The 52,827-nt window shown below is 70.0% G+C and carries 28 protein-coding genes and 1 tRNA gene; 15 read left to right on the plus strand and 14 right to left on the minus strand.

The features are described 5' to 3' along the window. Nucleotides 1-284 precede the first annotated feature (284 nt). Complete coding sequence (metH, locus tag ACWDUA_RS22660; RefSeq protein ID WP_449753271.1) at nt 285-3,896, minus strand: methionine synthase; 3,612 nt, start codon at nt 3,894-3,896, stop codon at nt 285-287. Between the two features lie 50 nt (nt 3,897-3,946). On the opposite strand from metH, the gene ACWDUA_RS22665 reads away from it, so the two are divergent. Further along, entirely contained in the window at nt 3,947-4,825 is an 879-nt protein-coding gene (locus ACWDUA_RS22665; protein ID WP_449753272.1) for a PAC2 family protein, read from the plus strand. Between the two features lie 51 nt (nt 4,826-4,876). Here the strand turns inward: ACWDUA_RS22665 and ACWDUA_RS22670 are convergent, their stop codons facing one another. The 6 genes from ACWDUA_RS22670 to ACWDUA_RS22695 all read right to left on the minus strand — a co-directional run bounded on the left by ACWDUA_RS22670 (nt 4,877) and on the right by ACWDUA_RS22695 (nt 9,824). After that, nucleotides 4,877-5,185, minus strand: a complete 309-nt coding sequence (locus ACWDUA_RS22670; protein ID WP_053776762.1) for a hypothetical protein — start codon at nt 5,183-5,185, stop codon at nt 4,877-4,879. A 57-nt stretch (nt 5,186-5,242) separates the two neighbouring features. After that, nucleotides 5,243-6,502 carry a cysteine--1-D-myo-inosityl 2-amino-2-deoxy-alpha-D-glucopyranoside ligase gene (gene mshC, locus ACWDUA_RS22675; protein ID WP_449753273.1) on the minus strand — a complete coding sequence of 420 codons (1,260 nt, stop codon included), beginning with the start codon at nt 6,500-6,502 and terminating at the stop codon, nt 5,243-5,245. A gap of 72 nt (nt 6,503-6,574) precedes the next feature. Next, nucleotides 6,575-7,435 (minus strand): SCO1664 family protein, encoded by an 861-nt coding sequence (locus ACWDUA_RS22680; protein WP_449753274.1) that lies wholly within the window; start codon nt 7,433-7,435, stop codon nt 6,575-6,577. Between the two features lies 1 nt (nt 7,436). After that, nucleotides 7,437-8,114: a DUF3090 domain-containing protein gene (locus ACWDUA_RS22685; RefSeq protein ID WP_449753275.1), complete on the minus strand. Its 678-nt coding sequence runs from the start codon at nt 8,112-8,114 to the stop codon at nt 7,437-7,439. A 28-nt stretch (nt 8,115-8,142) separates the two neighbouring features. Beyond that, the gene (locus ACWDUA_RS22690; RefSeq protein ID WP_449753276.1) at nt 8,143-8,904 is read right to left on the minus strand and encodes an MSMEG_4193 family putative phosphomutase; all 762 of its coding nucleotides are present in this window, start codon (nt 8,902-8,904) and stop codon (nt 8,143-8,145) included. A 77-nt stretch (nt 8,905-8,981) separates the two neighbouring features. Continuing rightward, complete coding sequence (locus ACWDUA_RS22695; protein ID WP_449753277.1) at nt 8,982-9,824, minus strand: undecaprenyl-diphosphate phosphatase; 843 nt, start codon at nt 9,822-9,824, stop codon at nt 8,982-8,984. 103 nt (nt 9,825-9,927) lie between these two features. Between ACWDUA_RS22695 and ACWDUA_RS22700 the strand changes: the two genes are divergently transcribed. From ACWDUA_RS22700 to ACWDUA_RS22710, 3 genes are read left to right on the plus strand one after another with little or no spacing between them, the layout of a single operon-like run. Continuing rightward, on the plus strand, nt 9,928-11,067 hold the full coding sequence (locus ACWDUA_RS22700; protein ID WP_449753278.1) for a YncE family protein: 1,140 nt from the start codon (nt 9,928-9,930) through the stop codon (nt 11,065-11,067). Continuing rightward, nucleotides 11,067-11,378: a DUF5703 family protein gene (locus ACWDUA_RS22705; RefSeq protein ID WP_449753279.1), complete on the plus strand. Its 312-nt coding sequence runs from the start codon at nt 11,067-11,069 to the stop codon at nt 11,376-11,378. The genes ACWDUA_RS22700 and ACWDUA_RS22705 overlap by 1 nt, the downstream gene beginning before the upstream one ends. Continuing rightward, the gene (locus tag ACWDUA_RS22710) at nt 11,372-12,475 is read left to right on the plus strand and encodes a quinone-dependent dihydroorotate dehydrogenase (protein ID WP_449753280.1); all 1,104 of its coding nucleotides are present in this window, start codon (nt 11,372-11,374) and stop codon (nt 12,473-12,475) included. Before ACWDUA_RS22705 ends, ACWDUA_RS22710 begins: the two co-directional genes overlap by 7 nt. 86 nt (nt 12,476-12,561) lie before the next feature. Here the strand turns inward: ACWDUA_RS22710 and ACWDUA_RS22715 are convergent, their stop codons facing one another. Continuing rightward, nucleotides 12,562-13,107, minus strand: a complete 546-nt coding sequence (locus ACWDUA_RS22715; protein WP_449753281.1) for a YbhB/YbcL family Raf kinase inhibitor-like protein — start codon at nt 13,105-13,107, stop codon at nt 12,562-12,564. Between the two features lie 149 nt (nt 13,108-13,256). Further along, nucleotides 13,257-14,603: a M20/M25/M40 family metallo-hydrolase gene (locus ACWDUA_RS22720; RefSeq protein WP_449753282.1), complete on the minus strand. Its 1,347-nt coding sequence runs from the start codon at nt 14,601-14,603 to the stop codon at nt 13,257-13,259. Between the two features lie 104 nt (nt 14,604-14,707). Between ACWDUA_RS22720 and ACWDUA_RS22725 the strand changes: the two genes are divergently transcribed. From ACWDUA_RS22725 to ACWDUA_RS22735, 3 genes are all read left to right on the plus strand, one after another. Beyond that, nucleotides 14,708-14,793: transfer RNA gene (locus ACWDUA_RS22725), tRNA-Leu, on the plus strand. Nucleotides 14,794-14,939: 146 nt separating this feature from the next. Further along, nucleotides 14,940-15,971 (plus strand): nucleoside hydrolase, encoded by a 1,032-nt coding sequence (locus ACWDUA_RS22730; RefSeq protein ID WP_449753283.1) that lies wholly within the window; start codon nt 14,940-14,942, stop codon nt 15,969-15,971. Nucleotides 15,972-15,981: 10 nt separating this feature from the next. After that, on the plus strand, nt 15,982-16,935 hold the full coding sequence (locus tag ACWDUA_RS22735; protein ID WP_449753284.1) for an LLM class F420-dependent oxidoreductase: 954 nt from the start codon (nt 15,982-15,984) through the stop codon (nt 16,933-16,935). 31 nt (nt 16,936-16,966) lie between these two features. Here ACWDUA_RS22735 and ACWDUA_RS22740 read toward each other — a convergent pair whose 3' ends face one another. Then, nucleotides 16,967-18,277 carry a lysine N(6)-hydroxylase/L-ornithine N(5)-oxygenase family protein gene (locus ACWDUA_RS22740; RefSeq protein WP_449753285.1) on the minus strand — a complete coding sequence of 437 codons (1,311 nt, stop codon included), beginning with the start codon at nt 18,275-18,277 and terminating at the stop codon, nt 16,967-16,969. 267 nt (nt 18,278-18,544) lie between these two features. Here ACWDUA_RS22740 and ACWDUA_RS22745 point away from each other — a divergent pair, with 267 nt between their 5' ends. Next, nucleotides 18,545-19,720 carry an isochorismate synthase gene (locus ACWDUA_RS22745; protein WP_449753286.1) on the plus strand — a complete coding sequence of 392 codons (1,176 nt, stop codon included), beginning with the start codon at nt 18,545-18,547 and terminating at the stop codon, nt 19,718-19,720. Here the strand turns inward: ACWDUA_RS22745 and ACWDUA_RS22750 are convergent. Genes ACWDUA_RS22750 through ACWDUA_RS22760 form a run of 3 tightly spaced genes read right to left on the minus strand, consistent with a single transcriptional unit; the run spans nt 19,707 to nt 22,826 of the window. Next, nucleotides 19,707-20,966, minus strand: coding sequence for a cation:proton antiporter (locus ACWDUA_RS22750; RefSeq protein ID WP_449753287.1), 1,260 nt, complete (start codon nt 20,964-20,966; stop codon nt 19,707-19,709). The two genes, ACWDUA_RS22745 and ACWDUA_RS22750, sit on opposite strands and share 14 nt — an antisense overlap. Before the next feature lie 46 nt (nt 20,967-21,012). Further along, a complete protein-coding gene (locus ACWDUA_RS22755; RefSeq protein ID WP_449753288.1) occupies nt 21,013-22,560 on the minus strand; it encodes a tryptophan 7-halogenase in 1,548 nt (515 codons plus the stop codon). Beyond that, entirely contained in the window at nt 22,557-22,826 is a 270-nt protein-coding gene (locus ACWDUA_RS22760) for a phosphopantetheine-binding protein (RefSeq protein ID WP_449753289.1), read from the minus strand. Before ACWDUA_RS22760 ends, ACWDUA_RS22755 begins: the two co-directional genes overlap by 4 nt. Nucleotides 22,827-23,060: 234 nt before the next feature. On the opposite strand from ACWDUA_RS22760, the gene ACWDUA_RS22765 reads away from it, so the two are divergent. From ACWDUA_RS22765 to ACWDUA_RS22780, 4 genes are read left to right on the plus strand one after another with little or no spacing between them, the layout of a single operon-like run. After that, nucleotides 23,061-26,123 (plus strand): amino acid adenylation domain-containing protein, encoded by a 3,063-nt coding sequence (locus ACWDUA_RS22765; protein ID WP_449753290.1) that lies wholly within the window; start codon nt 23,061-23,063, stop codon nt 26,121-26,123. Beyond that, the gene (locus ACWDUA_RS22770; RefSeq protein WP_449753291.1) at nt 26,120-33,775 is read left to right on the plus strand and encodes an amino acid adenylation domain-containing protein; all 7,656 of its coding nucleotides are present in this window, start codon (nt 26,120-26,122) and stop codon (nt 33,773-33,775) included. The genes ACWDUA_RS22765 and ACWDUA_RS22770 overlap by 4 nt, the downstream gene beginning before the upstream one ends. A gap of 37 nt (nt 33,776-33,812) precedes the next feature. After that, nucleotides 33,813-47,168, plus strand: coding sequence for an amino acid adenylation domain-containing protein (locus tag ACWDUA_RS22775; protein ID WP_449753292.1), 13,356 nt, complete (start codon nt 33,813-33,815; stop codon nt 47,166-47,168). Between the two features lies 1 nt (nt 47,169). Further along, complete coding sequence (locus ACWDUA_RS22780) at nt 47,170-48,519, plus strand: MFS transporter (RefSeq protein WP_449753293.1); 1,350 nt, start codon at nt 47,170-47,172, stop codon at nt 48,517-48,519. Nucleotides 48,520-48,602: 83 nt separating this feature from the next. Here the strand turns inward: ACWDUA_RS22780 and ACWDUA_RS22785 are convergent, their stop codons facing one another. Further along, nucleotides 48,603-50,171: a (2,3-dihydroxybenzoyl)adenylate synthase gene (locus ACWDUA_RS22785; protein WP_449753297.1), complete on the minus strand. Its 1,569-nt coding sequence runs from the start codon at nt 50,169-50,171 to the stop codon at nt 48,603-48,605. A gap of 31 nt (nt 50,172-50,202) precedes the next feature. Between ACWDUA_RS22785 and ACWDUA_RS22790 the strand changes: the two genes are divergently transcribed. From ACWDUA_RS22790 to ACWDUA_RS22800, 3 genes are all read left to right on the plus strand, one after another. After that, nucleotides 50,203-50,880 (plus strand): isochorismatase family protein, encoded by a 678-nt coding sequence (locus tag ACWDUA_RS22790; RefSeq protein ID WP_449753294.1) that lies wholly within the window; start codon nt 50,203-50,205, stop codon nt 50,878-50,880. Continuing rightward, nucleotides 50,877-51,602 carry an SDR family NAD(P)-dependent oxidoreductase gene (locus tag ACWDUA_RS22795; protein ID WP_449753295.1) on the plus strand — a complete coding sequence of 242 codons (726 nt, stop codon included), beginning with the start codon at nt 50,877-50,879 and terminating at the stop codon, nt 51,600-51,602. Before ACWDUA_RS22790 ends, ACWDUA_RS22795 begins: the two co-directional genes overlap by 4 nt. 68 nt (nt 51,603-51,670) lie before the next feature. Beyond that, nucleotides 51,671-52,642: an ABC transporter substrate-binding protein gene (locus tag ACWDUA_RS22800; protein ID WP_449753296.1), complete on the plus strand. Its 972-nt coding sequence runs from the start codon at nt 51,671-51,673 to the stop codon at nt 52,640-52,642. The last annotated feature ends 185 nt before the right edge of the window (nt 52,643-52,827 follow it).

Genomic DNA, 52,827 nt, shown 5'->3' on the forward strand with positions numbered 1-52,827 from the left:
GGATGGTCGAGCCGGGACCGAGCATCGCGAGGACCCGAGTCGAGACCCCGCGACCCGCCAATATCCCCACCCACCTCCGACGTACCCACCCCCCGACCCCGGCCGACAGAGGTTTCGACACGCCTCGTCGCTGCGCTCCTCGACGGCTCAACCACCGAAAACGCCACGCACCCACCATGGATGGTCGAGCCGGGACCGAGCATCGCGAGGACCCGAGTCGAGACCCCGCGACCCGCCAATATCCCCACCCACCTCCGACGTACCCACCCCCCGGCGGGTACCACTCACACGTTGAAGTACTTGGCCTCCGGGTGATGCAGCACAAAGGCGTCCGTGGACTGTTCGGGATGCAACTGCAGCTCCTCCGACAGCACCACGCCGATACGCTCGGGCTCGAGCAGTTCGATCATCTTGGCGCGATCCTCGAGGTTCGGGCACGCGCCGTAGCCGAACGAGTAACGCGCACCACGGTATTCGAGATCGAAGAAGCCCTGCGCGGTCTCCGGGTCATCGGCGGCCATGGTGCGGTCGGCGAACCTCAGTTCCGAACGGACACGCTGATGCCAGTACTCGGCGAGGGCCTCGGTGAGCTGCACACCGATGCCGTGCACCTCGAGGTAGTCGCGGTAGGCGTCCGCGGCGAACAACTCGTTGGCGAAGTCGGCGATCGGGTTGCCCATGGTGACCAGCTGGAACGGGAGCACGTCGACCCGGCCGTGTTCGATCGCCGCGTCACGGGACCGGACGAAGTCGGCGATGCACAGGAACCGGGTGCGCTGCTGGCGCGGGAACTCGAACGAGAACCGTACCGGCGCATCGGGTCTCGGTTCGGTGAGCACGTGCACCAGGTCACCGTCGCTGACCGCCGGGAAGTAGCCGTAGACCACCGCGGCGTGCTGCAGGATGCCCTCGGTGGACAGCCGGTCGATCCACGACCGCAGCCGCGGGCGTCCCTCGGTTTCCACGAGGTCCTCGTAGCTCGGGCCCTCGCCGCCACGGGCACCTCGAAGTCCCCACTGGCCCAGGAACAATGCCCGCTCGTCGAGGAACTGCAGATAGTCGGCGACGGGAACACCCTTGATGATCCGGGTACCCCAGAACGGCGGCGACGGCACCTCGTTGTCGGCGGCGACGTCGGAACGCTCGGGCACCTCCACCGGCGCCTCGGCGGCCTTGCGCTTGGCCGCGATCCGCTGCGACCGCTCATGGCGCGCCTTGCGTTCGGCGACCTTCTTCGCGGCCGCGATCGCCTCGGGGCTGTCGGCGGCGGGGGTCTCCCCACGCTTGAGCGCCATGATGTCGTCCATCAGGCGCAGCCCCTCGAAGGCGTCGCGGGCGTAGTGCACGTCACCGCTGTAGACCTCGGTGAGGTCGTTCTCCACATACGAGCGGGTCAATGCGGCACCACCGAGGAGGACCGGGTAGGTCTCGCCGAGGCCGCGCGCGGTGAGCTCCTCGAGGTTCTCCTTCATCACCACCGTGGACTTCACCAGCAGTCCGGACATCCCGATCACATCAGCACGCTTGTCCTCGGCGACGTCGATGATCGTCGAGATCGGTTGCTTGATCCCGATGTTGACGACCTCGTAGCCGTTGTTGCTCAGGATGATGTCGACCAGGTTCTTGCCGATGTCGTGGACGTCGCCCTTGACCGTGGCCAGCACGATGCGCCCCTTGCCGTCCTCACCGGTCGATTCCATGTGCGGTTCGAGGTGCGCCACGGCGTTCTTCATCACCTCGGCGGACTGCAGCACGAAGGGCAACTGCATCTGCCCCGAGCCGAACAGCTCGCCGACGGTCTTCATCCCCGACAGCAGGGTCTCGTTGATGATCTGCAGCGGCGGCACCTGCTGCATCGCCTCGTCGAGGTCGGCCTCGAGTCCGTTGCGCTCACCGTCGACGATCCGGCGTTCGAGCCGATCGAACAGCGGCAGCTTGGCCAGCTCCTGTGCACGCGATTCGCGTGCCGAGGCCGCCGAGACGCCCTCGAACAGCTCCATCAGCCGCTGCAGCGGGTCGTACCCCGGATCGTCGGGGCCGTCGGTCCCGCTCGCACGGCGACGGTTGTAGACCAGGTCGAGGGCCACCTCGCGCTGCTGGTCGGGGATCCGGTTCATCGGCAGGATCTTCGACGCGTGCACGATCGCGGTGTCGAGTCCGACGTCGGTGCACTCGTGCAGGAACACCGAGTTGAGGACCTGTCGCGCGGCCGGGTTCAGGCCGAACGAGATGTTGGAGATACCCAGGGTGAAGTGCACCTGCGGGTGCGCCTGCTTGATCCGGCGGATCGCCTCGATGGTCTCGATGCCGTCGCGGCGCACCTCTTCCTGGCCGGTCGAGATCGGAAAGGTGAGGGCATCGATGATGATGTCCTCCTCGGCCAGCCCCCAGTTGCCGATGATGTCGGTGATCAGCCGCTCGGCGATCCGCACCTTGTCGTCGGCGGTGCGGGCCTGGCCCTCTTCGTCGATGGTCAGCGCCACCACCGCGGCACCGTGTTCGACGACGAGCCGCATGATCCGGGCGAATCGCGAGTCCGGACCGTCGCCGTCCTCGTAGTTGACCGAGTTCACCGCGCAGCGGCCGCCGAGTGCCTCCAGCCCGGCGCGGATGACCTCCGGTTCGGTGGAGTCGAGCATGATCGGCAGCGTCGACGACGTCGCGAACCGGGTCGCGAGGGCGGTCATGTCCGCGGCACCGTCACGGCCGACGTAGTCGACGTTCAGGTCGAGCATGTGCGCGCCGTCGCGGGTCTGGTCCTTCGCGGTGTCCAGGCACTTCTGGTAGTCGGCGGCGATCATCGCCTCCCGGAACGCCTTGGATCCGTTCGAGTTGGTGCGCTCACCGATCACCAGGAAACTGGCGTCCTGGTCGAACGGCACCGCCGTGTAGAGCGAGGACGTCTCCGCCTGGTGTTCGGGTGTGCGGACGGCCTGCGTGGTCTCGGCGACCGCATCGGCGACCTGTCGGATGTGCTCGGGCGTGGTGCCGCAGCATCCGCCGACAAAGGACAGGCCGAACTCGCCGACGAACTGCGACAGCGCCTGCGCCAGTTCGTCCGGGCGCAGCGGGTACTCGGCACCGTTCGGTCCGAGCACCGGCAGACCGGCATTCGGCATCACCGACACCGGGATGCGTGCGTGCCGCGACAGGTAGCGCAGGTGCTCGCTCATCTCGGCCGGTCCGGTGGCGCAGTTCAGGCCGATCATGTCGATGCCGAGCGGTTCGATCGCGGTGAGGGCGGCACCGATCTCCGAACCGAGCAGCATCGTGCCGGTGGTCTCGACGGTGACGTGCGAGATGATCGGGATCTGCCGGCCGAGATCACCCATCGCTCGGCGGGCCGCAACCACTGCGGCCTTCACCTGCAGCAGGTCTTGGGAGGTCTCCACCAGGATGGCGTCGGCACCGCCGTCGAGCATGCCGGCGACACACTCGTAGTAGGCGTCGCGGATGGTGGCGTAGGTGGTGTGACCCAGGCTCGGCAGCTTGGTCCCGGGGCCGATCGAGCCGAGCACATAACGGTCGGTGCCGTCCGCGGAGCGACCCATCTCGTCGGCCACGCCCCGGGCGATCGCGGTGCCCTTGTAGGACAGTTCACGGATCCGGTCGGCGATGTCGTAATCGCCGAGGTTCGACAGGTTGCACCCGAAGGTGTTGGTCTCGACGGCGTCGGCCCCGGCCTCGAAATAGGCGCGGTGGATCCCCTCGAGGACATCCGGACGGGTGTCGTTGAGGATCTCGTTGCATCCCTCGAGGCCGGCGAAATCATCCAGGGTGAGATTGGCGGCCTGAAGCATCGTGCCCATCGCCCCGTCGCCGATCAGTACCCGACGCGACATCGCGGTGACGAATGTCGTGTCGTAGTCCCGGGTGGTCGATGCGGTGGTGGGCATGATGTTCAGAGTAGTTCGCTCTCGGTTCGGTTCGGTCGTAGGCTGGTTCGGTGAACGCTGAGCAGATGTCGAACCTTCCCCGCCTGCGCAAGCCGATCCTCCTGGCGGCCTTCGAGGGCTGGAACGACGCCGGCGATGCCGCGAGCAGTGCCGTGGAACACCTTGCACTCACCTGGGACGCCCGTCCGCTCGCCGAGATCGAATCCGATGACTACTACGACTTCCAGGTCAATCGTCCGACGATCAAACAGATCGACGGTGTCACGCGGCGGATCGACTGGCCGACGACGTCCATTTCCTACTGCAGCCCCGTCGGGGCCGACCGGGACATCGTACTCGTGCGGGGTATCGAACCCAACATGCGCTGGCGTGCGTTCTGCACGGAGATCGTCGACCTGGCACGCCGCCTGGAGGTGGAGACCACCGTGATGCTGGGCGCGCTGCTCGCCGACACCCCGCACACCCGTCCGGTGCCGGTCACCGGCAGCGCTTACAGCAGCGCCGCGGCCGAACGCTACAACCTGGCCGAGAGCCGCTATGAGGGGCCCACCGGGATCACCGGGGTGCTGCAGGACCTGTTCGTCCAGGTGGGTGTGCCGGCGGTGTCGTTCTGGGCCGCAGTCCCCCACTACGTGTCCACCCCGCCCAACCCCAAGGCGACGGTGGCCCTGCTCAACCGGGTCGAGGAGGTCCTCGACATCGAGGTGCCGCTGGGCACCCTGCCCGAGCAGGCCGAGGAATGGGAGCAGGCGGTCACCGAGATGACCGAGGACGACGAGGAGATCGCCGAGTACGTCCGCGGACTCGAGGAACGCGGCGATGCCGAGGTGAACACCGACGAGGTGATGGCCAAGATCGACGGAGACGCCCTGGCGGCCGAATTCGAGCGCTACCTCAAGCGACGCGGGCCCGGCTCCTTCGGGAGCTGAGCGGACCGGCCGAGACGGTCCGGGACGCCGGGTCGGGTCATGCCGGGGCGGTCAGCCGATCCGCTCGATCGACACGACCGGGGTGGTGATCCGCCAGGTTCGTACGTCCGGGTCGTCGGCGGCGCGCACCCAGAACTGCGCCGACTCACCGATCCGGCACGACTTGACCCCGAGCAGCGGGATGTCCTCGGAGTCGCGGCGCAGCGCACTGACCGCCCACTCCTCGCTGTCGGTGCTGCCGACGCCCGGGGCCCGCAACAACGTCATCTCCTCGAAGTCGAGCAGATAGGTCGATGTCCGGGTCTGAACGGTCCACACCCCGGAATCGGTGTCCGGGCGGATCTCCTGCACGCGCGCCACGGCCGAAACTCTACTAAGCCCGCGTACCGAACACCCAGTCGACCGGTACCGGCCGGGTCAGCGGGTCGGCCCGGCCGCGCGGAGGTCCACCCCGAGCAGGGCGTCGACGGCCTGCTCGATCGACGATGGTGCGTCGGCGTCACCGCCGATGCCGCGCTCGACGTCCCGGCACCACCCGTCGACGGCGTCGAGCGCCTTGGGGGTGTCGAGGTCGTCGGCCAGGTGCTGGCGGACGCGCTCGACGATCGGTGCGGCGTCGGGTCCGGCGGGTGCGGCGATCGCGGAGCGCCACCGCTGCAGCCGGGCGAGGCCGGCGTCGAGCACCGCGTCGGTCCACATGCGGTCACCGCGGTAGTGGTCGGCGAGCAGCGCCAGCCGGATGGCCCCGGGATCGACGCCCTGTGCGCGCAGCCGTGAGACGAAGACCAGGTTGCCGCGGCTCTTGGACATCTTCTCGCCGTCGAGTCCAACCATGCCGGTGTGCACGTAGTGCCGGGCGAATCGCCGCGCACCGGTGAGGGCCTCGCCGTGCGCGGCGGAGAACTCGTGGTGCGGGAAGATCAGGTCGTTGCCACCGCCCTGGATGTCGAACTCGATGCCGAGCCGATTGAGGGCGATCGCGGAGCACTCGATGTGCCAGCCGGGACGGCCCGGGCCGAACGGTGCCTCCCAGGACGGTTCCCCGGGACGCTCGGCCCGCCACAGCAACGCGTCGAGCCGGTCACGCTTGCCTGCTCGGTCGGGGTCGCCACCACGCTCGGCGAAGAAGCGTTCCATCGTCGCGCGGTCGTAGCCGGACTCGTAACCGAACTGCTCGGTGGCGTCGATCCGGTAGTAGACGTCGGGGAACTCCTCGTCGTCGACCACATACGCCGAGCCGGAGGAGAGCAGCTTCTCCACCATCTCGACGACCTCGCCGACCGACTCCATCGCGCCGATGTAGTCCCGCGGCGGCAACACCCGGAGCGCGGTCATGTCGTCGCGGAACAGCTGGATCTGCGAGGAACCCAACTCACGCCAGTCCACCCCGTCGCGCTCGGCGCGCTCGAACAGCGGGTCGTCGACATCGGTGATGTTCTGCACGTAGTGCACGCCGTGGCCGGCGTCACGCAGCACCCGGTTGACCATGTCGAAGGTCAGGTAGGTGGCCGCATGCCCGAGATGGGTTGCGTCATAAGGGGTGATCCCGCAGACGTACATGGTGGCCGTGGCCCCGGGTGCGACCGGACGGACCTGCCGTGCCGAGGTGTCGTAGAGGCGGAGGGCTGGCCCCGCGCCGGGGACGACGGGCAGGGCGGGATCGGGCCACGAATGCATGTCACCACTGTATGGCGCACACCCGATCAGCTGCGCACCCGACCCCGGACGCAGACGGCGCCGAGACGTGGATCAGAAGGGTGGCCAGGGAATCGGGCGCTGCGGGGGCGGGGACGGCATCGTCGCCGACTCCGCGACGACGAGCGTTCGCATCGTCAGCAGGTCGATCTCCTCGGCGGTGATGTGCGGAGCCAACAACGACCGCAGGCTCGACGACGCCGACTCGAGGTCGTCGGCGAGCCGTTCGACGTCGGCGATCAGGTGCGCCGGGATGGGTTCCCCCGCCCAGCCCCACAGCACGGTGCGGAGTTTGTCGTCGCCGTGCAGGCAGATGCCGTGGTCGACGCCGTAGACACCGCCGTCGAGCCCTTCCAGCACATGGCCACCCTTGCGGTCGGCATTGTTGAGGACGAGGTCGAGGACCGCCATCCGTTGGAGCCGTGGATCGTCGGCGTGGACGAGTTCCACCGGGTCACCACGCCCGTCGAGGGCCCGCACGATGGACCGGTAGCCCTCGGGGACGGCATCCGGTGGGCACAGGTCGACGAGGTCGATCCGCGGTGGTTCGGCCTCCGGGTCGGGGGTGTCGACCCACCGTTGCACCATGCCGACGCCGAGCGGGCCGTCGCGCAGCACCGTGGTGGGTACCGTGTCCCAGCCGAGCGCGTCGGAGATGAGGAACGAGGCCACCTCGCGGCCGGCGAGGGTGCCGTCGGGGAAGTCCCACAGCGGGACCTCCCCCCGCACCGGTTTGTAGACACACCGCACCACGGAGTCGCCGAGGGTGGCCTCGCACACCAGGGTGGCGTTGCTCGCCGTGGGAATTCGACCGAGGATGCCCAGTTCCCCGTCGCACAGGGTCGCGACGACGTCGACGGCGGGATCCCGCCGGGTCTCGTCCGGGTCGTGCGGCACATGGTCTCCGATCGTCATGTCAGCCGCGCGGACCGGGGTCGTCCGGGTCGTCCGGGTTCTCGGGGTCGTCGTAGATCTCCGGGCCGCCGGCGAGTCCGTTGAAGACATCCGGGTCGATGAAGTCCAGCGACTTGCTCAATTCGGCACCACGCTTGTAGCCGTTGGTCCGTACGCACAGGTGACCATCGGCGTCGAGGGGGTCACCGCACAGCGGGCAGGGCGGACGTCCTGCCGAGATCACCCGGGTGGAGCGGGTCGCGAACTCGCGGGCGGCGATCGTGGTGAGGAACACCCGGACGGCGTCGGGTCCCTCGTCGGTGTCGTCCAGGACGACGCTCTCGTCGAACTCGCCCTCGGTGATCGCGAGCAACTCGACCACCACGGCCTCGGACTCGGCATCCCAGCCCAGCCCCATCGTCCCCACCCGGAACTCCGCGTCCACGGGCATGACGAGTGGGCTGAGGTCACCGATCTGTTCGGTCTCGGGCGGGATCGGGGTACCGAAGCGCCGGTTTATCTCCTCGAGCAGTGCCCCGATCCGCTCGGCGAGGATCTGGACCTGCTGCTTCTCCAACATCACGCTGATGATGCGTGCCTCGTGCACGGCCTGGAGGTAGAACGTCCGGTCGCCGGGCTGGCCCACCGTACCGGCGACGAATCGGTCCGGACTGCGGAACACATGGATCGCTCGTGACATCACACACCTCCTTGTCTGTCGTCTCCCATTATCCGGCCTCGACCGGAGTACGCCTCTGTACCGCGGCATCCTCTCCCGGTCGGCCGGCCCCGGGATCGTCGCGGGTGCCCGGGTCACCCCCGACCACCGCGTCGTCGGTCTTCGGCGGACGGATCGGCACCGACAGGGTGGCCGTGGAGTTGACGGTGTGTACGTGCGGCCGGGTCGCGCCGTAGCGGATGATGCTGACCGATGCCGGCTCGACGACGATCCGCTGGAACGCGTCGAGATGCATCCCCATGGCATCCGCGATGACCGACTTGATCACGTCGCCGTGGGAACAGGCCACCCACACCCCGGCCCCGTCGGGACCGCCGTGCACGGCGTCGAGCTCGCGGATGGCCGCCACCGCCCGCGCCTGCACCGCGGCCAGGCCCTCACCACCCGGGAACACCGCCGCCGACGGATGCTGCTGGACGGTCTTCCAGAGGGGTTCGGCGAGCAGTTCCCGGATGGAGCGATTGGTCCAGGTCCCGTAGTCGACCTCGGCGAGATCGTCGACGACCACCTCGGGCACCTCGTGGCCGTCGGCACCCAGGGCCGCGAGCAACGGCGCCATGGTCTCGGCACATCGTTGCAGCGGGGAACGGGCGACCGCGGTGATGTCGGGCAGACACCCGGTGAGTCGCTCGACCAGTTGTGCGGCCTGTCCACGTCCCTTGTCGTCGAGGGCGACACCCGGGCTGCGCCCGGCGAGCACCCCCGAGGTGTTGGCCGTGGAGCGGCCATGGCGCACCAGGATCACGGTCATGGGTCAACTCTAGGCAACGTCGCCGCCGTCCGGCACCCGGCACACGGGGGCGACCGACGCGGGGTGGCCCGATCCGGTCATGTGGCGCTGATCACGCCCCCGGCCAGCAGCCCCATCACGGTCAGGCCGAGGATCACGCGGTAGGCGCCGAACCAGTTCATCGAGTGGTTGCCGACGAACTTCAGCAACCAGGCGATGGACGCGTATCCGAGGACGAAGGCCACGATCGTCGCCACGATCAGCTGCGCCCCGGTGGACTCCATGCCGTCGCCGGTCGGGTTGATCGCGTCGGGGATGCTGAACAGCCCCGACGCCGTGACCGCGGGGATGGCGAGCAGGAAGGAGAACCGGAACGCGGCCTCACGCTCCAGACCGAGGAACAGACCGGCGCTGGCGGTCGCGCCCGAGCGCGAGACCCCGGGCACCAGGGCCAAACACTGGGCCAGGCCCATCACCAGTCCGTCACGTAGGGTCAGCTGGTCCATCGAGCGGCGACGTGTGCCGTACTTCTCGGCCAGCCAGAACACGCCGGAGAACAGGATCAACACCGTCGCGACGAGCCACAGATTGCGGGCGGCGGTCCGGATCTCGTCCTTGAACAGGTACCCGAGCAGTCCGATCGGGATGGTCGCGAGGATGACGTACCAGCCGATCCGGTAGTCGAGCCCGCGGTCGGCCTTGTCGAAGAGTCCCCGGAACCAGGCGACCACGATCCGCACGATGTCGCGGGCGAAGAAGACCAGCACGGCCGCCTCGGTACCCAGCTGGGTCACCGCGGTGAACGAGGCCCCGGCGTCCTGCCCGAACATCAGCTCCGAGGCGATCCGCAGGTGCCCCGACGACGAGATCGGGAGGAACTCGGTGATGCCCTGGATCGCACCGAGAACGATCGATTGGGTCCACGTCATGGTGTCGGTCACGGCGCCCGATGCTACGCGGGGTCACCGGCTGATCCCGCGCGAGCCGACGCGGGGCCGTCGACCCCGGCGATGGTCCACAGCATGGGTGAAGCAAGATGGTGCTATGCATTCCGGCCGCTCCCGATCTCCCCGAAATCCGCGTGCCCGCCGCGCCTGTGTTGCGCTCGCGCTGCTGCTCACGGCCGCGTTGTCGGCCGCCTGCGGATCCGGCTCGGATACCGGGTCGACACCGAATGTGGCGACCGTCTCCCCCGCGTCGGCCGTCCCCGCACCGGCCGGCCCCGCCGCGGGTCCCGCCGGTGTGATCATCCCCACAGCCGCGGGCAGCTCGACGATGGCCCGTTCGGGCGATTCGCTGGCCGTGCTCGGTGCCGCGGGCACCGAGGTCTCCCGCTTCGACATCGCGGCCATCACCACCCCGCCGACCACGATCGCCACCCCGGCGCTGACCACCCTGATCGGTACCGGCGACGGTGAGTTCCTGGGCGCGGGCCCGGGCACCCTCGTCCACCTCGCGGCCGACGGCACGGTGCACTCCACCCCCACCGAGATCTCCGATCCCACCGCGCTCGCGCGGACCGCCGACGGGCGGGTCCTCGTCGGGACCGGCAACGGTCACGTGATCGTCTTCGACGCCGATCTCCGCGAGCAGCGCGACGTCGGCGGCTTCGTCCGGGTCGATGTCATCACCGTCTCCCCGGCCGGCGCCGACCTCGACGGCGAACAGGTCGTCGTCCTCGACCGCGCGCAGTCGTCGGTGACCCCGGTCGACATCGACACCGGCGAGTTCGGTGCCGCGTTGCGTGCAGGCAACGGCGCCACCACGGCCACGGTCGACCACTACGGCCGGATCGTGGTGGCCAACACCCGCGACGACGAGATCATCGGATTCTTCGGTTCACCTCTGGTGATGCGGTTCCGCCACCCGGTCGCCGACGGCCCGTACGCCGTAGACTACGACGACACCCACAATCTCCTGTGGGTGTCGACGACCGGCGACAACGAGGTGGTGGCCTATGACCTGGCCGGTGGTGAACCCGTCGAGAAGCACCGCTTCGCGACCGTGGCGCAGCCCGACGCGATCGTCGTCGACGACGCGACCGGAACGGTCTACGTCCTCTCCCACCGCGACGGTGGACTGCAGGTGGTCGCCCCGCCGTACGGCAGTGGTGCGGTGAGCACCAGCCCGGGCTCGTCCGTGACACCCGCCGCACCGACGACCTCGGCGGAGCCCACCTCGTGATGCTGCGTCGGCCGACCGGTCTGCCCGTCGCGTCCGGACGGACCGGCGCCCGGATCGGTGCCCATCATCCGCGTGGCTGGGAGGTCACCTCCGAGGACATGGAGTGCTTGCTGATCCGGCTGCCACCGGATGTCACCCGGGTGACCGCATCGATGCGACTGGCCCTCGAGGCCGAGTTCGGCGGCTGGGAACTGTCGCGGGTGCGGCTGTACTCCGACGGCACCCGCAAGGTGTTGTTGAAACGTCGCAAACCGCCCCGCGGGCAGGCGGCCCGCCCCGACGACCCCGACGAGGATGCCCGCGCGTGCTGACCACACTCAACCGTCTGCTCTATCCACTGGTGCTGCGGCTCATGTTCCTGGTCCCGCCCGAGCGCATTCACACGATCGTGATGACGACCATCCGCACCGCGATGCGGGTGCCGCCGCTGCGTCGCCTCGCGGCGCGGTGGTTCGCCCGACACGATCCGATCCTGCGCCAGCAGGTCTTCGGCGTCGTGTTCCCCGCACCCCTCGGCCTCGCCGCCGGCTTCGACAAGTCGGCGTCGGCCGTGAACGCCTGGGGCCAACTGGGTTTCGGATTCGCCGAGATCGGCACGATCACCGGCCGGGCCCAGCCGGGCAACCCGCAGCCGCGCCTGTTCCGGTTGCCCGCCGACCGCGCACTGATCAACCGAATGGGGTTCAACAACCCTGGCGCCGATGTGGCCGCCGAGCACCTGCGTCAGGAACGTCCGGGTCCCGTGCGCGTGCCGATCGGCGCCAATATCGGCAAGACCAAGGTGGTGCCGCTCGACGAGGCGGTCGACGACTACCGGTACTCGGCCCGGCAGCTGGGTCCGCTCGCCGACTTCGTGGTCGTCAACGTGAGCTCGCCCAACACCCCCGGTCTGCGGGATCTGCAGGCCGTCGACTCGCTGCGTCCGGTGCTGACCGCGGTGCTCGCGGAGGTGTCGGTTCCGGTGCTGGTGAAGATCGCGCCGGATCTGGCCGACGAGGACATCGACGCGGTGGCCGATCTCGCCGTCGAGATCGGCCTGGCCGGGATCGTGGCGACCAACACGACGATCGAGCGATCCGGACTGGCGACGCCGGCCGCGGAGGTCGCCGAGATGGGGGCGGGCGGGCTGTCCGGTGCGCCGCTGACCGAGCGGTCCCGCGCAGTGCTGAGGCGGCTGTATCGCCGTGTGGGCGGCCAGATCACGCTGATCAGCGTCGGTGGCATCGAGACCGTCGACGAGGCGTGGGAACGCATCCGGGCCGGCGCGAGCCTGTTGCAGGCGTACACCCCGTTCATCTACGGCGGGCCGGTGTGGATCCGGGAGATCAACGCCGGTGTCGCCGAGCGTGCCCGCGCCGCCGGATTCACGTCATTGTCCGACGCGGTCGGCAGCGGCGCGCACGACTGACCCCGTCTCGCCGGCGATCACCGGTGCCGATCGTCGGCGGGGCGGCCCCACCTCGTGATGGCCGCCCCGCCGACGTCCACGGTCGCTCAGATGTCCTCTGACGGCTGCTCGTAGGTACCGGTGATCGTCGCGCGGGCGATCGCATGCGAGAACAGGTTGAAGCCGAGATAGGCCGGGGTGGCACCGTCGGGCAGACCGAGGCTCTCCACGTCGACGGCGTGCACCACGACGAAGTAGCGGTGTGGTCCGTGTCCGGGCGGCGGGGCGGCACCGACGAACCGCTTCAGCGACGCGTCGTTGGCGAGGGTCACCGCGCCGTCCGGCAGACCGCTTCCGGTGTCGTCACCGGCACCTTCGGGCAGGCTCGTCACCGACGCCGGGATGTCGGCGACCGCCCAGTGCCAGAAACCGGCCGCCGTCGGGGCGTCCGGGTCATACACCGTCACCGCGAAACTCTTGGTGTCCGAAGGGAATCCGGACCACGACAGCTGCGGCGAGAGATCGGCACCGCCGGCCCCCATCAGGCCGCTGACCTGATTGTTCGGCAGGGGCTTGCCGTCGGCGACGCTGTCGGAGGTCAGCGTGAACCCCGGCAGGGTCGGGAGTGGCTCATACGGGTCGAACGTCGACATCGAACACCTTTCCTCGAGGAGACCGGCACTTCTCGCACGCCGCACAGTTCGCACACGACAGACGTCTCGGGTCACGGACTGCCCCACCCACTCTAGGCGAGACCGACGTCACCGCCGCCGATCAGGATCAGCTGCACGGCAGGCGCAGATCAGCTGTGCAGCAGGAAGTGCTCGAGGACCCGGGTGCCGAAGATCACCGAATCCACCGGCACCCGCTCGTCGACGCCGTGGAACAGTGCGGCGAAGTCGAGGTCGGCGGGCAGTTGCAGCGGCGCGAATCCGAAGCAGCGAATCCCCAACTTGGCGAAGGCCTTCGCATCGGTTCCCGCCGACAGCATGTAGGGCACGGTCGTGCCGTCGGGGTCGTTGGCGAGGATCGCATCGTTCATGGCGTCGACGAGATCACCGTCGAAGGTGGTCTCGTACGAGTCGAGGTGGGTGATCCACTCGCGGGTCACGTTCGGCCCGATCAGCTCGTCGATCTCGGCCTCGAACGCGGCCTGACGTCCCGGCAGCACCCGGCAGTCGATGACCGCCTCGGCCTTCTGCGGGATGACGTTCGCCTTGTAGCCGGCCCGCAGCATGGTGGGGTTGGCGGTATCCCGCAGGGTGGCACCGATGATCCGGGCCAGGCTGCCGAGCTTGAACAGCCGCGTCTCGAGATCCGGTGCGTCCGGGGCGAACTCGAGACCGGTCTCCTCCGACACCGCGGCCAGGAACTCCGACACCGATTCGGTCATCACGAGCGGGAAGGTGTGCCGGCCGATCCGGGCGACCGCCTCGGCGACCGCGGTGACCGCATTGTCCTCGTGCAGGAAAGAACCGTGGCCGGCCGTGGCGTCCGCGGTCAGTCGCATCCACCCGAGCCCCTTCTCGGCCGTCTCGACGAGATACAGGCGCCGCTGCGTGCCGTCCGGGCGGTCGACGGTCAGCGAGTACCCGCCGACCTCTCCGACCGCCTCGGTGATGCCCGCGAACAGATCGGGCCGGTTCTCCACCAGCCAGTGCGATCCCCACGTACCGCCGGCCTCCTCGTCGGCAAGGAAGGCGAACACGATGTCGCGGGGCGGGACGGTGCCCTCCCGCTTGAACTGACGGGCCAGGGCGAGCGCCATGCCGACCATGTCCTTCATGTCGACCGCGCCACGACCCCAGATGTAGCCGTCCTTGACGGTCCCGGCGAACGGGTGGACGCTCCAGTCGGACGGTTCGGCGGGCACCACGTCGAGATGCCCGTGGATCATCAGGGCGCCACGACCGGAGTCGGGGTCACCGGGCAGGGTCGCGAAGACGTTGCCGCGTCCGGGCTGACCGGACTCGACATACTGTGTGACGTAACCCACTTCCTCGAGTTGTCCGGCCACCCATTTGGCGCAGTCCTCCTCGCCGCGGGTGGTCTCCAACTCGCCGGTGTTACTCGTGTCGAAGCGGATCAGGGCGCTGACGAGATCGACGACTTCGTCGACCGCGCGGGGGGTCGTGAGCTCAGAAGACACCCTTCACTCCTACGGGATTTGGGATACGGGGGCAACCTCGGTTAGTGTTACCGAGCCGGTGAACGAGAGAACGACGCAGACACCGGAGTACGACAACTGAACAGGTCCGAGTGGCGGAATGGCAGACGCGCTAGCTTGAGGTGCTAGTGCCCTATTAACGGGCGTGGGGGTTCAAGTCCCCCCTCGGACACCGACGAAGGCCCCCAACATTAGATGTTGGGGGCCTTCGCTTTTCGTTCATCATGCGTCGAGCGGTGAGCTCCGTGGCGCATCGTCCCGGTGGGGCGACGGCACTCCGCCGTGACCGTCGATCCGGCCGCAGGAAACAATGGTGCGGTGACACAGCGCCTGTTCTACGACTGCGACACCGGTATCGACGATTCGGTCGCCCTGCTCTATCTCCTCGGCCGCGACGACGTGGATCTTGTCGGTGTGGCGTCGACCGCCGGCAACGTGCCGGTTGACGTGGTGACCGCCAACAACCTGTCGTGGCTGTCGCTGTGCGGGCGTGCCGACGTCCCGGTGTACCGCGGCGCGGATGCCCCATTGGTCGCCGAACTCATGACCACCGAGGACACCCACGGTCCGCTGGGGGTGGGATACGCCGATCTGCCCACGCCCACGGTGTCGGCGGCCGAGCCCGATGCCGCCGACGCGTGGATCGAGGCGACCCTGGCGCATCCCGGGGAACTCGTCGGACTCGTGACGGGCCCGTTGACGTCCCTGGCGACCGCGCTGCGGCGCGATCCCGCGCTGCCCTATCGTCTCCGCCGTCTGGTCATCATGGGCGGTGCATTCCATGTCCACGGCAACACCACACCGACGTCGGAGTGGAATGTGGCCGTCGACCCCGAGGCCGCCGCCGAGGTGTTCGCCGCGTTCGCCGCCGATGGCACCCCGGATCCGATCGTGTGCGCGCTCGACCTCACCGAACAGATCGTCACCACCCCGGACCACATCGTACGGCTGGCCGCCGCGGCCGACAGCTCGCCGCTGGAGTGCCCGGATCCGTCCGATGTGCACGGGCTTCGGTCGGTGGCGAGCAACGAGATCATCCGGCATCTCGTCGACGCGCTGCGGTTCTATCTGGAGTTCCACGAGGCCCACGACGAGGGCTATATCGCGCACCTGCACGATCCGTTCGCGGCGATGGTGGCGCTCGAGCCGACGCTCGTGGAGACCATCGGCGCCCACGTGGCGGTGGAGCTCACCGGGACGCTCACGCGCGGTACGACGGTCGCCGACGAGCGTGGGATGTGGGAGGGTGCCCCGAATGTCGCGATCGCGACGGCGACCGACGTGGATGCGGTGTTCGATGGGTTGATCGAGACGGTCGGGGCCCTGGCCCGACGGGTCGGCGCGCGCTAGCGTCGAGGAGGTGACACTCCTCGGATATCAGATCCCGAACTTCACCTACCCCGACACCGCACCAGAAGACCTCTTCCCCACCGTCACCGCGCAGGCGGTGGAGGCCGAGGACGCCGGCTTCGACACGGTCTTGGTGATGGACCACTTCTATCAGTTGCCGATCCTCGGTGAGCCCGACGAACCGATGATCGAGTGCTACACGCTGCTCTCGGCACTCGCCCAGCACACCTCACGGGTGCGGTTGTCGGCACTGGTGACCGGCAACACCTATCGCAATCCGACCCTGCTGGCCAAGACCGTCACCGCACTCGACGTGGTCTCCGGTGGACGCGCACAGCTCGGGATCGGGGCCGGCTGGTTCGAACTCGAACACGACCGCCTCGGCTTCGAGTTCGGGACCTTCACCGACCGGTTCGAGAAGCTCGACGAGGCCCTGCAGATCATCCTGCCGATGCTCCGGGGTGAGCGACCCACCCTCGACGGCAAGCGATATCGGGTCCACGATGCGATCAACTCGCCCGCGCCGCTCGGCCGTGTCCCGGTGATGATCGGCGGCGGTGGCGAACGCAAGACCCTGCGCATGGTGGCGCAGTACGCCGACGAGTCCAACCTGATCTGTGGGCGCGACGAGATCGGCCGCAAGCTCGACGCCCTGGCCGGGCACTGCGAGACGCTCGGCCGCGATCGATCGGAGATCACCGTCAGCCTGCAGACCTCTGCGTGTGTGGCCCCGACCCACGACGAGGCCGTCCGCGAGTTCGAGGCCTATCTGCACCGGAATCCACGCGCGCAGGTGCGCAGCGCCTCCACCGTCGTCGGGTCACCCGACGAGGTGGCCGCCCACTACGCGGATCTGCTCGCCACCGGCGTCGACGGATTCACCGTCAACGCCCCGGCAAACGGGCATGTGCCCGGACGTGTCGCCCTGCTGGGTGAGACGTTGTCGGCGGTCGTCGGTCGCTGAGGGCCGCCGGGTTCTCCAGGGTGGCCACGCCCTACGGCGTGGTCACCTTCGTCGGTTCGCACCCGATTCCGACCGACCGGAGAGCACTGTCCGGGTGGCAGGCCGCGACGAGGGTGTCGACGATCTCGCCGGAGCGCACCGCGACGTTCGACAGCAACGTCGACGTGAGGCCGTGGGTGTGTTCGGAATTGCCCTGCACGAAGATCGATCCGGTGATCTCCGGGTCGGTGCCGAGCCGGTAGTTGCGGTCGAGGACCGGCCGGCCGTGGACGTCGGCCCGACACTGCGAGGCGAGGTCACCGACCAGGTTGGCCACCGGCGTGGGCTCGAAACCCGTGGCGAAGACCACGGCATCGCAGTCGAATTCGAGTTCCTCACCGGTCATCCGGTTCACCGCGCGGAGGTGGGCGGCGTCGGCGGACTCGACGATGTCGACCACCTCGGTGGCGCCGTGGACGAACAGGCGCCGGTCCCCGCTGACGCGCTCGCCGTACTCGCGACGGTAGAGCTCTGCGATCAGGTCGGGGTCCACCGCCGAGTAGTTGGTACTGCGGTGATAGGTCAGGAACCGTTCACGCCATTCCGGTGCGGCCGCGAAGTACTCGTCGACCGTCGACGCGTCGAAGACCCGGTTGGCGTAGGGGCTGTCGTCGGCGGGCGTGTAGCCGTACTTGGAGAAGACCGCGTGGACGTCGGCACCGGTCTGTTCGTGCAGGTAGCCGGCGACCTCCGCAGCACTCTGTCCGGCGCCGATCACGGCGTACCGCCGATGGACCGCCGGAGGCATCTGCGCAAGCCGGGGCAACAGGTCGTGGTTGTGGAAGACACGTGGACCGGCGACGACCCCGGCCGGCAGCTTGCCCCGAATCCCGCCGCCGAGCACCAGATTTCGCGCCCGCTCCGTGCCGGTGCCGGTCTCGATCTCGAAGGCGCCGTCACGCCAGCGCACCGAGCGCGCCTCGGTGGAGTACCGGACCGGTGTCCGTACCCGACCGGCGGCCCACTGCAGATAGTCGTGGAACTCCGAGCGTAAGGGGAAGAACGTGGCGAGATTGATGAAGTCCGCCAGCCGGCCGCGGTCGGCGAGGTAGCTCAGGAACGAGAACCTGCTCGCGGTGTTGCGCTGGGTGACGAGGTCCTTGAGGAAGGACACCTGCATCGTCGCACCCGGCAGCAGCATTCCAGGGTGCCACTCGAAGCGATCGCGCCGTTCCAGGAAGCGGGCCGACAACGGCTGCCCGTCGGCGGTGGCGTTGTGTTCCTCGATGGCGATCGCCAACGCCAGATTCGACGGGCCGAAGCCGATACCCACCACGTCCAACGTGGAACTGTCACTGCGCACGCGCTACTCCTCTGCGTTGACACCGGCGCTTGCTCGTCGGCCTGGTGGAGCCGGATTCCCCTGGTGAGTCCGACGGGTGGATCAGTGATGCTCACCCTCGCGGGACGACTCGCCCACCGTGGACTCGCGGTCCGGCGACCGGCCGTCGCCTAGGTAAGTCTAACCTAATGACTTGTCGGCAGTGAACCGGCATCCGTACCAGGAGTCCCGACATCGCCCCGCCGATCGCATCGGCGCCCCGGTGTCCCCGTCAGGAGCTGTGATCAGATGAAACCTTCGCTCGCCGTGCCGGCCGACACCGAAGCGGTGCATACACCCGCCGAACGGCCCGGCGACGACACCACCGGCGATCTGGACGGATTTCTTCTCTGCCGCAACGACTATCACGTCCTCGGCACGGGTCGCTTCACCGACTTCGACGACCCGGTACGCGCCCGTGCCGCCCTCCGCGACGGCTCCGTCGCCGTGGTCGTCGGCGCCCTCCCGTTCGACCCCCGCGACCCCGTCGCACTGACCGCTCCGCAGCAGTGGGCCAGGCGTTCGGGTCCGTGGCTTCCGACCACCGACGGCGGATCACCCACTGCGCGGATCGAGCGCCGGGACCCGGAGCCGGAGGATCACCTACGTCGGGTCGCAGCCGCCGTCGAACATCTGGCCGACCCGGCCGACGAGTTGCAGAAGGTGGTCCTCGCGCGTGCACTGCGGCTGCGCACCCAGTCGCCGGTGACCCCACGGGACCTCGCCGGCCGGTTGCGTGCCCTGGATCCCCAGGGGTCGGTGTTCGTCACCGACCTGTCGCCGGCCCCCGGGTATCGGGGTGCCCATCTGGTGGGGGCGAGCCCCGAGGTCCTGATCCGCAAGAGCGGTTCCCTGGTCACCGCCCACCCGCTGGCCGGGTCGGCGGCACGGCATCCGGATCCGGCTGTCGACGCCGAACGCGGTCGGGCGCTTGCCACGTCGAGAAAGGACCTCGACGAGCACCGATATGTCGTCGATGCGCTCCGCCGTTCGCTGTCGCCGCTGTGTGCCCGACTCGACATCCCCGACGGGCCGATGATCATGTCCACCCCCTCGATGTGGCATCTCGGCACCCCCATCCGCGCGACGGTGGCCGACGACTCGGTCACCGCGCTCGATCTCGCGATCGCGGTGCATCCGACACCGGCCATCTGCGGCACACCGACGGTTCCCGCCCGCGAACACATCCTCGCCACCGAGGGGTCGCGAGGCTTCTACGCCGGCGCGGTCGGCTGGTCGGAGTCGGTGGCGGCCGGCGGCGACGGTGAATGGATGGTGTCGATCCGCTGTGCGCAGCTCGACGCCGACGGTCAGATCACCACCTGGGCCGGTGGCGGTGTCGTCGCACAGTCGGATCCGGCCGCCGAGGTCGCCGAGACCGACGCCAAGTTCGCGGCGATCCTCTCCGCGTTCAGCCTTCGGTAGTCCGCGTCGCCGAAACCGGGGGCGCGCCGACATCGTCGACATCGGCCCTCGGCCCGGTGTGTGCCCCGCGTGCGACACAGAAGGCCACCCAGGGACCCGCCATGATGGATGTGATCACGGCGAGCAGCACCACGATCATGTAGATCTCCGCACTGAAGACCCCCATGTGCAGACCGGCGGTGGCGATGACGATCTCGACGACCCCGCGCGCGTTGAGCCCGGCACCCAGCGCCGCCGAATCCCACCGGGAGACCCCCACCACGCGGGCACCGACGAAGGTCCCGACGAACTTGCTCGCCACCGCCGCGAGCACCAGCGAGGCCGCCACCCCGGCCACCACCGGGTCGGCGATCCGCTGCAGGTCCAGATGCAGACCGGCGCCCGCGAGGAAGACCGGGGCGAGCACCCACGTGGTGACCGCCCGCAGGGGCGCCAGTACCGCGTCGCCACGACGGCCGATCATCACGCCACCCAGGAAGGCACCCAGCACCGGCTCCAGGTTCAGCGCGCCGGTGGTCGCGGCGCACGCGATCAGGATCAGCACGACGATGCTCCCGGTCTGACCGTCGTGCCGTGAGGACTCCAGCCGATCGAGCGCACGGCTGACCGGTCGCCGCAGGACGGCGGTGGCCACCAGCACCCCGACCAGCGCGCCGAGGGTCAAGGGCAGCCGACCGCCACCGAGACCCGACGTCGTCATGGCCGACACCACGGCGAGGACGACCCAGGCGGCGATGTCGGTGAGCGTTCCGGTGGCCAGCGTGAGCTGTCCGATCGCCTTTCGGAGCAGATCGAGCTCGGTCAGGATGCGCGCGATCACCGGGATCGCACTCACCGACAGCGCGGTGCCGAGGAGCAGCGCGAACTCGGTGGTGTCGGTGGACTCGCCATGCATCGCCCGCGGGATGAGCAGACCTGCGCCGATACCGGTGGCCAGCGGGACCGCGAAGGATCCCAGGCCGACCGACGCCACCACCGTGACCCGGCTGCGCAGGAAGGTGCCGTCGAGGTCGACCGCGGCGAGCCCGACCAGAAACACCACCCCGAGGGTGCCGACCGCCGAGACCAGCGGGAGATCGTCGCCGTCGCCGAAGGCGAGCGATGTCGGCAGCACGGTACCGAGCAGTGACGGACCGAGGAGGACCCCGGCGGCCAACTGCCCGGTCATCGTCGGCATTCGCAGCCGCCGCGCGATCATGCCGCAGACGAGCGCCGCCAGCAGGACCAGGGCGAGATGTCCCAGCATCGACTACCGCCGTGGCTGCCGGTGAGGGCCGGCCGGGGCCGGGACCTCAGGCGTGCACATCAGCCGGCTCGGCCCATGCCAATCCGTCGGCGGACGGCACGAGTCCACCGTCGAGCAGCGGGGGCTCGGTCGCACCCTCGGCCACCGCTCCCCGCGCCTGCAGCGCGTTCATCTCCTCCATCACCTCACGCACCACCGGCGCAGAGAACATGTGCCCCATGCGCTGACCCGAATCGGTGTCCATGCCACCGGTCTTCGCCGCCGCCGCGGTCAACGCCTCCGAGGACGACCGGAAGCGCTCGATGACCTGCTCGGCGTCGGTGAGCACGTTCTCACCCGAGTAGCCGCCGGCCACCAGCGAGACGAAGGCGGCCATGTCGGTGCGGTCGAAGTCGGTGACCTTACGGGCCTTCCAGAAGTACGACTCCTCGGACTGCTCCATGTCGTAGAACGCCGAGAGGAACTCGTAGAACACCGCGTACTCGCGGCGGTAGCGGCCCTCGAACTCGGTGAACGCCCGCTCCTCGGTCACCGTGCCGTCGAGCACACTGTTGATCGACCGTGCCGCCAGTACGCCGGAATAGGTGGCGAGGTGGACGCCGGTGGAGAAGACCGGGTCGATGAAGCAGGCGGCGTCGCCGACGAGGACCATGCCGTTGCCCCAGAACCGGGTGTTGGCGTACGAGTAGTCCTTGCGCAGTCGGATCTCACCGTAGGTGCCCTCGGTGACCCGGGTGGCGTCGGTCAGCATGTCGCGGACGATCGCGCACCGGTCGATGTACTGCAGGAGCGTCTCCTCCTGCGCGTTGATCACGTCCTTGGCCTTGTCCTTGGCGATCACCACCCCGACGCTGGTCAGGGTGTCCGACAGCGGGATGTACCAGATCCAGCCCTCGTCGAAGGCCGCACAGAGGATGTTGCCGCTGTCGGGGGCCGGGAACCGTTTGCCCCCTTCGAAGTACCCGAACACCGCCACGTTCTGGAAGAAGTCCGAGTACACCCGCTCGGCACCTGCATGGCGGGTGAGCCGGGTCGAGTTGCCCGATGCGTCGACGACATACGACGCCCGGATCCGGTGCTCGGTGCGGTCGGCATCGACGTAGCGGACGCCGACCACCCGGCCCGAGTCGTCGGTCTCGACACCGTTGACCCGACACTCCTGCCGGACGTCGACACCGTTCTCGGCCGCGTTGTCGAGAAGGATCTTGTCGAACTTCATCCGCTCGACTTGGTAGGCATAGCTACCCTCGCCGGCGAATTCCGGTGAGATCGCGAACAGGAAGTTCCAGGGCACCGGATTGGTGCCCCAGCGGAAGCTACCGCCGCGCTTGTGCATGAATCCGGCGTCGCGAACCTTCTCGTGACACCCGAGGAGTTTGCAGACGCCGTGGATCGTCGACGGGAGCAGGGACTCACCGATCTGGTAGCGGGGGAAGCTCTCCTTCTCCAGCTGGATCACGCGACGGCCACTCTTGGCCAGCAGGGTCGCGGTGGTCGATCCGCCGGGTCCTCCGCCGACCACCACGACGTCGACCTCTTCGACGGTTGCAGGCCCGGTACGGGTCGCGGCGTTCCCGCCGTCAACCCCGGTCATCGCGCGTTTCCTGCGGCTTGACCTGCACCTTCGGTGAGTTCTCGAATCCACGATCCGACCACCGGGTCGGAGGCGAGCACCACCAGATCGGCGTGTACCGCCCCGGCCGCGCGCCATCGCTCGATGAGGGACATGAGTCGAACCGAATCCAGTCCGATGTCGAGCACATTCGTCTCGTCGGTGATCTCGGTGTCGTGCAGATCCAGGATCTCGGCGATGTCACCGACGATCCGTTCACGGGTCAACACTGGGTTGCCGGATGCCATCTGGTTATTCCTCACTTGTCGGCCATCGTCTCGATGGCGCTTGCCGCCCTCGTCCGCCTCGGCAGATCGTCGCGCGCGTCGCGTTGGGCCTGGTTCGACCAGACCCTGAAGTTAGCCTGGCCTAATATAGCTGGCAACCCGCGGTTCTGCGTAGCCCCCGCTTTGGTGAGTCTTGCCAAACAAAGGGTAGGCTCGCTTACCATGTCAAGTGTCGGTGTCCCCTGGTGTGAACCCGTGTTCGCAGCATCCGCGGCGGCCCAGGGTCTGTGGGTGGCGCAGTCCGTGATCGGACCGTCACCGGTGTTCACCATCGGGCAGGTTCTCGAGTTCACCACGGTTCCCGATACAGCACGACTGGTCGACGCTGCGGCGGCGGCCGCCGCCGAGGCCGATCTGCTGAGCGCGCGGTTCACCGACGACGAGGGTGGACCGCACTATCGTCTCGGCGACCCGATCCCGGTGCGCCACATCGATCTCGGTGCCGACCCCGGCGCGCTCGGACAGTACTGTTCCGATGCCGTCGGTCGTCCCATCGATCCGGTCATCGGTCCGTGCGCGGAGATCTCGATCATCACCGCCGGGGGTTCGACCGGGCTGCTCGTCGTCGCCCATCACCTCGTCCTCGACGCCTATGGACTGGGCCTGCTCGTGCGGCGTATCGGGCGGCTCTACGACGACCCCGCCGACACCCACACGCTGCGGCCGGCCACCGGGCTGCCCGCCGATTTCGATGCGCCCCGAGACGACGACCGGGAGTTCTGGGAGCACGAGCTGGCCGATGTCGCAGGACCACTCACACTGTCCGGCGTCCCCCGCGGACACCGCATCGCCGCGCGCGTCCACACCCGCCGTTCGGTGATCTCCGGTGCCGGATCACTCGCCCGCACACCGGCATCGCTCACTGCGGTGGTCGCGGCATTCTGCGCCCGTCGCGCCGACAACGACGACGTGACCCTCGGTTTCCCGATGATGAACCGGCTGGGGTCACCCGCCGCGGCCAGCGCATGCAGCATGGTCAATGTCATCCCGTTGCGCATCCGCGCCGCGGGATCGTCGACCCTCGCCGAGATCGGCGCGCACGTGACCGAGCGGATTCGCGCGGTGGGTCCGCACGCCCGCTACCGCGGCGAGCAGATCGTCCGCGACCTACGGCATCGCGGGGTCGACGGCGCCAACGGACCGACACTCAACATCAAACCGTTCTCCTCGACCGTCGCCATCGGCGGCCACACCGCGACGATCCGGTCGCTGGCCCGGGGTCCGGTGGTCGACATGGCCATCACCTGTGCCGACATCGCCGGCGACCTCGAGATCATGGTCGACGCCGACACCGAGTTGTACGACGAGGCGGCCGTCGAGGAGATCTGCGCCGAACTCACCGAGCTGATCACCGCCATCGCCACCACACCGGAGCTGACCGGAAAACCCATCGGCGCATGGCATCTCGCCGCGGACCGTACGCGAGCCACCGCCATCACCGCCGACGACGAGCGCACCCGCCGGCCGATCGGTGCGACGCGGCTGGTCGAGCGTGCCCTCGCCCACCCCGACGACACGGTCGCACTGGTCTTCGGTGCCGAGCAGGTACGGGTCGCCGACCTGCGCCGGCGCGTCGACGCCCTCGCCGGGCGACTCGGTGTGCTGGGCGCGGAGGACATCGTGGCCGTGGCGCTGCCACGCGGGATCGATCTGATCGTCGCGCTGCTCGCCGTCCATCGCAGCGGAGCGGCGTTCCTGCCGCTCGATCCGGGGTTCCCGGCCGACCGGCTGGCCGCCACCCTCGCCGACGCCGGACCGGTCGCGGTGCTCGAACCCGGTCCGGACGGCATCGCGATCGGCCGGCCCGACGGCGCCGAGACGTCGCGCATCGATCGTGACGTCGCGCCGTCGCACGATCTGCGCTCGCCGGCGTACGTCATCTACACCTCGGGATCGACCGGGACCCCGAAGGGGGTCGTGCTCGACCATCGGGCCCTGCTGAACTTCACCGAGCACATGGTCGGCCTGCTGGGCTACCGCCCGGGCCGATCCGTCCTCGCCGTCACCACCATCTCCTTCGACATCGCGATCCTGGAGACCCTCGTGCCGCTGGCCGCCGGGGCCACGGTGGTCCTCGCGACCGCAGACGACGTCCACGATCCGGACCGGCTGGCCCGGATCGTCACCACGCACGGTGTCGACGTCATGCAGGCGACGCCGTCGCTGTGGTCGGCACTGCTCGAGTCCGGTCACGGATCCGCGCTCACCGGCGTCGACGTCCTCGTCGGCGGTGAGTCGGTGCCGGCCGAGCTCGCCGCGGGACTCGCCGGTCACGCCGCATCCGTCCGCAACATGTACGGCCCCACCGAGACCACCATCTGGTCGACCACCGCACCGCTGACCGGTCACGATGTCCCGATCGGTGAGCCCATCGCCAACACCGGTGTGCGACTTCTCGATTCGGCACTTCGTCCGGTCGCCGACGGCCGCGTCGGCGAGCTGTACCTCAGTGGCGACGGCCTGGCCCGGGGCTACCACGGCAAACCGGATCTCACCGTCGCGCGCTTCGTCGCCGATCCCTTCGGGCCGCCCGGTGCGCGCATGTACCGCACCGGCGACCTGGCCCGCCGGGGCCCCGGCGGCGTCCTGTACTGCCTCGGCCGCACCGACCACCAGGTCAAGATCCGCGGATTCCGGATCGAGCTCGGCGACGTCGACAGCGCACTGGCACAGCATGATTCGGTCGATCGAGCGGTCACCACCGCATTCGACGGACGTCTGGTCGCCTTCGTCAAGCCGACCGCGGGCCACGAGGTCGACGTGCGGGAGCTGCGGGGACACCTGACCGACCGGCTCCCCGACTACATGATCCCGGCCGCGGTCATGGCCGTCGACGAGTTCCCGCTGACACCCAACGGCAAGGTCGACCGCCGCGCACTGCCGCGACCGGTCTTCGGTTCCCCGGCCGGCGCCACACGGCCACCGGCCACCGACACCGAACGTGCGCTCGCCCAGGCATTCTCGGAAGTACTCGGGGTGCCGGCCGTCGGTGCCGACGACGACTTCTTCCTCCTCGGCGGTGACAGCCTGACCGCGGTCCGGGTGGTCACCCGCCTGGCCCGCGACGGCCTGCGCATCACCCCCATCGAATTGTTCGACAACCCCACCGTCGCCGGATTGGCGACCGTCGCGACCACGGTCTCGACGGCGCGCCCCGATCCGGACGCCGCCCGCCCCGCCGACGGTGAGTTCGCGCTCACCACCGCGGGTATCGGTGCCGACGAGCTCGACGACCTGGCCGATGGAGATCTCCTGTGACGACCACCGACACCTCCGCCCCGGCGGCCCCCGCCCTCGACGACGTCCTGCCGCTCACCGGGCTGCAGGAGGCGATCGTCTATCACTCCACCCGGCCGCGCCCGGCAGGTACCCCGGATCCGTACCTGATCCTGGCCGACGTCGACCTCGCGCTGCACGTGCCGGTCGACACCGACCTCACCACCCGTGTCGCGGCCGCGCTCGGCACGGTGATGGCCCGGCACGCCACCCTGCGCACCTCCTACACCCGTCGGCGCACCGGCGCACCGGTCGCCCGCGTGCACGCCGATGTCGAGGTGCCCCTGGAGACCTGTGACCTCGGTACGGCCGATGACCTGGATTCCCTGCGACGCCGGGAACGCATCCGCGGGATCGCACTGACCTCACCCCCGCCGTTCCGGGCGGTCCTGGCCGCCGACGACACCGATGGGCAGCCGCGGCGCCACCTGCTCGTCGTCGCCCATCACATCGCGCTCGACGGCTGGTCGCTCCACCGGCTGTTCGACGAGGTCGTCCGGCTCCTGCGCGGCGAGACGCTGCCCGCACCGGCACCGGTGAGCGAGTTCCTGCGGTGGCGCGCGGGCCGCCCCGACGACCTCGGCATCTGGCGTGAGGTGCTCTCGGGTCTGGACTCCCCCACCCTCGTCGCCCGGTCCCGCCGCGCAGACACCTCCGGCGAGCGGGTGATCTCCCACCGGCTCGGCGCCGACGAGTCCGACCGGCTGCGCGACTGGGCACGTGCGCACGGCGCATCGCTGAACACCGTCATCCAGGTGGCGTGGGCGCTGGTCCTGGCCGATCACACCGACACCGACGACGTGGTCTTCGGTGCGGTGGTCTCCGGCCGCGACCCGTCGGTCGACCGTGTCGACGAGATGGTCGGGATGCTGATCAACACCATCCCGGTGCGGATCGTGCTCGATCCACGAGAGTCGTTGCCGGCGCTGGTCTCCCGCGTACAGCGCGAGCAGCTGTCGCTGATCGGTCACCACCAGACCCCACTCGGCGACATCCAGAGCGCGGTCGGGCTGGGCGAGTTGTTCGACACCGTCGTCGTCTTCGAGAGCTTCCCGCGCGGCCCGGTCCGTCCGCATATCGAGGACGAGAACAGCTATGCGGCAACCATTCTCGTCGAGGACGATCCCCAGATCCGCATCCTGCTGGAACGCCCGCAGGCCACCGCCGCCGACGGTGTCGCCGAGCGCGCCTGTGCCGAGCTGCTGCCGCACCTGGTCCGTATCCTCACCGCACTCCCGGCGCGGCCGGACGCCACCATCGCGACCCTGCCCCGTGGCGACGCCCCGCCGTTGGGTGCCGCCGCGCTCGACGCCGATCCCACCCTGCCGTTCGAGCCGGTGGCCGACCAGATCGCACGGGCGACCGACGCCGATCCGGATCGGGTCGCGGTGATCGTCGGCGAGCGCACCCTGCGATATGCCGATCTCGAGGCGCTGACCGACCGGATCGCCGACGCCCTGCGCACCCGCGGAATCGGGCCGGAATCGGTGGTGGCCGTCCACCAGCACCGCAGCGCCGCACTCGTCGCGTCGATCCTCGCCGTCCTCCGGGTCGGTGCGACCTACCTGCCGATCGACCCCGGCTACCCGTCGGCCCGGATCACGTTCATGCTCGACGACTCCCGGCCCGACCTCGTCCTCGACGACGCCACCGCCGAACTCCTCTCGGCCGCACCGGACATCGCCGACCGGCCGGCCGATCGAGGACCCGACGCCCCCCTCGCATCGTCGGGCATACACCCGAACTCCTCGGCCTATGTCGTCTACACCTCCGGCTCCACCGGCACCCCCAAGGCCGTGCTCGGCACGGCGGGCGCGCTCGCCAACCGAGTGGCCTGGGCGGCCGCGAACTGGGACGGCCGGGTGGTCCTCGCCAAGTCGTCGGTGGCGTTCATCGACGGCACCACCGAACTGCTGGGTGCACTCGCGGCCGGGGCCACGGTGGTCCTCGCCGAGGACGCCGTCACCCGGGACGCCCTCGCACTGGCCGAGTTGGCGGCCGCGCACGAGGTGGACCAGATCACCGCGGTCCCGCCCCTGGCGCAGGCCATCGCCGAGGCCGCACCCGGCTACGCGCCCCGCCGCTGGATCGTCTCCGGCGAGCCGCTCGTCCCGGCCACCCGCGAGATCCTGACCGCATCCGGTGCCGAGGTCGTCAACTCCTACGGCTCGTCAGAGGTGGCCGGTGACGTCAGCATGGGAACCACCCTCGCCGGACCGGTCACGGCGGGTCTTCCCGTCGTCGGCACCACCGTGGTGATCCTCGATCGTCTGCTGCGGCCGGTGCCCACGGGTGTGGCGGGCGAGATCTACGTCGGCGGGCCCCAACTCGCCCGCGGCTACCGCGGCCGCCCGGAGTGGACCGCCGCGCGCTTCGTCGCCGACCCCGAGGGCGCCGGCCGGCGCCTGTACCGGACCGGCGACCGCGGCGAGATCGACGTCGCGGGCCGCATCATCCTCCACGGACGCGCCGACAGCCAGGTCAAGATCCGTGGTGTCCGAGTGGAACTCGGTGAGATCGAGGCCGCACTCGCGGCCGTCGACGGTGTGCGCGAAGCCGCCGTGCGCGCGGTCACCGACGCCTCGGGTTCCACCCGCGTCGACGCCTATGTCAGCGGCCGGGCCGACCTCGCCGCCCCGGAGGTGACCGCCACCCTCGCCGACTCGCTGCCCGCGGCGATGGTGCCTGCCACCGTCACCGTCCTGGCGGCACTGCCCCTGACCCCGGGCGGCAAGGTCGATCGGCGCGCCCTCCCGGAGCCCGCGCGACCGTCGGCCGCACCGTCCCGCGGCCCGGCGAACGACGCCGAACGTGCGGTGGTCGACGCCGCGCGAGCCGTGCTGGGCCGTGAGGCCGCACCGGAGGACGACTTCTTCGACCTCGGCGGGCACTCCCTCTCGGCGACCCGGATGCTCACCCGGCTGCGCGTGGCCACCGGGCAGCGACTCACCATCGCCGACGTCTTCGACCATCCCGTCCTGGCCGACCTGGCCGGACTGCTGTCCCCCGCCGACACCGCCGGACCCGCCGGCACGTCGCCCGGGATCGCCGCCGCCACACCGGCCGGCCCGGTGGCGGGCGAGCGTCCCGATCCCCTCCCGCTCTCGCCGGCCCAGCGCCGGTTGCTGTTCCAGTCGGGGGTCGACGACTCGGCGTACACCGTCGCCTTCACCGTCCGGCTCGACGCCCGGCCGGGATCTGCCATCGACGTCGATGCGCTCGCCGCGTCACTGACCGGGATCGTGGCGCGTCACGAGGTGTTGCGCACCCGGATCGTCGACGGCGTGCCGGTCATCGACGAGGCGTCCGGGATCACCGTGGCGCTGCCCGAACACCGTCCGGCCGCAACCGATGTCGACGACCTGATCACCGAATTGGGTGCTCGCCCCTACGATCTGGCCACCGACCACGTCCTGCGCGCCGACTTCGTCCGCGTTGATACGACCGGTCCGGACGGCGGCACGGCCGCCGACTCGGCGATCCTGCTGATCACGGTCCATCACATCGCCGCCGACGAGTGGTCGGCGGGCCGGCTGTTCGACGAGCTCGCCGCCGGCTACCACGGCACGCCCGTGGCGGCGCCGGCCGTGCAGTTCACCGACCACACGGTGTGGCAGCTCGACCAGCTCGGCGTCGCATCCGACCCGAATTCACTTGCCGCCCAGCAGATCCGGTTCTGGACCGGCCAGCTGGCCGGCATTGCGGACGAGGTCGGCCCACCGGTCGACCGGCCCCGCCCGGCCGAGCCGAGCCACCGCGGCGACCAGATCGACCGCGACCTGCCCGCCGAGTTGGTCACCGCCCTCGACCGGCGGGCCGCGGCCACCGGCACCACCCGGTTCATGCTGGTGCATGCCGCTGTGGCGGTGGCACTCTCGGCCTCGGGCGCCGGTGACGACATCGTCGTCGGCACCCCCTTCGCCGGACGGACCACCGCAGCCGCCGAAGAACTCATCGGCATGTTCGTCAACACCGTGGCGTTGCGGACCGATCTCGCCGGTGATCCGACGCTCGACGAGGTGATCGGACGCATCCGCCGGACCGACGTGGACGCCTATGCCCACGCCGATCTGCCGTTCGACGAGGTGGTCGGTGCACTCGTCCCGGAGCGGTCGCTGTCTCGCCACCCGGTGTTCCAGACGATGGTCCAGTACCGTGACCCGATCGTCGCGCCGGACTTCGCCGGTCTGGACGCGACCCCGCTGTTCCCGCCCACCCGGACGTCGAAGTTCGACCTGACCTTCGAGTTCGTCGGGCTGACCCCGGGTCTGCGCCTGCGTCTCGAGTACGCCACCGATCTGTTCGATCGGGCCACCGCGCAGCGTCTGGCCGAGCGGACGCTGTCTGTGCTGCGCGCGCTCGTCGAACATCCCGAACGGCATCTGGCGGCCCTGCGGATGCCCGACGCCGCCGACACCGTCCCGGCGTTGCCCGCGGTGTCCGACGAGCCGGCGCGCGCCGGGGATGCGACCACCTTGTGGGAGGTCTTCGCCCGCGCCGCGGACGAGCACGCCACCCGGACGGCGGTGACCGACACCGCCGGCTCACTGACCTACGCCGAGCTCGGGTCGCGCACCGAACGGTTTGCCGCGCAACTGATCGCCGACGGTGTGCGCCCGGGTGACCTGGTGGCACTGCTGCTGCCCCGCGGTGCCGACCAGGTGATCGCCCTGCTCGCGGTGCTGCGCGCCGGCGGCGCATATGTGCCCATCGACCCGGACTACCCGGACGAGCGCATCACGGCCACCCTCGCCGACGCCCGCCCGACGGTCACCGTCGATGCCGACTACTGTGCCCGCGTCGCACCCACCGGCGCCCCGGTGCCTCCTGTCGCGGTGTCCCCCGGCCACCCGGCCTATGTGATCTACACGTCCGGGTCCACCGGGCGTCCCAAGGGCGTCACGATCTCGCACGCCAATGTGCTGGCCCTGCTGTCGGCGACCCGTGATCTGGTCCGCACCGATGCCGACGACGTGTGGACGCTGTTCCACTCGTATGCGTTCGACTTCTCCGTGTGGGAGATCTGGGGGGCACTGTCGACCGGGGCCCGGCTGGTGGTGCCCGATCGTGCCACCACCCGTTCGCCGGCCGATTTCGCCGCACTCCTCGACGCGGAGGGCGTGACCGTCCTCAACCAGACGCCGTCGGCGTTCTCTGCCCTCGATGCGACGCTCGCCGACACCACCGCCGATCTGGCCTCGGTGCGCCACCTCGTCTTCGGCGGCGAGGCGCTCGACGCGCAGCGCCTGACCGGGTTCCTCCGGCAGCGCCCGCTCGTGCAGGCGGTCAACATGTACGGGATCACCGAGATCACCGTGCATGCCACCTATCTGCCGATCGACGCCCGATCGTCGGCGACGTCGACCGGCAGCGACGTGGGCGCCCTGCTCCCCGGTTTCACCGGCCGGCTCCTCGACACCCTCATGCGGCCGGTACCGGTCGGTGTGGTCGGTGAGCTGTATCTGTCGGGACCGCAGGTGGCCCGCGCCTATCTGGGTCGTCCGGAACTGTCGGCGGTCCGGTTCGTCGCCGATCCCGGCGGCCACGGCACGGTGTCGTACCGCACCGGAGATCTGTTCCGGCTCACCGAGGACGGCGGATTCCACTATGTCGGCCGGGCCGACACCCAGGTCAAGATCCGTGGATTCCGGATCGAGCTCGGTGAGGTGCGGTCGGCGATCGCGGCGGTCGACGGTGTGCGGGATGCGGCGGTCATCACCCGTCCCGGCCCGGGCGACACCCACCGGCTGCTCGCCTATGTCGTCACCGACGGTGTGACGCCCGACGAGGTGCACGCCGCCCTGCAGCAGAGCCTGCCCGAGCACATGGTGCCGTCGGCGGTGGTCGGCATCGACCGGATCCCGTTGACCACCAACGGCAAGACCGATGCCGCAGCACTTCCCGAGCCCCGTTCGGGGACGGCTGCGGCCGACCGGCGACGCCCGGCGGATGCCGTGGAGGCGGCGCTCCTGGAGATCTTCGCCGAGACCCTGCGGCTGGCACCGGACGAGATCGCGCTCGACGACGACTTCTTCGCCCTCGGTGGCGACTCGATCGTCTCCACCACGCTGGTCAACCGGGCACGCCGGCACGGGTTGTGGCTGCGGACCCGGGACGTGTTCACCCAGCGGACCATCGAAGGCCTTGCCGGAGTGGCCGAGCCGATCGACGAGGGCGACGCCCGGTCCGACGGCACCGACCGTGCGACCGGGGCCGCGGCGTCCGGGGTCATCGCCCTGCTGCCGATCATGCATCGGCTGCGTGAGCTGGGCGGCACGATCGATCGTCACAATCAGTCGCTGGTGGTCGACGTCCCGGCCGACGCCACCCCGCAATCGGTGGCCACCGCCCTGCAAGTGGTCCTCGACCGGCACCCGGCCCTGCGCACCACCCTCGACGTCGTGGCCGGCGGGGTGTGGACGCTCACCGCCGGAGAGCCGGGGTCGGTGCGCGCGGCCGACGTCCTGGAGGTGGTCGCCGCCGACGCACACGGCAGTGTCGCCGAGACCGTGGCCGTCGTCTCCGATGCCGCGGCCGGACGGCTGTCGCCGACCACCGGCCGGATGGTCGCGGCCGTCCACCTCACCCCGGTGACCGCCGGTGCGGCAGGTCGGCTGGTCCTGGTGATCCATCATCTGGCGATCGACGGCGTGTCCCGCCGCATCCTGATCGACGACCTGGCGGCCGCCCATGAGACCGGCCGTACGACCGACGCCGCGGACGGGGTCCCGTTCGCACAGGTCGCCGCCGACATCGCCACCCGCGCGGTGGCACCGGAGCTGCTGGGCGAGGTGGCGCACTGGGCGCAGGTCCTCGCCCCCGGTGGCGATCTGGTGCCCGGGCGGCCCGCGATCCGCGGCACCGTCGGGGCGCAGGAGCGGTATCAGGTGTCCCTGCCGGTCGCCCTGTCCCAGGCGATCCTCACCGAGGTGCCCGCACGCCTCGACGTCGGGATCACCTCGGTGTTCCTGGGTGCGCTGCGCGTGGCCGCGAGCGCGGTGACCGCCGCCGGCGATCTCGTCGTCGACACCGAACGGCACGGTCGCGACACCGAGGCCGCCGGCCTCGGTGAGCTCGACCTGAGCCGTACGGTCGGGTGGTTCACCACGATGGCACCGCTACGTCTGCCCGCTCTGGCCGGCGGTGATGTCACCGCGGCCATCGCGACCGCCGAACAGCAGTGGCGGGAGATGCCCTCGGCCGGAGCAGGTTTCGGGATGCTGCGGTATCTGAATCCGCAGACGGCGATGGCGATGGCAACCCTGCCGGGCGCCGGTGTGCTGCTGAACTATCTCGGACGGTTCACCGTGGGCACCGGTGGCGCCTGGCAGCCGTCGGCCGAGTCGACGGCGCTGCGCACCGCGGCCGACCCCGACCTCGGCGTCGCACATCCTCTCGAGATCGAGATCGTCTGCCGCGACGAGAGTGCCGGACCGGTCATCACCGCCACGTTCATCCACCTGCCCGATCAGCTCGATGCCGATCTGGTCGCGGCCCTGGCCGCCGGCTGGTGTGCCGCCCTGGCGGAGCTGGCTCCCGGCGGGGATGCCGCGCACGGATCGAGCCCAGAGGAATCGAGCCCAGAAGGATCTAGTCCAGAAGGATCGAGCCCAGATTCGAACCCGGCCGTATGACCCCCGACAGTCCCATCCTGAATCGCACTACCGGAGAGTGTTCGTGACCTCGATCCCCCGCCTGTCCTCGTCGACCGACGCCACCGACCATCCCCACCCGGTCCTGGCCGGACAGCGCGACATCTATCTCGCCATGCAGATGGCGGCCGATCCGTCGCTCTACAACACCGGTCTCTACATCGAGATGTCGGCGTCGATCGACCTCGACCTGCTGCGTACCACGCTGCTGCGGGTCATCGACCAGGCCGAGGCGCTGCGCGCCGTCTTCGCCGAGGTCGACGGCGAGATCACCCAGCGGCTGTTGCCGATCGCCGATTTCGAGATCCCGGTGGTCGACCTGCGCGGCAGCGACGCGCACGAGTGGATGCGCCGGGACATGGCCGAGCCGATGGACATCCACACCGGACCGCTGAGCGAGTTCCGGCTGTTGCTGATCGGTGACGATGCGACCGAACCACCGACCACGGTGTTCACCTACTACAAGGTGCACCACCTGGTCTGTGACGGCATGGGTCTGATCTCCTTCAGCGACACCGTGCGCATCACCTATGACGCCGCCGAGCCCGGCGCCCCGCGGTATCGGGGCAGCTGGGCCCTGTCCGACGTGGTGGCCGCCGAGTCCGCCTACCGCAGCGGTCCCGAGTTGGAGGTCGACCGCCGGTACTGGACCGAGCTGATGGGTGACCGTCCCGAACCGGTGCGGCTGCTCGACGACGATCTCGCACCGGGGTTCGGCGTCACCCAGGCCCGCTTCGACATCGACCCCGACCGTCTGGCCGTGCTGCGGTCCCTCGCCTCCGACAAGGGGGTGCGCCCGGCGGTCATGCTGATCGCCGCCGTCGCGGCGTTCGCCCATACCCGCACCGGTCGTGAGGACCTGGTGTTCGCGCTCCCGGTGACCGGCCGGCTCGATCGGCAGACGCGGACCGCACCGTCGATGGTCACCAGTGTGCTGCCGCTGCGTGTCGCCGCGTCCGGCCGCGACCGTCTCGGCGACCTCGCACTGCATGTCGACCGCGCACTGTACGGGCTTCTGCCCCGAAGCCGTTTCCGCGCCGAGGATCTCGGACGTGCGCTGGCAGCCTCCGCTCCCGCGGGCGCCGGTCGGTACCGGATGTTCGGGCTCGGTGTGAATGTCATGGCGCACACCACGCAGCACCGGATCGGCGGACACGACACGGCGGCGCATGCGCTCGCCTCGGGCCCGGTCTCCGATGTCGAGATTCAGATCCAGCTGCGCCGCAAGGGACTTCCCGCCGAGGTCATCGTGCGCGCGGTACCCGAGGCCGCTGCGGGGGCCCGCCGGATCGCCGAGGAGTTCGACGCCTTCCTCACCCGGCTGTCCACCGCGCCGACCTCGCGGCTCGCCGGTCTGGGCGATCCCGTCGTCGTGCAGGACGAGCCGATGCCCGCACCCGCGCTCACCCCGTCGCTGCATCGGCTGCGGGTGGCCGGCACCGAGCCGGACACCCTGGCGCCCAGGGCTGTTCGTGTCGCCGCACCTGCCGGCACCCCGATGGAGACGGTCGCGGAGATCGTCGGTGCCGTCGCCGCCCGCCACGACGTGCTGCGGACCTCGCTGCTGCGCCCCGTCCCCATCCTGTGGACGCTGTCCACCGCCCCCGCCGACGCCGCGTCGATCCCGGTCACCGGGCCCGCCGGCGCCCCCGGCACGGGTGACCCGGCCGACATCGCGGCACCGGAACTCCCCCGGGCCGTCTACGACCCGGCATCGGGACAGCTGACCCTGTGGGTCGGTGCCGCACTCACCGACCCGGTGACCGTGGGGATCCTGCGCTCGGATCTGGCGGCCGCCTTCGACGATCTCGCCCGGGGCCGCGAGGTGGACGTCGATCCCGTGCCGGTCTCGCTCGGCCGGGTCGGCGTGGATCTGACCGGCCGGGCCGCCGATCCGTCGTCGTTGAACCGGTGGCTCGAGGTCCTCGCACCCGGTGCCGGGCTCCCCCGGCCCGAGGATTCGGCAGACCCGTCGACAGACCAGGGGAACCCGGGCGCACCGGTCACCCGCCGCCGGCCGATCGACACACCCACGGCCCCCGATTCCGGTGCGGTCTCGGTCGCCGTCGCCGGGGCGATCGCCGGTGTGCTGGACGGACGCGTGGGCACCCATCTGCTCGTCGACGTGGTGACCGATCTGCGGCCCGCCGGGGCCGCCCGCACCGGTGGCCCGCTGCTGGGTCTGACCCCCACCCGGATCGACCTGCGCACCGGGACCGCCGACGCGGTACCGGGACCGCCTTTCGACGTCCTGGCCCATCTGTCCCCGCAGGTGGCCGCCGCACTCGGTGCCGCCCGCACCGCCGGCGAGATCGCCGATGCCGACGTGCTCGTCGGCGACTTCGGTCTGCCCACCGCCCATCCGGTGACCGTTGCCGTCGTCCCGGCCGACCCCACGACCCAGGGCACCGACACCTCGGGCACCGACACCCCGGACGACCCGGCCGCATCGTGGACGGTCGAGGTGCACGTCGACGCCGAACGGGTCGAGGCGGCAGGCGAACTCGCCGAGGCCATCACCGCCGCGGTGACCACACTGGCCGACGATCGGCTGGTGACCCTGGACGCCGGGACGCTCGACGCCCTGGCCGCGGCCCACGGCGAGATCGAACACGTCTGGCCGCTCACGCCGTTGCAGGAGGGTCTGTACTACCAGGCCCGGATGGATGCCGACGCCGACATCTACACCGCCCAGTTCTGGCTGGACTTCGGCCATCGCATCGATGTCGCCGACCTGCGTCGCGCAGCCCGGTCGCTGCTCGACGCCAACCCGGAGCTGCGAGCGGCATTCGTCGAGGTCGACGGCAGGCCCCTGCAGGTGATCGCCGCCGAGGTGCAGCCCGACGTCGTGGACGTGGACCTGTCCGCGTCGGCACCGGAAGAGGCTGCCGCGCAGCTCGAGGCCCTGCTCGCCGACGACCGCCGGACCGGATTCGCACTCGAGCGGGCACCGCTGTGGCGGATGCGACTGGTGCACCTGCCCGGCGGGCAGGACCGACTGGTGGTCAATCGCCGATTCCTGTTGTGGGACGGCTGGTCCGGTGGCCTGTTCGTGTCGCGGTTGCTGGCCCACCTCAACGGGACGCCGGTGCCCGCGCGCGAGGCCTCGATGCGGGACTACCTGGCATGGCTGGCGCGGGGCGTCGACGACGCCGATGCCCTGGCCGCCTGGATCTCCCATCTCGACGGCTACGACGAGCCCGCCCTGATCGCCCCGCGGGCCGCGGCCACCACACCGCGCGCCCCGCACCGCACCGACGTCGATCTCGGCGTCGAGTTCTCCGACCGCCTGCGCGCAGACGCCCGCGCCGCCGGAGTGACCCTCAACACCGTCCTGACCGCCGCGCTCAACCTCACCCTGTCGCGTCAGCTGGGACGCACCGACGTGGCCTTCGGCTCGACGGTGGCCGGCCGGCCCACCGAGGTCCCCGGGATCGACACCGTGATCGGGCTGTTCCTCAACACCGTGCCGGTGCGCACCGTGCTGCGTCCGGACGAGACGGTGCTGGATCTGTTGCGCCGCATGCAGTCCGCTCGGGTCGAGATGATGGCCTACGACCATCTCGGGCTCGGTCGGCTCCAGCAGGAGACCGGGCACCCGGTGCTGTTCGACGTGCTCTACGTCCTCCAGAACTTCCGGACCGAAGAGGAGGAGCGCACCCAGTCGGCACTGCACGACGTGATCGGCGAGGGCAGCCTGGACCACACCCACTATCCGATCGCGCTCGTGGTGACGCCGTCGCACGACATCCGGTTCCGTGTCGAGTATCGCGAGGACCTCGTCGACGCGGCCGCCGCCACGGCCTTCCTCGCGCGATTCCGCCGCGCCCTCGAGGCGATCGGCGCGCATCTGCACACCCCGGTCGCCGCACTGGATCTGAGCCTGCCCGGCGACACCGGCCTGGTGGGCCCCGTCCACGATCTGCCCGACGAGACCGTCTCGACGTTGCTCGGACACCGGGCCGCCCTGATCCCCGACGCCGACGCCCTGGTGTCGGGTGATCAGCGGATGACCTATGCCGAGCTCGAATCCGAGGTCGATCGGGTGGCGCATGTGCTGTCCGATCACGGCGTGGGCCCCGAAACCGTGGTGGCGCTGGCGATCCCGCGCAGCACCGAGACCGTGGTGGCGCTGTTCGCGATCCTACGGGCCGGGGCGGCCTATCTGCCGCTCGAACTCGACCACCCCGATGACCGTCTGCTGACCATCATCGACGACGCACGTCCCCGGATCATCCTGTCGCACAGCCGGACCGGTGCACGTTTCGCCGATTCCGGGGTCCCGATCCTGGCCATCGACGATCTGCCCGCACCGCGTGCGGCCGAGTGGACGCCACCGCACGTCGACCCGGACTGGACCGCATATGTCATCTACACCTCCGGATCCACCGGCAAGCCCAAGGGCGTGGTGACGCCGTACCGTGGCCTGACCAACATGCAGCTCAACCACCGCGAGAAGGTGTTCGAGCCGGCGATCGAGGTCGCCCGGGCGGCCGGGATCACCGGCCGGCTGCGGATCGCCCACACCGTGTCCTTCGCCTTCGACATGTCGTGGGAGGAGTTGCTGTGGCTGGTCGAGGGCCACGAGGTGCACGTCTGTGACGAGGATCTGCGCCGTGACTCGGCGGCCCTGGTCGACTACTGCGCCGCACACCGGATCGACGTGGTGAACGTGACCCCGACGTATGCCGCCCAGCTGTTCGCCGACGGACTGCTCGACGAACGCTCCGGCTCCGGAACCGGCTGCGGCCACGTTCCGCCGCTGGTCCTGCTCGGCGGCGAGGCCGTCGGCGACCCGGTGTGGACGCGACTGCGGGAGAACCCGAAGACCTTCGGCTACAACCTGTACGGCCCCACCGAGTACACCATCAACACGTTGGGCATCGGCACCGACGAGTCACCGACCTCGTCGGTGGGCACCCCGATCTGGAACACCCACGCCCACCTCCTCGACCCCTGGCTGCGGCCGGTGCCGTCGGGTGTGGCCGGTGAGCTCTACATCAGCGGCGCCGGTCTCGCCCGCGGCTACCTCGGCCGCCCGGACCTGACCGCCGAACGCTTCGTCGCCGACCCGTTCGCGGCGGGTGGGCGCCTCTACCGCACCGGCGATCTGATGCGGATCCGACCCGACGGCAACCTCGACTTCCTCGGCCGCACCGACGACCAGGTCAAGGTCCGCGGCTACCGTGTCGAGCTCGGCGAGATCGACGCCGCCCTCACCGCGCTGGACGACATCGCCTCGGCCGCGGTCGTCGCGGCCGCCGAACCGGGCGACCCGTCCATCAAACGCCTTGTCGCCTATGTGATCCCGGCCGACCGGGAGGCCGGGGTGGACTTCGCCGACATCCGTCGGCGCCTGGCCGGCGGTCTGCCGGACTACATGGTGCCGACGCTGTTCGCGGCGGTCGCGGAGTTCCCGATGACCGTCAACGGCAAGCTCGACGTGAAGGCCCTGCCCGAGCCTCGCCCGGCCACCACCCACCGCGCCCCGCGGACCGACGTCGAACGCCGTCTGGCCGACGTGTTCGCCGAGGTCCTCGGCCTCCCCGAGGTGGGTGTCGACGACGACTTCTTCGAGCTCGGCGGGCACTCGATGTCGGCGATGAAGCTGGTGTCGTCGGTGCGGACCGAGCTCGGTGCGCAGCTGGCCATCCGCGATCTGTTCGAGGCCCGCACCGTCGCCGAGATCGCGGCGCGTGTGCAGGTCACCGACTCGACCACCGACATCGTGGTGGGCGAACGGCCGCAGGACATCCCGCTCTCCCCCGCCCAGGAACGGCTCTGGGTGCTGCACCGGCTCGACCCGACCGACACCTCCTATCACTACGGGCATGTGGTGCGGCTGTACGGGGCGATCGATCCCGACGCGCTCCGGGCGGCACTCGCCGACGTCCTCGCCCGGCACGAGAGCCTGCGGACGGTCTTCGCCGAATCGGCGGCCGGTGAGGTGTCGCAGCGGATTCTCGACGTGGCCGAGGTGCCCGACGTCGTCGAGGTCACGACCGTGACCGCCGACGACGCGCATGCCCTCGACGTCGCACTCGGTGAGCGGGCGCGCGAGGTCCTGACCCGGCCGTTCGACCTGACCGGGGCTCCGCCCATCCGGGTGCGCCTCGACCTGGTGGAGGCGGGGCCGCAGGCCGGTGGAGCGACCGGCGGCCGGGGAACCGATGCCGATCGTCGCACCGCGGGGCTGCTGACCATCGCGCTGCACCACATCGCCACCGACGAGTGGTCGGACCGGCCGTTGCTGACCGATCTCTCGATCGCCTATGCCGCACGCCTGGCCGACACCGCGCCGGAGTTCGCGGCCCTGCCCGTGCAGTACGCCGATTACGCACTGTGGCAACGTGACCGCGTCTCCGAACGCGGTCCGGCGCAGCTCGCCTACTGGGAGCAGGCACTGGCCGGCCTGCCCGATGAACTCCCCCTCCCGCGCGATCGTGCCCGCCGCGCGGGTGCGCCGGGCCCGGCCGCCACCGAGACGGTGACCATCGGTGCGCCCACCCGTGCCCGGCTGGCCGCCATCGCCTCCGCGCACGGCGCCAGCATGTTCATGGTCGCCCAGGCGCTGGTGGCCACCCTGCTCCATCGGGCCGGTGCCGGCGACGACATCCCCCTCGGCAGCCCGATCTCCGGGCGTAACGATCCCGCGCTCGAGGATCTGATCGGTTTCTTCGTCGACACCCAGGTGCTGCGTGTCGACGTGGGTGGCCGACCCGGTTTCGGTGAGCTCGTCGAGCGTGTCCGCGCCGTCGACCTCGCCGCATTCGACAACCAGGACATCCCGTTCCAGCAGGTGGTGGAGCGTCTCGCACCGGCACGTGTCTCCGGACGCAATCCCCTGTTCCAGGTGAGCGTGTCGTATCTGCCCTTCGGCGGTGCCCCCGACAGTTTCCTCGGTGTGCCCGCCGGATTCGCCCCGCTGTCGTCGGTCGCCGCCAAATTCGATCTGGCGTTCACCTTTGTCGACATCACCGGTGCGGACACCCCGGAGGGGGGCGAACTGACCGTCGGCCTGGAGTATGCGACGGCGCAGTTCGACCAGGACACCGCACGCACACTCCTCGACCATCTGGTCCGGGTGATCGATCAGGTGGTCGCCGATCCGGCGATCGGTGTCGAGCGCATCGCACTGCTCGACGCAGTCGATCTCGACGCCCTGCGCCTGGCCGAGAGCGGCGCCCCGGCAACGGAGTTCACCGACGGCGGGTCCACCCTGGTCGATCTGCTGACGGCGACCGCCGCGGCCCACCCCGACACGGTGGCGCTGACCGACACCGCCGGCCGCTCGGTCACCTATGCCGAGTGCGCGCGGACCGCACAGGACGTGGCGGCCCGGCTGACCGCGCTCGGCGCGGGCCCCGAATCGGTGGTGGCGGTGCTGATGTCGCGCCACATCGGGCAGCTGGTGGCGATGCAGGGCGCACTGTATGCCGGTGCGGCCTATCTGCCGATCGACGCCGATCTCCCCGTGGCCCGCATCGGCGACATCCTCGCCGACGCCCGCCCCGCGGCGGTGATCGTCGACGAGACCACGGCCGATCTGGAGCGGATCGGGGTGTCCGAGAACACCTTCGCCACCCTCACCCTCGATCACCTCGGCGCTCCGGTCACCGGCACCGGTGACCGCCACACCGATACGGGTACACCGCATCGGCCGGTGGCCGTGCGCCCGGAGAACCCGGCGTATGTGATCTTCACGTCCGGATCCACCGGGCGGCCCAAGGGTGTGGTGGTCGATCACCGCAGTGTGGTCAACGTGCTCCGGTGGCGTCTGTCGTCGATCCCCGGTGGTCTCGGCGTCGGCGATCGGGTGCTCGCGAAGACCCCGGTCGGGTTCGACGGCGCCGTCTGGGAGTTGTTGCTGCCGTTCGTGTCCGGGGCCACCACGGTGGTCGCCGATCCGGGCGCCCAGCGCGACCCGCGACGTCTGGCCCAGATCATCGCCGAGAACGCGGTCACCACCACGGTGTTCGTGCCCTCGCTGCTCGATCTGTTCGTCGAGTACCTGCCCGGCGTGCCCACCCTGCGGCACATCATCGCCGGCGGCGAGGCCCTGACCACGGACCTGGCGGCACGTGTGGCGCAGGCCGCACCCCGGGTCGCGCTGATCAACGCCTACGGTCCCACCGAGACCACCGTCGTGGTCACCGACCAGGTCGCCGACGCCGCATCGACGCCCACCCCGACCATCCCGATCGGGACGCCGATCACCGGCACCGATCTGCTGGTCCTCGACGCCGCGCTGCACCGCGTGCCCGAGGGGGCGCTCGGCGAGCTGTATGTGCGCGGCCTGCCGGTCGCCCGCGGCTACCTGCGGCGTCCCGATCTCACCGCGGCCTCGTTCGTCGCCGATGTGACCGGCGAGGTCCCCGGTGCCCGCCTCTACCGGACCGGTGACCTCGTCCGTCGCCGTGCCGGTGTCCTCGAGTACGTCGGGCGCGCCGACAGTCAGGTGAAGGTCCGCGGCAACCGCGTCGAACTCGGCGAGATCGAGGCCCGGATGCGCGCTGTCGACGGCGTCGGTTCCGGAGCCGTCGACACCGACGGTGACCGCGTGGTCGCGTGGGTGGTCGCCTTGGATTCGGCGATCCCTGCGGCAGAACTGATCTCGACGATCACCGCCGCGCTGTCGGCGCAGCTTCCGTCGTATATGGTGCCGTCGCCGATCATGGTGGTCGACGCGCTTCCGCTCAACCACACCGGCAAGATCGACCGGGCGGCGCTGCCGGCCCCGGACGTGACCGCCACCGGTGGCACCGCACCGCGCACCGACCTCGAATCCGATCTCGCCGAGATCTTCACCGAGGTCCTCGGCACCCCGGTCACCGACGTGTTCGCCGACTTCTTTTCGCTCGGCGGGCACTCGCTGCTCGCGATCAAGGTGATCAACCTGGTGCGCGGCACCCTCGGCGTCGACGTCGAACTGCGCACCCTGTTCGACGCCCCGACCGTCGCCGCACTCGCCGCACATCTGGGTTCGGGTGCGGCCGATGCGGCCGAGCCGATGCCCGAACTCGTGCGCCACACCGGCGCGCCGATGCTGTCCTATGGGCAGGAACGGATGCTGACCCTGCACACGTTGTCGGGTCCGACGACCACCTACAACGTGCCGCTGATGTGGCGTCCGGGCGGCCCGGCCGGCGCGGACGAGATCATCGACATCGACGTCCTGCGGGCCGCCGTGCGCGATCTCGTCGGCCGTCACGAGGTGCTCCGCACCCGCTACCCCGACCAGCGGCCGGAGGTCCTCGCCGACCCGGAGATCGTCGTCGAGCACGTCGACGACCCCGCCGACCTCACCCGCTCGAGCGCACATGCCTTCGATCTGGCCACCGAGGTCCCGATCCGGGTCGCCACCACCGACGACGTCGCCGTGGTGACGATCCACCATATCGCCACCGACGAGTGGTCGGCACCTCCGCTACGCGCCGACCTGTCGACCGCCTACCGGGCACGGCAACGCGGTGAGGCCCCCGAGTGGGATGCGCTGCCGCTGCAGTACGGCGACTTCGCCGCCTGGCAGCGTGCGGTGATCGACGGCGGCCGTGGCGATCGTCAGCTCGACTTCTGGCGCACCGCGCTCGCCGGGTTGCCCGACGAGCTGGCACTGCCCTACGACCACACGCGTCCGCCGCGGCCCACCGGCCGGGGTGACGGGGTGTTCCTGTTCCTCGAACCGGATCTGGCGGATGCACTGCGTACACTCGCATCGGCCACCGGCACATCGATGTTCATGGTGATCCGCACCGCGGTGGCCGTGCTGTTGTCCCGTCTCGGCGGCGGCGCCGACATCCCGGTCGGCACCCCGGTCACGGTGCGCTCGGACACCCGCCTCGACGACCTCGTCGGGTTCTTCCTGAACACCCTGGTCTTGCGTACCGACCTGACCGGCGATCCCACCCCGCGCGAGTTGCTCGCACGGGTGCGGTCGGTGGACCTCGACGCCTACGACAACCGGGACGTGCCGTTCGAACGTGTCGTGGAAGCCGTTGCACCCCAACGATCCACGGCGATGAACTCGCTGTTCCAGACGATGGTGGTCTACGTCGACGGCATCCTGCCCGATGCCGATTCGCTGTCCGCGCTGCCGGCGCCGGTCACCGCCAAGTTCGACCTGTCGTTCGACTTCACCGAGGACACCTCCCGCGGCGATGTGCGGATCGGCGGCGTGATCGAGTACAGCACCGACCTGTTCGATCGCACCACCGTCGAGGCGATGGCCCGCAGGCTGACGTCGATCCTCGAGTTCATGGCGGGCCGGGCCGACACCCCGCTGCGTGAGCTCGACATCCGGATCCCGGCCGAGAACCGGGACCTGTCGCGGCCGGCCCCGGCACCGACGACCTTTGCCGACCTCTTCGACGCGGTCGTCGCCCGTGATCGCCGCGCCGCGGCACTGCGCGGACCGGATGGACGACGCACCTTCGGTGAACTCGATGAGCGTGTGCGGGTCATCGCCGGGCGTCTGGCCCGGGCCGGTGTCGGTCCCGAGGACGTGGTGGTCGTCCGGCTGCAACGCGGGGTCGCCGCACTCGAGGCGATCTTCGGTGTGCTCTACGCCGGTGCGGCATACCTCCCGATCGAGCCGGACACCCCGGACGAGCGGGTACAGGCGATGACGTCGGTGGCCCGCCCCCGGTACACGATCGATCGCCTGGACCACGAAATCCTCGCCCCGGCAACCGAATCGGAGTCGGCGCTACCGGTGCGCCGCGTCGCACCACTGCGGCCGGAGCATCCCGCGTATGTGATCTTCACCTCCGGCTCGACCGGTGTCCCGAAGGGTGTGGTGGTCCCGAACCGCGCGCTGGCCAACCTGTTCGCCAGCCACCGACGGATGCTGCACGAACCGGCCCGGCTGCGCACCGGCCGCGACCGGCTGCGTGTCGGTCACGCCTGGTCGCTCGCCTTCGACGCATCGTGGCAGCCGCAGCTGTGGCTGCTCGACGGTCACGAGGTGAGCATCGTCGACGCCGACACCCAGCGCGACGCCGAGGCACTCGCCGCGACCCTGACCGGTGAGGGCTGGGACTTCCTGGAACTCACCCCGTCGCACCTCGCAGCACTCGGCGGTGTCGAATCGTCCATGGCGGCATTCGGATTCGGCGGCGAGGCGGTGTCGCAGGCGCAGTGGGGCCGGTGGCGCGAGCTCGCCGATTCCGACGGCTACAACCTGTACGGACCCACCGAGGGCACCGTCGACGCACTCGTGGCGAAGGTCTCCGACACCGAACGGCCCGTGATCGGCCGCCCGGTGGACGGTATGTGCGCCTACGTGCTCGACGAGTACCTGACCCCCGTCGCCGACGGGGTGGACGGCGAGCTGTACCTGGCCGGCGCCGGATTGGCCCGCGGATATCTCGGTCGCGGGGATCTCACCGGCGAACGGTTCGTCGCCGACCCGTTCGCCGCCGACGGTTCCCGGATGTATCGCACCGGAGATACGGTGCGCTGGACTGCGACCGGCCAGATCGAGTACCGCGGCCGCGGTGACGACCAGGTCAAGATCCGCGGACATCGCGTCGAGCTCGGCGACGTCGAGACCACTCTCGGTGCGGTCGACGGGGTCGCCTCGGCGATCGCGGTGGAGCGCTCGGGTCGCCTGATCGGCTACGTCGTCGGCGACGACGGCCGGGTGGATCTCGATCCGGCCGGCCTGCGGGCCGCGGTGCGTGCGGTGCTGCCCGACTACATGGTTCCCGCGGCGATCGTCGTCTGTGACCGGTTCCCCACCCTGCCGAACGGCAAGATCGACCGCCGTGCGCTGCCGCTTCCGTCGATCGCCCACTCGGGGCGCCGGCCGGAGACCCCGGCAGAGCATCAGATCTGCCGTGCCTTCGGCGATGTGCTCGACATCGACCTCGACGAGATCGGTGTCGACGATGCGTTCGCCGAACTCGGTGGTGACAGCATCGTGGCGATGCAGCTGGTCGCCCGGCTGCGGGCGGACGGCTTCGTGGTCGGTCCGCGCGACGTGATGACCCACGCCACCCCGGCCGAGCTCGCCGCCCACATCTCGACCGCCGACGGTCCGATCGAGCCGCTCGTCGAGGTGACCTCGGGTGCGGTGCCCGCGACCCCCATCGTCCGGTGGCTGCAGGAGGTGGCCGGCTCGGATGCCGACGTCATCCGCGGATTCCACCAGTCGGCGCTGCTGACGGTGCCGGCCGGGATCGATATCACCGCGATGGAACAGGCCGTGGCCGCGCTCCTCGAGCGCCATCCGATGCTGCGGGCCCGTCTGGTCGCCGACGAGATGCCGTGGCGATTCGACATCGCCGCGACCGCGCCGGTCATACCGGTGCTGCGCGAGACCGACCCCGATGTCGAGGCGGTGGCCCGGCGCACCCGGGATCGCCTCGACCCGGTCGGCGGCGTGATGGTCGCGGTGACCTGGATCGATCACGGTGATGCTGCGGGCCGGCTGCTGGTCGCCGTGCACCACCTCGTCGTCGACGGTGTGTCGTGGCGAGTCCTCGTGCCCGAACTCGTCGCCGCCTACACCCAGTGCAGTACCGGCGGGCCGGTGTCGCTCGGTCCGGTGCCGCCCGGCTTCGGTGCGTGGGCCCGCGAACTGGTCACCCTCGACCGCAGCGCCGAACTCGACCGGTGGCGGGAGGTCGCCGGTTCGGTTGCCGGGCAGCCGTTCCGGCGGCCCGTCGATCCCGCGGTCGACCGCGACGCACATGCCGGCCGGTATCGGGTCGCCCTCGAATCGGACGCCGCCCGTGCGCTTCTCGGTCCGGTGCCCGCCCGGAGCGGGGTGGCTGTCGACGACCTGCTGCTCGGTGCGCTCGGTGCCGCATTACCCGCACCGACGCTGGTCGACCTCGAGGGCCACGGCCGCGAGGAACAGGCGGTGCCGGGTGCCGATCTGACCGGCAGCGTCGGCTGGTTCACCGCGGTCCACCCGGTGGTGGTCGGCGGTACCGGATCGACCACCGAGCAGGCGCGCTCGCTCACCCGGCAACGCGCGTCGATGCCCGACGGCGGACTCGGATACGGTCTGCTGCGTTACCTCGCGGGCGGGGAACTGCCGGGCGCGGCCATCGAGTTCAATTATCTGGGCCGGTACCGCGCCTTCGACTTCGAGGGCTGGGGTATGGCACCGGAGTCGGCCGAGGTGGGCCCGGGCGAGCAGATGCCCGCGGCCTACGGACTGATCGTCAACGTCACCACCGTCGACGGCCCCGATGGTCCCCGCCTGCTGGCGACATGGGTGTATCAGCCCGGCATCGTCGACGCCGATGCCGTCGCGGCCCTGGCCGACCGGTGGGCCACCGAACTCACCGAACTCGCCGCCACGGCGAGCGACACCGCTTCGAACCCGGACGCCGGGTCGGAGCCCGATGCCGCAGGAGGAATCTGACATGGCGGGTAAGGCCCGAGGGCTGCTGATCGACATCACGCCCCTGCGGGTGTCCGCACCGTTCCGGCGGATCTTCGTCGCACGCCTGATCTCGCTCATCGCGATCGGCATGCTGCTGGTGTCGGTCCCGGTGCAGATGTACGACCTCACCGGATCGTCGGTGCAGGTCGGTGCGGCCACCGCGGTGACCGGTGTCGCCACCTTCGTCGGGATGTTGCTCGGCGGCGTGCTCGCCGATCGGTTCGATCGCAAGCTGCTGATCCTGGTGGGACGGTCCGCGGCGGCGCTCTCGTTCGCGGGGCTGGCGGCCAATGCGTTCGGCGCCTTCGGGTCGTCGGCCGCGGTGCCGGTGCTCTACGGACTGGCACTGGTCGACGGTCTGATCGGCGCCTTGTCGACGTCGGCGCTGATGGCGGCGGTTCCCACACTCATCCCGCGTCGGCATCTGGCCGCGGTCGGGGCGATCGGGGCGCTCACCGTGCGCATCGGGTCGGCGGTGTCGCCGGGTATCGCCGGCTTCGTCATCGGCGCGGCGGGTGTCGAGTGGGCCTATACCGTCGCCGCCGTGCTCGCCTTCATCACGGTGATCGTGATCAGCGGTCTGCCGTCGTTGCCCCCGCATGCCGCGGTCCTCGACGACGAGATCCCCGACGACGCGATCCCCGACGGGTCGGCCGCACCCGAACCGTCACTCTCCGAACCCGGTTCGTCCGCCGACGCTCCGCCCGCACCGGTCCCGTCGCTGCAGGCATTCCTCCGGAGCCAGCGCGTGGTGGGTGCGGTGATGGTGGTCGGCGTGATCGCGATGTTCGCACCCGGCATCGTCGCCCTGCTGCCCGCGCTGGTCGCCCAGCGCTTCGACGCCAACCCGTCGGTCACCGGCCTGTTGTTCGCGGCGGTGGCGACCGGTGCGATGGTCGCGGCACTCACCAGCGGATGGCTGGCTGCGGTGGCGCGGCCCGGACGTCTGTTGCTCGGCTCGCTCGTCGCGACGTTCGCGCTGATGGCGCTGTTCGGTCTGGCGTCCTATGCCTGGCTCGCGATCATCCTGCTGGTGGTGATCGGATTCCTCGAGGCCATCCAGGAAGTGTTGCGGTACACGCTGATCCAGCACCACACCCCGGGACCGCTGCTCGGCCGGGTCAACGGGATCTGGATGGCGCAAGAGGTCGGTGGTGTCACCGTCGGCGCGCTGGTCGCGGGCGCCTTCGGGTCGCTCTGGGTGGCCTCCACCGCAGTCGTCTACTACAGCCTGATGTTGCTGGCCGCCGCAGTGGTGGCGGCACTGGTGCTGGGATCACTGCGCGCGGTCCGGGCCGAAAAACCCGTCCGCACCACCCCGGTCGCCTGAACCCACCGACCCACCGGGGATCTCCGGTGGGTCGGTGGGTGTGGTCGGCCGAGGGACCCGGGCGGCCGGGCCCGGTGCCCCGCTCAGTGGGTCAGCAGCTCCCGCAGCTTCTTACGGCTCACCTTGCCGACCCCGGTCTCGGGGAACGCCTCGATCACCTTGATCGCGTCCGGCAGCTTCCATTCGGCCAGCCCGGACGCACGCACGAAGGCGCGCAGCACACCCAGCGTCGGCGGTTCGGCCAGATCGGCGGGGATCACGTAGGCGCAGGTGCGTTCACCCAGGTACTGATCCGAACTCGCCACCACGATCACGTCCCGCACCGCCGGGTGGGCCAGGATGTGTTCTTCGACCTGTTCGGCCGACACCTTTTCGCCACCACGGTTGATCCGGTCGGTGCCCCGGCCGCGGACGATGAGGTTTCCCCGCCCGGTCAGCTCGACGACGTCACCGGTGCGGTACCACCCGTCGTCGGCGAACGACGACGGACTCGCGTCCTTCCAGTACGTACGGATCGTGTACGGCCCCTGGGTTTCCAGGAAGCCCGGCCCGTCGGTGACCGGCACGCCGTCCTCGTCGACCAGCCGGAGCTCGTCCCACTCCGACATCGGACGTCCCTGGGTCCCGGTCACCTCGTCCTCGGGGTCGTCGAGGCGGGTGTAGCAGACCAGTCCCTCGGCCATCCCGAACACCTGCTGGAGGGTCGCCCCGAGCGCCGGGGAGATGCGTCGGGCCAGCTCGTCGGGGCACCGCGCCCCACCCACCTGGACCGTCGCCAGGCTGGACAGGTCGAAGTCGGTGCCACCCTCGGCGGTCTCGGTCCAGATCCGCGCCAGCGGCGGTACCAGACCCACCATCGTGACGCGGTCACGCTGGACCAGTTCCCATGCCACCGACGGCAGCGGGGCCGCCGAGAGCACCACGGTGCCACCCGCGTGGAGGGCGCCCAGGATGCCCGGTGAGCTCATCGGGAAGTTGTGGGCCGCAGGCAGCACCACCAGGTAGACGGTGTCCTGGTCGACACCGCACACCTCGTTGCTGCGTCGAACGCTGTAGAGGTAGTCGGCGTGGGTCCGTGGGATCAGTTTGGGCACGCCCGTGCTGCCGCCGGACAACTGGAGGAATCCGAGATCCTCGGGATCGGCCCGTCCGTGGTCGACCGGTTCGGCCCAGACCCGCTCCAGATCATCGGAGTCGATCAGGTACGCAACGGTGTCGACCTGCTCACGCACCGTCTCGGCGAGGGCACGGTAGTCGAATCCGCGGGTCGAGGCCGGTGAGATGATCGCCACCGCGTCGGCCGAGCGGGCCACACCGACGAGTTCGGCCGCCCGGTGAGCGGGCAGACCGAAGACCGGCAGTGCCCGCATACGGAACACCGCGAAGACCGCTTCGACGTAGGCAACGGAATTGGGGATCTGTAGCAGGACGCGGTCCTCCGGGGCGATGCCCAGCGCGGCCAGCCCCGCGGCCAGGCGGCCGACCCGGTCGTCGAGCTCGGCGTAGGTCAGGGAGCGTTCGGCATCCACCACGGCGACCTTGTCGGCGAACGCCGGGTCCGAGGCCTTGCGGGCGACGATGTCGTCGAAGGTCTCGTCCGACCACACCCCGTTCTGGCGATACTTCTGGGCAAGTTCCGAGGGCCATGACATCACACGCACGAGGTGAGGCTACCCTAAAGGCGTGGCGATCCCTTCCATTGCTCCGTACCAGATCCCCGCCGGACCGTTCCCGGCCCGAGTCGATTGGGCACTGCACCCGGACAGGTGCGCGCTCCTGGTCCACGACATGCAGCGCTATTTCATCGACGCCTATGACGTCCACCAGGAACCGATGGCGACAGCGCTGCCGAACATGGTCGCCATCCGTGAGGCCTGCCGCCGTGCCGGTGTACCGGTGGTGTACACCGCGCAGCCCGGCGACCAGCATCCGTCCCGTCGTGGAATCCTCGCGGACTTCTGGGGCCGCGGCCTCGACACTGGACGTGACGAGGAGATCATCGACGAGTTGGCCCCGGCGGCCGACGACATCCAGGTGACCAAGTGGCGCTACTCCGGGTTCCAGCGCACCGATCTCCGCCAGTTGCTTGCCCGCCATCAGCGGGACCAGCTGATCGTCGTCGGCGTCTACGCGCACATGGGATGCATGATCAGCGCCACCGAGGCGTTCATGAGCGATGTCGAACCGTTCTTCGTCGTCGACGCCGTGGGTGACTTCACCCGCGACGAGCATCAGATGGCGGCCGACTACATCGCCAAGCGTGCGGGCCGGGTGACCAGCACGGCCGACGTGCTCGACGCCCTGGCCCCGGCACCGGCACCCGACGACGCAGCGGTGACCTCCGGCGGTGGCCGGGCATGACCGGATCCGTCCCAGTGCCCGGCATCACCGGCAAACGGGCGCTCGTCACCGGTTCCGGTGGTGGGATCGGTACGGCGGTCTGCGCAGCCCTGCGGGCCGCCGGGGCCACCGTCACCGGCTGGGATCTGGCCTCCGGAGCCGATGTGGACACCGTCGTCGACGTCACCGACCGCGACGCGGTGGCCGACGCCTGGCGTGCGCTGGAAACGCGCGGACGCGTCGACGTGGTGATCTCGACGGCCGGCGTGATGAGCGACGACTGGGACCGCTGTATGGCGGTCAATGCGACCGGTGTCCGCAACGTCCTCGACATCACCACCGCCTCCCTCGCCGAACGGCGATCCGGATCTGTGGTGGTGATCTCGAGCAATGCCGGTGCCACCCCGCGGATCGCGATGTCGGCCTACGCCGCGTCCAAGGCCGCCGCCACGTCGTATGCGCGCAGCGTCGGCCTGGCGGTCGCCTCGGCCGGGGTACGTGTCAACATCGTCAGTCCCGGGTCCACCGACACCTCGATGCTGCGTGACATGTGGAGTTCCGACGCCGACCGCGATGCCGTCCTCGCCGGTGACCAGCAGGCGCATCGCCTGGGAATCCCGTTGCAGCGCATCGCCGATCCGGCCGACATCGCCGAGTCGGCACTGTTCCTCGCCTCCGACGCCGCGCGCCACATCACGCTGCACGATCTGCGTGTCGACGGCGGCGCCACGCTTGACATGTGATCGCCCACCCGACCAGCCCTGGTCCCATGACATCGAATCCCCCTGCCCACAACGATGATTGGATTGAAGTGAAACGCTCAACCCTGATGGTGCGCGGCCTGGTGGTCGCAGCTGCCCTGAGCATGGTCGCCCTCCTCGGCGCCTGCTCCTCCCCCGACGAGGACTCCTCGTCGTCGAGCACCGCCTACACGCCGGTGACCATCGACCACGAGTTCGGTTCGACCACCATCGACGCCCAGCCGCAGCGCGTGGTCACCCTGCTCACCGACTGGTCGGACACCCTGGCCGCGCTCGACATCCCGATCACGGCACAATTCGTCGAGCAGGGTCACGAGACGTTCCCGTGGACGCCCGAGCACAAGACCGAACTGGTCGCGGTGAACGACATCTCGCAGGTCGGTGTGGCCGAGATCGCCAAGTTCGATCCCGACGTGATCCTGGCCGGCTACCTCGGCGACGAGGAGCGGTACAAGAAGCTCAGCGAGATCGCCCCGACCGTGCCGGTGATCACCAAGGGCTCCATGGTCGACAGCTGGGAGCTGGTCACCACCACCGCCGGAAAGATCTTCGGCAAGCAGGAGCAGGCGCAGCAGCTCATCGACGAGACCAACGGTGAGATCTCCGCGTTCAAGTCGAAGTACCCGTCGGCTGTGGGCAAGACGTTCACCTTCGCGCAGGTCGGTCCGACCGGTCAGGTCGGCGTGGTCAACTCCACCGAGGACGCATCGGCGGGCCTGCTCGCCCAGCTGGGCTTCACCCTGGATCCGCAGATCGCCGCCCTGCACAACGGCTCGGCGACCCGCGCGCTGATCTCCCCCGAGCGGATCAACCTGCTGAACTCCGATCTCCTGGTCGTCTACCTGCCCGGTGGTGACCAGAACGTCCTCGAGCAGGTCCCCGGCTGGTCCGACCTGAAGGCCGTCCGCAACGGCACGGTCATCTACATCACCAACGACAACCACGCCGCATTCAGCGTCCCGAGCGCGCCGTCGGTGTCGTACGTGATCCAGACGGTCAGCCCGGCAGCAGCCAAGCTCTGATCCGGATTCACCGGCCCCTGCCCGTAGTCGGGCAGGGGCCGGTGTTCGCTGGGCCCGACGGAGGTCTCGACACGTCTCGTCGCTGCCCCGGTTGGTGATTTCAGTGTCACTCTTGTGGAGCCACCAAGTTGGTGGTTGTGTTCAGTCCACCGGGCATCTGGCTCTGTTGGTGGTTGACCGTTCCC

The organism is Gordonia sp. NPDC003376 (genome assembly GCF_053589235.1).

Coding starts and splice junctions, on each gene's coding strand:
- metH (WP_449753271.1), bottom strand. CDS start 3,896: ATGCCCACCACCGCATCGACCACCCGGGACTACGACACGACATTCGTC.
- mshC (WP_449753273.1), bottom strand. CDS start 6,502: ATGCATTCGTGGCCCGATCCCGCCCTGCCCGTCGTCCCCGGCGCGGGG.
- ACWDUA_RS22680 (WP_449753274.1), bottom strand. CDS start 7,435: ATGACGATCGGAGACCATGTGCCGCACGACCCGGACGAGACCCGGCGG.
- ACWDUA_RS22685 (WP_449753275.1), bottom strand. CDS start 8,114: ATGTCACGAGCGATCCATGTGTTCCGCAGTCCGGACCGATTCGTCGCC.
- ACWDUA_RS22690 (WP_449753276.1), bottom strand. CDS start 8,904: ATGACCGTGATCCTGGTGCGCCATGGCCGCTCCACGGCCAACACCTCG.
- ACWDUA_RS22700 (WP_449753278.1), top strand. CDS start 9,928: ATGCATTCCGGCCGCTCCCGATCTCCCCGAAATCCGCGTGCCCGCCGC.
- ACWDUA_RS22705 (WP_449753279.1), top strand. CDS start 11,067: ATGCTGCGTCGGCCGACCGGTCTGCCCGTCGCGTCCGGACGGACCGGC.
- ACWDUA_RS22715 (WP_449753281.1), bottom strand. CDS start 13,107: ATGTCGACGTTCGACCCGTATGAGCCACTCCCGACCCTGCCGGGGTTC.
- ACWDUA_RS22745 (WP_449753286.1), top strand. CDS start 18,545: ATGAAACCTTCGCTCGCCGTGCCGGCCGACACCGAAGCGGTGCATACA.
- ACWDUA_RS22750 (WP_449753287.1), bottom strand. CDS start 20,966: ATGCTGGGACATCTCGCCCTGGTCCTGCTGGCGGCGCTCGTCTGCGGC.
- ACWDUA_RS22755 (WP_449753288.1), bottom strand. CDS start 22,560: ATGACCGGGGTTGACGGCGGGAACGCCGCGACCCGTACCGGGCCTGCA.
- ACWDUA_RS22760 (WP_449753289.1), bottom strand. CDS start 22,826: ATGGCATCCGGCAACCCAGTGTTGACCCGTGAACGGATCGTCGGTGAC.
- ACWDUA_RS22780 (WP_449753293.1), top strand. CDS start 47,170: ATGGCGGGTAAGGCCCGAGGGCTGCTGATCGACATCACGCCCCTGCGG.
- ACWDUA_RS22785 (WP_449753297.1), bottom strand. CDS start 50,171: ATGTCATGGCCCTCGGAACTTGCCCAGAAGTATCGCCAGAACGGGGTG.
- ACWDUA_RS22795 (WP_449753295.1), top strand. CDS start 50,877: ATGACCGGATCCGTCCCAGTGCCCGGCATCACCGGCAAACGGGCGCTC.